This window comes from Hyphomonas sp. CY54-11-8, assembly GCF_000682735.1.
In the GTDB taxonomy this organism is placed as follows: Bacteria; Pseudomonadota; Alphaproteobacteria; order Caulobacterales; family Hyphomonadaceae; genus Hyphomonas.
This window is the reverse complement of the sequence record NZ_AWFD01000008.1, coordinates 1-56,576: the sequence shown is the minus strand read 5'-3', so window position 1 is coordinate 56,576 and position 56,576 is coordinate 1. Positions and strand designations below refer to the sequence as shown.

Annotated in this window: 54 protein-coding genes and 1 riboswitch (1 of these 55 running past the window's edge); of the genes, 33 read left to right on the top strand and 21 right to left on the bottom strand. The window is 59.5% G+C overall.

Features of this window, described 5'->3' with window-relative positions; all coding sequences use genetic code 11:
• Together HY17_RS07745 and HY17_RS07740 are read right to left on the bottom strand one after the other, a co-directional pair.
• Nucleotides 1-332 carry the 5' portion of a 1-acyl-sn-glycerol-3-phosphate acyltransferase gene (locus tag HY17_RS07745; RefSeq protein WP_051599823.1) on the bottom strand. It extends 298 nt beyond the left edge of the window, so 332 of the gene's 630 nt are visible here — the first part of the coding sequence; it begins with the start codon at nt 330-332; its stop codon lies beyond the left edge, outside the window.
• Nucleotides 333-478: 146 nt separating this feature from the next.
• Entirely contained in the window at nt 479-1,117 is a 639-nt protein-coding gene (locus HY17_RS07740; protein WP_034765357.1) for an OmpA family protein, read from the bottom strand.
• A 171-nt stretch (nt 1,118-1,288) separates the two neighbouring features.
• Here HY17_RS07740 and rlmN point away from each other — a divergent pair, with 171 nt between their 5' ends.
• Complete coding sequence (gene rlmN, locus HY17_RS07735; protein ID WP_034765355.1) at nt 1,289-2,461, top strand: 23S rRNA (adenine(2503)-C(2))-methyltransferase RlmN; 1,173 nt, start codon at nt 1,289-1,291, stop codon at nt 2,459-2,461.
• A 36-nt stretch (nt 2,462-2,497) separates the two neighbouring features.
• Here the strand turns inward: rlmN and HY17_RS07730 are convergent, their stop codons facing one another.
• Complete coding sequence (locus HY17_RS07730) at nt 2,498-3,034, bottom strand: PadR family transcriptional regulator (RefSeq protein WP_034765444.1); 537 nt, start codon at nt 3,032-3,034, stop codon at nt 2,498-2,500.
• Nucleotides 3,035-3,276: 242 nt separating this feature from the next.
• Between HY17_RS07730 and HY17_RS07725 the strand changes: the two genes are divergently transcribed.
• The 6 genes from HY17_RS07725 (at nt 3,277) to HY17_RS07700 (ending at nt 6,821) form a co-directional block, all read left to right on the top strand.
• Complete coding sequence (locus HY17_RS07725) at nt 3,277-4,035, top strand: phosphodiester glycosidase family protein (RefSeq protein WP_034765352.1); 759 nt, start codon at nt 3,277-3,279, stop codon at nt 4,033-4,035.
• A gap of 103 nt (nt 4,036-4,138) precedes the next feature.
• Nucleotides 4,139-4,492, top strand: coding sequence for an ArsC/Spx/MgsR family protein (locus tag HY17_RS07720; RefSeq protein ID WP_034765350.1), 354 nt, complete (start codon nt 4,139-4,141; stop codon nt 4,490-4,492).
• A 5-nt stretch (nt 4,493-4,497) separates the two neighbouring features.
• The gene (locus HY17_RS07715; protein WP_034765439.1) at nt 4,498-4,980 is read left to right on the top strand and encodes a GNAT family N-acetyltransferase; all 483 of its coding nucleotides are present in this window, start codon (nt 4,498-4,500) and stop codon (nt 4,978-4,980) included.
• A gap of 160 nt (nt 4,981-5,140) precedes the next feature.
• Nucleotides 5,141-5,899, top strand: a complete 759-nt coding sequence (locus HY17_RS07710) for an SDR family oxidoreductase (RefSeq protein ID WP_034765347.1) — start codon at nt 5,141-5,143, stop codon at nt 5,897-5,899.
• A gap of 147 nt (nt 5,900-6,046) precedes the next feature.
• On the top strand, nt 6,047-6,442 hold the full coding sequence (locus HY17_RS07705; RefSeq protein WP_065383164.1) for a hypothetical protein: 396 nt from the start codon (nt 6,047-6,049) through the stop codon (nt 6,440-6,442).
• A gap of 10 nt (nt 6,443-6,452) precedes the next feature.
• Nucleotides 6,453-6,821 (top strand): MmcQ/YjbR family DNA-binding protein, encoded by a 369-nt coding sequence (locus HY17_RS07700; protein WP_034765341.1) that lies wholly within the window; start codon nt 6,453-6,455, stop codon nt 6,819-6,821.
• Nucleotides 6,822-6,824: 3 nt separating this feature from the next.
• On the opposite strand, the gene HY17_RS07695 is transcribed toward HY17_RS07700, so the two are convergent.
• Nucleotides 6,825-7,631 carry a hypothetical protein gene (locus HY17_RS07695; protein ID WP_051599821.1) on the bottom strand — a complete coding sequence of 269 codons (807 nt, stop codon included), beginning with the start codon at nt 7,629-7,631 and terminating at the stop codon, nt 6,825-6,827.
• A 156-nt stretch (nt 7,632-7,787) separates the two neighbouring features.
• Here HY17_RS07695 and HY17_RS07690 point away from each other — a divergent pair, with 156 nt between their 5' ends.
• Nucleotides 7,788-8,786, top strand: coding sequence for a hypothetical protein (locus tag HY17_RS07690; protein WP_051599820.1), 999 nt, complete (start codon nt 7,788-7,790; stop codon nt 8,784-8,786).
• A gap of 44 nt (nt 8,787-8,830) precedes the next feature.
• Here the strand turns inward: HY17_RS07690 and HY17_RS07685 are convergent, their stop codons facing one another.
• Nucleotides 8,831-9,640: an arylamine N-acetyltransferase gene (locus tag HY17_RS07685; RefSeq protein WP_051599819.1), complete on the bottom strand. Its 810-nt coding sequence runs from the start codon at nt 9,638-9,640 to the stop codon at nt 8,831-8,833.
• 96 nt (nt 9,641-9,736) lie between these two features.
• A riboswitch (TPP riboswitch) is annotated at nt 9,737-9,862 on the top strand.
• Between HY17_RS07685 and HY17_RS07680 the strand changes: the two genes are divergently transcribed.
• The 4 genes from HY17_RS07680 to HY17_RS07665 all read left to right on the top strand — a co-directional run bounded on the left by HY17_RS07680 (nt 9,829) and on the right by HY17_RS07665 (nt 13,374).
• Nucleotides 9,829-10,587, top strand: coding sequence for a hypothetical protein (locus tag HY17_RS07680; protein ID WP_158531462.1), 759 nt, complete (start codon nt 9,829-9,831; stop codon nt 10,585-10,587). (Overlaps the previous riboswitch by 34 nt.)
• A complete protein-coding gene (locus HY17_RS07675) occupies nt 10,584-11,018 on the top strand; it encodes a DUF1801 domain-containing protein (protein ID WP_034765336.1) in 435 nt (144 codons plus the stop codon). Before HY17_RS07680 ends, HY17_RS07675 begins: the two co-directional genes overlap by 4 nt.
• On the top strand, nt 11,015-12,982 hold the full coding sequence (gene thiC / locus HY17_RS07670) for a phosphomethylpyrimidine synthase ThiC (RefSeq protein WP_034765334.1): 1,968 nt from the start codon (nt 11,015-11,017) through the stop codon (nt 12,980-12,982). The genes HY17_RS07675 and thiC overlap by 4 nt, the downstream gene beginning before the upstream one ends.
• Before the next feature lie 167 nt (nt 12,983-13,149).
• Nucleotides 13,150-13,374 carry a SlyX family protein gene (locus HY17_RS07665; RefSeq protein ID WP_034765332.1) on the top strand — a complete coding sequence of 75 codons (225 nt, stop codon included), beginning with the start codon at nt 13,150-13,152 and terminating at the stop codon, nt 13,372-13,374.
• Between the two features lie 25 nt (nt 13,375-13,399).
• Here the strand turns inward: HY17_RS07665 and HY17_RS07660 are convergent, their stop codons facing one another.
• Nucleotides 13,400-13,903 (bottom strand): nuclear transport factor 2 family protein, encoded by a 504-nt coding sequence (locus HY17_RS07660; RefSeq protein WP_139068773.1) that lies wholly within the window; start codon nt 13,901-13,903, stop codon nt 13,400-13,402.
• 164 nt (nt 13,904-14,067) lie between these two features.
• On the opposite strand from HY17_RS07660, the gene HY17_RS07655 reads away from it, so the two are divergent.
• The 3 genes from HY17_RS07655 to HY17_RS07645 are packed head-to-tail and all read left to right on the top strand — an operon-like array spanning nt 14,068 to nt 16,464.
• Nucleotides 14,068-14,502, top strand: a complete 435-nt coding sequence (locus HY17_RS07655; RefSeq protein WP_034765327.1) for a phage tail protein — start codon at nt 14,068-14,070, stop codon at nt 14,500-14,502.
• A 3-nt stretch (nt 14,503-14,505) separates the two neighbouring features.
• Nucleotides 14,506-14,991 carry a nuclear transport factor 2 family protein gene (locus tag HY17_RS07650; RefSeq protein ID WP_034765322.1) on the top strand — a complete coding sequence of 162 codons (486 nt, stop codon included), beginning with the start codon at nt 14,506-14,508 and terminating at the stop codon, nt 14,989-14,991.
• A gap of 54 nt (nt 14,992-15,045) precedes the next feature.
• Entirely contained in the window at nt 15,046-16,464 is a 1,419-nt protein-coding gene (locus HY17_RS07645; RefSeq protein WP_034765319.1) for a hypothetical protein, read from the top strand.
• On the opposite strand, the gene HY17_RS07640 is transcribed toward HY17_RS07645, so the two are convergent.
• On the bottom strand, nt 16,461-16,790 hold the full coding sequence (locus tag HY17_RS07640) for a YkgJ family cysteine cluster protein (protein ID WP_034765317.1): 330 nt from the start codon (nt 16,788-16,790) through the stop codon (nt 16,461-16,463). The genes HY17_RS07645 and HY17_RS07640 overlap by 4 nt on opposite strands.
• 211 nt (nt 16,791-17,001) lie before the next feature.
• Between HY17_RS07640 and HY17_RS07635 the strand changes: the two genes are divergently transcribed.
• Complete coding sequence (locus HY17_RS07635) at nt 17,002-17,481, top strand: DUF4262 domain-containing protein (protein ID WP_034765315.1); 480 nt, start codon at nt 17,002-17,004, stop codon at nt 17,479-17,481.
• On the opposite strand, the gene HY17_RS07630 is transcribed toward HY17_RS07635, so the two are convergent.
• The 3 genes from HY17_RS07630 to HY17_RS07620 form a co-directional block, all read right to left on the bottom strand.
• Nucleotides 17,482-17,718 carry a YdcH family protein gene (locus HY17_RS07630; RefSeq protein ID WP_034765314.1) on the bottom strand — a complete coding sequence of 79 codons (237 nt, stop codon included), beginning with the start codon at nt 17,716-17,718 and terminating at the stop codon, nt 17,482-17,484.
• A gap of 120 nt (nt 17,719-17,838) precedes the next feature.
• Entirely contained in the window at nt 17,839-18,075 is a 237-nt protein-coding gene (locus HY17_RS07625) for a YdcH family protein (protein ID WP_034765311.1), read from the bottom strand.
• A 90-nt stretch (nt 18,076-18,165) separates the two neighbouring features.
• Nucleotides 18,166-18,648: a DUF3617 family protein gene (locus HY17_RS07620; protein WP_034765308.1), complete on the bottom strand. Its 483-nt coding sequence runs from the start codon at nt 18,646-18,648 to the stop codon at nt 18,166-18,168.
• Between the two features lie 166 nt (nt 18,649-18,814).
• Here HY17_RS07620 and HY17_RS07615 point away from each other — a divergent pair, with 166 nt between their 5' ends.
• The 9 genes from HY17_RS07615 to HY17_RS07575 all read left to right on the top strand — a co-directional run bounded on the left by HY17_RS07615 (nt 18,815) and on the right by HY17_RS07575 (nt 32,496).
• Nucleotides 18,815-19,561, top strand: a complete 747-nt coding sequence (locus HY17_RS07615; RefSeq protein ID WP_034765306.1) for an electron transfer flavoprotein subunit beta/FixA family protein — start codon at nt 18,815-18,817, stop codon at nt 19,559-19,561.
• Between the two features lies 1 nt (nt 19,562).
• Complete coding sequence (locus HY17_RS07610; protein WP_034765302.1) at nt 19,563-20,492, top strand: electron transfer flavoprotein subunit alpha/FixB family protein; 930 nt, start codon at nt 19,563-19,565, stop codon at nt 20,490-20,492.
• A 186-nt stretch (nt 20,493-20,678) separates the two neighbouring features.
• Entirely contained in the window at nt 20,679-21,557 is an 879-nt protein-coding gene (locus HY17_RS07605) for a 3-hydroxybutyryl-CoA dehydrogenase (protein WP_034765299.1), read from the top strand.
• Between the two features lie 419 nt (nt 21,558-21,976).
• Nucleotides 21,977-25,438 carry an autotransporter outer membrane beta-barrel domain-containing protein gene (locus tag HY17_RS07600; RefSeq protein WP_081813037.1) on the top strand — a complete coding sequence of 1,154 codons (3,462 nt, stop codon included), beginning with the start codon at nt 21,977-21,979 and terminating at the stop codon, nt 25,436-25,438.
• Nucleotides 25,439-25,694: 256 nt separating this feature from the next.
• A complete protein-coding gene (locus HY17_RS07595; RefSeq protein ID WP_034765291.1) occupies nt 25,695-27,818 on the top strand; it encodes a TonB-dependent siderophore receptor in 2,124 nt (707 codons plus the stop codon).
• Nucleotides 27,819-27,821: 3 nt separating this feature from the next.
• A complete protein-coding gene (locus tag HY17_RS07590) occupies nt 27,822-28,397 on the top strand; it encodes a hypothetical protein (protein ID WP_139068761.1) in 576 nt (191 codons plus the stop codon).
• A gap of 10 nt (nt 28,398-28,407) precedes the next feature.
• Nucleotides 28,408-29,892 (top strand): PepSY domain-containing protein, encoded by a 1,485-nt coding sequence (locus tag HY17_RS07585; RefSeq protein ID WP_065382729.1) that lies wholly within the window; start codon nt 28,408-28,410, stop codon nt 29,890-29,892.
• 146 nt (nt 29,893-30,038) lie between these two features.
• A complete protein-coding gene (locus HY17_RS07580; RefSeq protein ID WP_034765283.1) occupies nt 30,039-30,461 on the top strand; it encodes a VOC family protein in 423 nt (140 codons plus the stop codon).
• A 220-nt stretch (nt 30,462-30,681) separates the two neighbouring features.
• Nucleotides 30,682-32,496, top strand: a complete 1,815-nt coding sequence (locus tag HY17_RS07575; RefSeq protein ID WP_034765279.1) for a gamma-glutamyltransferase family protein — start codon at nt 30,682-30,684, stop codon at nt 32,494-32,496.
• A gap of 378 nt (nt 32,497-32,874) precedes the next feature.
• On the opposite strand, the gene HY17_RS07570 is transcribed toward HY17_RS07575, so the two are convergent.
• From HY17_RS07570 to HY17_RS07565, 3 genes are read right to left on the bottom strand one after another with little or no spacing between them, the layout of a single operon-like run.
• Nucleotides 32,875-34,356: an MFS transporter gene (locus HY17_RS07570; protein WP_034765276.1), complete on the bottom strand. Its 1,482-nt coding sequence runs from the start codon at nt 34,354-34,356 to the stop codon at nt 32,875-32,877.
• A 2-nt stretch (nt 34,357-34,358) separates the two neighbouring features.
• Nucleotides 34,359-34,664 (bottom strand): DUF4387 domain-containing protein, encoded by a 306-nt coding sequence (locus tag HY17_RS19895; RefSeq protein WP_081813035.1) that lies wholly within the window; start codon nt 34,662-34,664, stop codon nt 34,359-34,361.
• Nucleotides 34,661-35,848, bottom strand: coding sequence for an acyclic terpene utilization AtuA family protein (locus HY17_RS07565; RefSeq protein ID WP_197020247.1), 1,188 nt, complete (start codon nt 35,846-35,848; stop codon nt 34,661-34,663). The genes HY17_RS19895 and HY17_RS07565 overlap by 4 nt, the downstream gene beginning before the upstream one ends.
• Nucleotides 35,849-36,351: 503 nt before the next feature.
• Between HY17_RS07565 and HY17_RS07560 the strand changes: the two genes are divergently transcribed.
• From HY17_RS07560 to mobF, 7 genes are all read left to right on the top strand, one after another.
• Entirely contained in the window at nt 36,352-37,035 is a 684-nt protein-coding gene (locus HY17_RS07560; RefSeq protein WP_034765273.1) for a Crp/Fnr family transcriptional regulator, read from the top strand.
• A gap of 225 nt (nt 37,036-37,260) precedes the next feature.
• Nucleotides 37,261-37,899 (top strand): HDIG domain-containing metalloprotein, encoded by a 639-nt coding sequence (locus HY17_RS07555; RefSeq protein WP_155843563.1) that lies wholly within the window; start codon nt 37,261-37,263, stop codon nt 37,897-37,899.
• A gap of 60 nt (nt 37,900-37,959) precedes the next feature.
• The gene (locus HY17_RS07550; protein WP_034765272.1) at nt 37,960-40,206 is read left to right on the top strand and encodes a TonB-dependent receptor; all 2,247 of its coding nucleotides are present in this window, start codon (nt 37,960-37,962) and stop codon (nt 40,204-40,206) included.
• 614 nt (nt 40,207-40,820) lie between these two features.
• Nucleotides 40,821-41,084: an AlpA family transcriptional regulator gene (locus tag HY17_RS07545; protein WP_197020246.1), complete on the top strand. Its 264-nt coding sequence runs from the start codon at nt 40,821-40,823 to the stop codon at nt 41,082-41,084.
• Nucleotides 41,081-41,392: a hypothetical protein gene (locus tag HY17_RS20205; protein WP_034765271.1), complete on the top strand. Its 312-nt coding sequence runs from the start codon at nt 41,081-41,083 to the stop codon at nt 41,390-41,392. Before HY17_RS07545 ends, HY17_RS20205 begins: the two co-directional genes overlap by 4 nt.
• Nucleotides 41,393-41,402: 10 nt before the next feature.
• Nucleotides 41,403-43,208: a helicase HerA-like domain-containing protein gene (locus tag HY17_RS07535; protein WP_051599817.1), complete on the top strand. Its 1,806-nt coding sequence runs from the start codon at nt 41,403-41,405 to the stop codon at nt 43,206-43,208.
• Nucleotides 43,208-44,299 (top strand): MobF family relaxase, encoded by a 1,092-nt coding sequence (gene mobF, locus HY17_RS07530; RefSeq protein ID WP_034765270.1) that lies wholly within the window; start codon nt 43,208-43,210, stop codon nt 44,297-44,299. The genes HY17_RS07535 and mobF overlap by 1 nt, the downstream gene beginning before the upstream one ends.
• A gap of 209 nt (nt 44,300-44,508) precedes the next feature.
• Here the strand turns inward: mobF and HY17_RS07525 are convergent, their stop codons facing one another.
• The 4 genes from HY17_RS07525 to HY17_RS07510 all read right to left on the bottom strand — a co-directional run bounded on the left by HY17_RS07525 (nt 44,509) and on the right by HY17_RS07510 (nt 48,245).
• Nucleotides 44,509-45,684 carry a Fic family protein gene (locus HY17_RS07525; protein WP_034765268.1) on the bottom strand — a complete coding sequence of 392 codons (1,176 nt, stop codon included), beginning with the start codon at nt 45,682-45,684 and terminating at the stop codon, nt 44,509-44,511.
• A 505-nt stretch (nt 45,685-46,189) separates the two neighbouring features.
• Complete coding sequence (locus HY17_RS07520; protein ID WP_034765265.1) at nt 46,190-46,513, bottom strand: DUF736 domain-containing protein; 324 nt, start codon at nt 46,511-46,513, stop codon at nt 46,190-46,192.
• Nucleotides 46,514-46,818: 305 nt separating this feature from the next.
• Nucleotides 46,819-47,370: an antirestriction protein ArdA gene (locus tag HY17_RS07515; protein WP_233348702.1), complete on the bottom strand. Its 552-nt coding sequence runs from the start codon at nt 47,368-47,370 to the stop codon at nt 46,819-46,821.
• Nucleotides 47,371-47,819: 449 nt separating this feature from the next.
• Nucleotides 47,820-48,245 carry a very short patch repair endonuclease gene (locus HY17_RS07510; protein WP_034765262.1) on the bottom strand — a complete coding sequence of 142 codons (426 nt, stop codon included), beginning with the start codon at nt 48,243-48,245 and terminating at the stop codon, nt 47,820-47,822.
• A 67-nt stretch (nt 48,246-48,312) separates the two neighbouring features.
• Here HY17_RS07510 and HY17_RS07505 point away from each other — a divergent pair, with 67 nt between their 5' ends.
• A complete protein-coding gene (locus HY17_RS07505) occupies nt 48,313-49,902 on the top strand; it encodes a DNA cytosine methyltransferase (RefSeq protein ID WP_034765260.1) in 1,590 nt (529 codons plus the stop codon).
• On the opposite strand, the gene HY17_RS07500 is transcribed toward HY17_RS07505, so the two are convergent.
• From HY17_RS07500 to HY17_RS20360, 4 genes are all read right to left on the bottom strand, one after another.
• Nucleotides 49,876-51,708 carry an AIPR family protein gene (locus HY17_RS07500; protein WP_051599816.1) on the bottom strand — a complete coding sequence of 611 codons (1,833 nt, stop codon included), beginning with the start codon at nt 51,706-51,708 and terminating at the stop codon, nt 49,876-49,878. The two genes, HY17_RS07505 and HY17_RS07500, sit on opposite strands and share 27 nt — an antisense overlap.
• Nucleotides 51,701-52,663, bottom strand: a complete 963-nt coding sequence (locus HY17_RS07495) for a PD-(D/E)XK motif protein (protein WP_034765257.1) — start codon at nt 52,661-52,663, stop codon at nt 51,701-51,703. The genes HY17_RS07500 and HY17_RS07495 overlap by 8 nt, the downstream gene beginning before the upstream one ends.
• Nucleotides 52,660-55,452, bottom strand: a complete 2,793-nt coding sequence (locus HY17_RS07490) for a Z1 domain-containing protein (protein WP_034765253.1) — start codon at nt 55,450-55,452, stop codon at nt 52,660-52,662. Before HY17_RS07490 ends, HY17_RS07495 begins: the two co-directional genes overlap by 4 nt.
• A gap of 14 nt (nt 55,453-55,466) precedes the next feature.
• Nucleotides 55,467-56,576, bottom strand: a 1,110-nt coding sequence (locus tag HY17_RS20360; protein WP_034765249.1) for a hypothetical protein, incomplete at its 5' end; no start/stop codon positions are given.

Here is a 56,576-nt window from a genome sequence, read left to right as displayed (position 1 = left end):
GATTTCGATCGGTCGACCGGTACGCACCCTGCCCGGCGCACGAGCCCGCCGAAAGGGCCTGACACTAGCGAGGCCTTGCCCATCCAGCTGAGCTTCTGCCGATACCAGCCTGCTATGGCGAGCATCAGAAGGCCGTCGAAATTCGATGTGTGGGGGGCTGCGATCACGACCGACTTTGTCACATCCGGCCAGTCCGTCGCGACATGCCAGCCCGCCGCTTTCAGAAACAGCCAGGACATTCCCCGGATCCCTTCGGAAACGGCGCCGCGATATGGTCCGGATTTGCCGAATTTTCCGCGCGGGTTATGCACAGGGGCGTCTTCGTTGATCATGAGCGTCCCCTTGCTGGATATGTGTATAGACGTTCCGGACACAGAAGTCGCGTAGAGTCCGGCCGGAAAACGGCCAAAGAAAAAGGCCAGCCGTGTGCTTTGGCTGGCCTTTCCTTTATCTCACACCCTCAATAGGGTGAGGCAGCTTAGTAGCTGTCCTGCGTCACGGGCGTCAGGATGATCTCGACGCGGCGGTTGGCAGCGCGGCCTTCAGCGGTCGAGTTGTCGGCGATCGGCTGGGTTTCGCCCATGCCGATGGCGCGCATGCGGACCGAGGCAACGCCCTGGCTGACGAGGTAGTTCTGCACGGAAGCCGCGCGGCGCTGAGACAGCTGCATGTTGTAGTCATCCGGGCCATCCGAAGACGCGTGGCCAATGACGTCCACAGCCGTCGACGGATAGTCGACCAGCGTCGTGGCGACATCGTTCAGCGTGGCATAGAAGCCCGGTTTGATGGTCGAGCTGTCGACATCGAATGTGATGTTGGATGGCATGGTCAGCGCGATCTGGTCGCCCTGGCGCTCAACACCGATACCGGTACCAGCAGTCTGTTCGCGCAGTGCGCGTTCCTGCTTGTCCATGTAGTCACCGACGGCAGCGCCGGCGATGGCGCCCACTGCTGCACCGATTGCAGCATTGCGGCCGTCGTCCCCGCCCGCGAGCGTACCGGCTCCGGCTCCGAGGATCGCGCCGGCAGCGGCGCCGGTCCAAACGTTACGGCTGGGCCCTTCCGCACAGGCGGCGAGCATTGAGACAGCACAGACGGCAATGGCGAGACGTTTCATATTATCAGCTCCATATCTGGATCAGCCCACTTTTCGGGACGCGTATCAACGCGCGGCGGAGACATATGTTCCGCTCGTGGCTTTTTGAGGGCGATCGGATGAACCCCTTGTGAACCAAAGCTGTACTGGTGGTTTCCGCCTGTCACCCAACCGTGATATAGGCCCCGCGAAATGAAGATCGAACTGGACCTCTCCCGCCGCCCTGACGCGGTCCCTGCTGCCCCGTCTTCTCTGGCCGGGCTGAGCCTGCCTGCGCTGAAGGCGGAGATGGAGGCCATGGGCGTCGATCCGAGGAAATCGGGCATGCGCGCCAAGCAGCTGCGCCGCTGGATTCATCATTTCGGCACGCAGGACTTCGCCGACATGACCGATGTGGCAAAGGAACTGCGCGCCCAGCTGGCGGAACGCTACATCCTCAACCGCCCGGAAATCGCCGATCATCAGGTCTCGCGCGACGGCACACAGAAATGGCTGACCCGGTTCGGCCCCGGCATCGAAGGCGAAAGCGTCTTTATCCCGGATGTCGGCAAGGCGGGGGCGCTCTGTGTCTCCAGCCAGGTCGGCTGCACGCTGAACTGCACCTTCTGTCATACCGGTACGCAGAAACTGGTCCGCAACCTGACGGCTCAGGAGATCGTTGCGCAGGTGCTGATCGCGCGCGACGAGCTCGGCGAATGGCCGACCTCGACCGAGAACCGCCGCCTGACCAATATCGTGTTCATGGGCATGGGCGAGCCGCTCTACAATCTCGACAATGTCGCCGAGGCGATCGACACGATTTCCGATGGTGACGGCATCGCCATTGGCCGCCGCCGCATCACGGTGTCGACCGCAGGCGTGGCGCCGAAGATCCCGGAACTGGGCCACCGCACCAATGCCGCGCTCGCCATTTCGCTGCACGCGACGAATGATGACCTGCGCAACGAGATCGTGCCGATTAACCGCAAATACGATTTGCAGACCCTGTTCGACGCGATCCGCGCCTATCCGGACCTCAGCAATTCGAAACGTGTGACGTTTGAATATGTCATGCTGAAAGGCGTCAACGACACGCTGGCTGAGGCGCGTGACCTTGTCCGCCTGCTGAAGGGTGTTCCGGCGAAGATCAATCTCATCCCGTTCAATCCGTGGCCGGGCAGCCCGTATGAATGCTCCGACTGGGAGACGATCGAGGAATTTGCCGAAGTGCTGAACCGGGCCGGTTATGCCAGCCCGATCCGTACGCCGCGCGGCCGTGACATCCTTGCGGCCTGCGGCCAGTTGCGCTCTGAAAGCGTCAAGAAATCCGCCGCGGAAAAACGCCGCGAAGCGCTCGCGGCCGAGGCTGGCGACGCCGAGGCGTAAGAGACCGGGAAGCTTTCACCTCCCGGCCCGTTCCGATCATTCTTCGTCCAGCTTGCTGATACGCTCCTGCGCTTCGGTCAGGATGTCTGCAACGGCCTTGCGGCGGTCCAGATCCTCCGGGTGCGCCCGAACGGCTTCGCGCACGGCATGGCGCAGACGCCACATGGCCCCGCGCACGTCCAGCGGGTCTTCCGGCCGGTCGCTGTCCAGCAGGTCCGCCAGCCTCAGTTCGATCCGTGCCAACGTCGCGGCTTCGGCTTCGAGTTCGGCTTCGCCTTGCTCAGTCAGCCTGAATGACCGGCGCGATCCGTCTGCCTCGGCATGCACCCAGCCCAGATCCAGCAATGCTTCCAGCGCCGGATAGATGACGCCGGGGCTCGGCACATAGGCGCCGCCCGTGCGGGCTTCGACCTCGCGGATGATTTCATAGCCGTGGCGCGGCTCTTCCGAGATCAGTTTCAGGATCAGGAGGCGGAGATCGCCATGGTCGAGCGGGCGGCGGCGACCACGGCCACCGCCGGGGCCTCTCCCCTGCCCGCGTCCGAATCCGCGTCCACCTCGTCCCTGGCGCATGCCCCATCCCTTTCGGTCATTACAGCCGCCAACACAGTCTTCGCCCTGGTCGACAAAAATGTGCACGCCGGCACCGCGATTTGAATGTCTGTTTCGATATCTCATTTTGTGTCCTTTCGATATATCTGATCGGAATATAATTTAGATATATCGAAAATACAAGATATAGATATATCGAAAAATTTGAGACGGGCTGATAACGGGCTCTGGAAGGCGTTCAGGAGGATGGATAGGTTGCGCTCATGCGCACCTGGTCGATCTTCCTCTTGCTGATCCTGCTTCCCGCCTGCCGGGAGGAGACGGTGCAAGCCTGCGAGGCGATCCGGTTCGAGGACCAGCCCTTCACAGTCTGCCAATTTGCGGCGGACGATCCGGGCCTTGCCCTGTTCCACACCCATTCCGATGGCGCGCCGTTTGCGGACTTCGACCGTCTGGCGGACGCCGTCACAGTCGATGGCGGAGACCTCGTCTTCGCGATGAACGCCGGCATGTACCATGAGGACCGCCGCCCGGTCGGGCTCTATGTCGAGGACGGCCAGCAGAGCGCCCGCCTCATCAGCAATGCCGGGCCCGGCAATTTCGGCCTGCTGCCGAACGGCGTGTTCTGGGTGGATACCGAAGGCCACGCGCATGTGACCGAGACTCTGGCTTATGAAGCCCTTTCCCCCGGCGCGCGCTTCGCCACACAATCCGGCCCGATGCTGGTGATCGATGGCGCGCTGCATCCGGCCTTCAATCCGGGCGGCACCAGCCGCAAGCGCCGCAACGGAGTCGGCCTCAGCGCCGATGGCGACACGCTCTGGTTCGCGATCAGCGACGCGCCGGTGAACTTCGACACATTCGCCCGTCTCTTCCGCGACCGGCTCGGCACGCCCGACGCGCTCTATCTCGATGGCGTGGTTTCCCGGCTCTATGCGCCATCTCTCGGACGGGATGATGGCGGCACCGATATGGGTCCGATCGTCGCGATTGTGCGCAGCCCTGCCCGGAACGCGCGCTGATCTGAAAAAACACTGTCGGGTGCTGCACCGCAGCGCGTTTGGCTGCTTGTGCCTACTCGCCTTTGGGGATAGGGACTCGCCTCTTTCTAACCGGAGAGAGAGCATGCCCGGATCGGCGGTCGTCCTCTATGGACTCAAGAATTGCGACACCTGCCGCAAAGCGAAACGCGAACTTGAAGCTGCCGGCAGCAAGGTAAAATTTGTCGACATCCGTGACGAGGCCGACCTGTCTGCAAAGCTGCCGGTCTGGCTGAAGGCCGCGCCGGACAAGCTGGTCAACAAGAGCTCCGCCACCTGGCGCAGCCTGTCCAATGCCGAAAAGGCAAAGGCCGGCACGAACGGCGAAAAGGCCCTGCTCTCCAAGCATCCGACCCTGATCAAGCGCCCGGTCATCGAAAATGGCAGCGCCGTGCATGTCGGCTGGGGCAAGGACGTGCAGGCCACCCTGCTCGGCTGATGATTATGAGTATCACGATCCGGCAGGCCGATTACAGCGATCCCGCGGACGCCGCCGCACTGGTCGACATGCTGGACGCCTATGCGCGGGACCCGATGGGCGGCGGCAAACCGCTAAGCGCGCATACGCGCGACCATCTCGCCGCCGAACTGGCGACGCGGCCACACGCGGTGAGCTTCCTCGCTTTTGACGATGGCGCGCCAGCCGGTGTGCTGAATGCGTTCGAGGGCTTCTCTACCTTTGCCTGCAAGCCGTTGCTGAACGTGCACGATATTGCCGTCCATGCCGACCACCGCGGCAAGGGAATCGGCAGGATGCTGCTGGATGCCGTCGAGGCCGAAGCGCGCCGGCGCGGCTGCTGCAAACTCACGCTCGAAGTCCTCTCCGGAAACACCCGCGCCCGCAGCGTGTACGAAGCCGCCGGCTATGCGGCTTACGAACTCGACCCGGAAAAGGGCCAGGCGATGTTCCTTGAGAAGCCGCTCTAGTTTTTCTGTACACTGAATTACAGAGCGCCGCCGGAAGCACGATCCGTCTTGTCCAATCACTTTTATTGTGAACGCATAACCGTCCCGGCGCCCCTTCCAGACGGCGGGTCTCGGCCTATCTACCTGCGACGGGACCAACCCGCGGATGAGGAGAGAGATCATGAAAACTTCAGGCAATACAATTCTGATGACGGGCGGCGGATCGGGCATCGGCCGGGAGCTCGCCCGGGAATTTCATGCCCTCGGCAATACAGTAATCGTCGCAGGCCGCACCGCCAAAACCCTCGACGAAACCATTGCCGGACGCAGCGGCATGCACGCGCGCACGCTGGATGTTCAGGACGCCGCCGATATCGCCCGCTTCGCAAAGGAGCTGACCCGCGATTTCCCGGCGCTCAACGTGCTGTTCAACAATGCCGGCATCATGGCGAAGGAAGACTGGCTGGCCGACCCGGTGGATCTCTCCGTCGCAGAGGCCACCATTGTGACCAACATTCTCGGCCCGATCCGGCTAACCGCTGCCCTACTCCCGCACCTCAGGGCTCAAGCGACCGCGCGGGTCGTCAATGTCACGTCGGGCCTGGCCTTCGTGCCGCTCGCCCATACACCTGCCTACAGTGCCTCGAAAGCCGCCATGCATGCCTGGACGCAGTCGCTGCGCTACCAGCTGCGCGAGACGGCCGTCGAAGTGATCGAGCTTGCGCCGCCGGGTGTCCAGACGGGCCTCACGCCCGGCCAGTCAACGCGTGAAGGCTATATGCCGCTGAAGGATTTCATCGCCGAAACGATGGAAAGTTTCGGCATCGAAGACACGCCCGCGGAAGTCTGCGTCCAGCGCGCCAAGCTCCTGCGCGGCGCCGAAGCCGGGGGCAATTTCGACCAGGTCTTCAAGATGCTGAACGATTCCTATCAGGGCTGACGCTCCTTATTCCCGCCGGAGTGCCGGGCACCCGGCGGGGCAACCCGTTTCCAACCGGGCGTCGCAACAAATCTTCCATCTGGCCAAGGCGGTCCCTCCGGACATATAGTTCGTGATCTTTCGACTGATCAGTTCCGGGGGGAAATGATGAAACGACGCACACTCGCAGCCTTTGGCCTGCTTGCCGGCGCGCTCGCTGCATGTGGTGACCATTCGGTCATCGATGATGCCAAGGATGCCTATTTGGCGGAATGTCCGGGCCAGTCGCTTGGCAGGATCGTCAATGGCTATTTCATCAATGACTTTGACGCCAAGACTTTGTGGACCGCCTATCGCACCGACGATCCGGACACGGTACGCGTCACGGCAGAAGGGGAGATCCTCTATGTCGGCGTCAACACGGCCGCCACGCTAGAAGTTCTCTACAACGAGGCGCGAGATGAACTGTCGCTCTCAGGAGTGAAGTTCGGCGGCAAGGACCAGCCCCGCCCCTTCGCCGAAGCGCTCGTCTCAAACATGTGCGACAAGGCCAAAGGCCTCTGACCCGCTCTCGATGAAACTCAAGGCCTACAACAAATTCTGCGGCAGCCTTCCCCACGCGACCAGTGTCATCCAGTGGGGCAAGGCGACGGTGTGGAAAGTAGGCGGAAAGGTTTTCGCCATCGGCCGGGAGGAAGACGGCGACATGGTCTGCTCGTTCAAGGTCTCGGAGATGAGCTTCGACATCCTGAAAGAACAGCCAGGCTGCCGGGGCGCGCCGCATCTGGCGTCACGCGGCATGAAGTGGATCCAGCGCTACAGCGCGGATACACTTTCCGACGATGATCTTAAGGCCTATCTTGAAGGCTCTTACCAGCTGGTCGCCGCCGGCCTCACAAAAAAGCTCCAGCGGGAACTCGGGTTCCTCAAGGACGGCAAATAGACCTCAGCGCCGGCGGCGCGGATTGAGGTAAAGGTCTGCCTCCTGATGATCCAGCTCGCGCACGGCCCGGCCGCGACCGATCATTTCCACCTCGTGCGAGACGTGCCGGCGTACGGCGCCGTTGAAACGCAACATGGTGCAGAACATCTGCAGCACAGATTCCAGCGCCGCATAGGAATGTGCCGCGTCGAGCTTCACCATCCAACTGCCGCCAAGATTGATGATCCGGTGGTCCAGCGAACCGATCTTGCGGTTCTTGTCGTCATAGAGCGTGTAGTCGGCCCCGATGCCGATGACGTTCCGGCGCAATCGATAGAAGCGAGGACCTCGGGACGTCTCGATAAAGAAGGAGAATTTCTCAGGGAACAGCGGCCATTTCTGTGCGGACCGTTCCAGCTGGATCAGTTGTTTCGACCGTGACAGGTTGAGCGAAAAGGCGCTGACCGGCACGCCGCGCGCGCCGATGGAGAGCTGCAGCGAGCGGCCCATCATCAGTTCCATCGTGCCGCGCCAGTGCATGTTCTCTGAGAACAGCTTGATCACCAAGCGGCGCTTCATGTCTTTGCCTTCCTTCCACAATTCCTTGCGGTAGGCGACGATGCCGGAGCGTTTTCCGTCTTCGCGGATCTGGCCGATGATTTCCATATCCTTGGTGAACTGGTCAGACTCCGCCTCATGCTGGGTATGCTTCATGATCCCGATTTCGGTCAGGTTCAGGTCTGTCAGCCACAGATCGACCTTGAAACGTTGCCATTTGGTTGGCTTCGTCTCGGTCTTTGGGGCAGCAGCAAGGGCAGCATCGAAGGCCATGGGCGGATCTCCCGTCCGGGTGTTCAGAGTCTGCCACCAGACATGGACCAATCGGGTCGACAGAAGGTTAATGGAACTGCGGCGGCTGTTAATCACGGCGCAGGTGTGCCTGCCGCCTCATCCATGCCACAAAACCCCGGACATTTCGGGGACACCATGAAGACCAGACTGATCCGCGCACTCACGCTTCTCGCCCTTGCCACTTTCGCAACCCTTGTTCCTGCAGCCGCCGAATCCGCTCGGGCCTGCCCCGCCGGGGCCGAGCAGACGCTCTACGATATGGAAATGGCCATTCGGCAGGGGACGCAGACCGACCCGGCCGCAATCCTGGAACTGGCGGAATGGGCCATCGAGACCTGCCCGGACCGACCGGATGCGCAGGCCATCGCCTCCACCCTGTCCAGCGCCGTCATGGGCACCGCCACGGACCTGGACACGCTGGAGCGCTACATCACGCTGACCCTGACCGCGATCACGCAGAACGATTATGCCTGGAAAACGAAACAGAAGCCGAGCGTGCTGAAACAGCCAGATGGCAGTGAACAGACCTATTTCGGCTACAATGCTGCGACCACATCGCTGCTGAAATACGCTGTGCCCTATATGATCCGGCTGGCGGAGGCGGGCCGTGTCCATCCGGTGATTTCGGGCACAGCCTATGCGACCTGCCCCTTTGCAGATCATGCGGACTTCCGCCTGCAGGAAGAGGCAAACCTGTGGGATCGCACGATAAAGACAAAATACGAGCATCCGGGCTTTGGCTGGGCCGGGAACCGCCTGCAGTCGCTCTATGCCGCCTGCCCCGCCCACAAGCTGGAGCTCGATTTCTACCTTGCCCGCCTCTACGGGCAGGAAGTCGAACGCCTGACCCGTTGGGAGCACGTCTATCTGGAGAACATCAATTTCGGCAATGGTGGTTGGATCTGGACCAATCCGGCCCTGCCGCAGAAGACCTTCGATGACGACAAGCAGATGCGCGCGCAGAAGGCCGAACTGGACGCCATCGCCCGCCCGCTGGCCGAAAAGGCCCGGCCTCATATCGACGTACTGTTGCGCACGCCGGAAGACCAGATCCGTATTTACAATGACCAGTTGGGCAAGGTCCGCGACTGGGACAAGGCGGTCAAAAAGCTCGCTTCCAAAGCAGCGGAATAGACGAATAGACACCAAGGTGGGGCGCACCCTGTCTGAGCTTGCCCTCAGGCTTGCGGAAACAATGCCTCGTGCCGCGCACAGATGGCGGGCCACAACGCTTCCGCTTCCGGCTCGTCGATGTCGAATTCGTCCTTCAGCACATCAACCAGCTCAGCGCCTGACTGCAGCAGGCGCCTCTCCTCTGCGCCGGATTCGAGCCGGGTGAATACTCGCCCGCGCAGACTGATATGCGCACCCCCTGTCCGCCTCTGTGCTACAAGGTTCTGCACGAACACCGACCCAGGATTGCTCTGCTGCCAGTCGCATTTGTCGGCCAGCAAGGCTTCGTCGCAACGGTCAGGGTGGAAATCGAATGAGAACGGCTTGCCCAGCGTGTACTGAACCATGCGCCAATAGCCGTTCTCCAGTGGTACGAGTTCCAGATCGAACGGCACCTGCACGTCACTGCCCGGCGTAATTACCATCGGCGCAGTCTGGCTGCCGCCGAAGCCGACATCGACCAGATAGTCCTGACCATCCAGTCGGACCACCAAGCAGAGATGATTGCCGAGTGCGCCATCGCCTGTCGCCTCCCGCATCACCCCGCCCTCGACACGCCGGACGTCAAAACCGATCTCACTGAGCACCCATCCCAGCAGGCCATTCATCTCATAGCACCAGCCACCCCGGCGCCGGGTGACCAGTTTGTCGAACACAACCTCCGGCGCCATGCTGACCGGGCGCTTCAACTGCACATCGAGATTCTCGAACGGAATGGCACGCGGGTGCAGGTGGCTTAGCGCCCGAAGGGTTTCCAGATCCGCGGCTGGCGTTCCGTCATATCCGATCCGCGCGAAATAGGCATTTAGGTGCATGGCACATGCTCATCAAAGAAGGGTTATGTCGGGACGCGCACACCTTCCGTCAATACGGCTTCGCCCTTTCCAAGTCCGGCCAGATTCACTAGGGTGGCGCCATCCGAGGGGTGTCCTGACCGGAATGAGCCGGCAGGGCTGAGACTTTACCCTTTGAACCTGATCCGGGGAATGCCGCGAAGAGCGGCGTGGCCGGCGCGAGGGACGGAGCGGAAACCATGCAGCCGGTCGGCAACATCACCATTGCTTCTGCCTTTAATGGGCCGCCCAATTCGGGCAATGGCGGCTATGCGGCCGGCGTATTGTCCCGCCTGTTCGACGCGCCGCACATCATCCGCATCTCTGCCCCCATCCCGCTCGACACGCCGCTGCCCGTGACCCGTCAGGATCAGACCCTGGTGGCTGAGCACGAGGGCCTGCCGATCCTGGCAGCGCGGCCCGGCGACGTAACGCTCACCCCGCCTGCTCCACCCTCCATTGAGGCGGCGCACAAAGCCGCCGAAACCCCGACCTATTTCGGCGCGGGCGGCGTCTCCACCTGCTTCGTCTGCGGACGGAACCGGAAGGAAGGCGAAGGCCTGCACATCCATTGCGGACGGCTTGGCGACAATCTGGAAGCCGCGGCCGTCTGGACGCCGCATGCCAATTTCGATGACGGGCATGGCCATGTCCGCCCGGAATATGTCTGGGCGGCGCTCGATTGCCCGGGCGGCTTTGCCCTGCCCGAGATCGAGACGACTTATCTATTGGGGGAGATGGTTGCGGCGCAGCACAAACCCGTCCCGACCGGCGAGCCGGTGATCATCCATGCCTGGCATGAATGGACCAAAGGACGGAAACATTTTGCCGGAACCGCCCTGCACGCCGCCGACGGCACATTGCTGGCGCAGGCCGATACGCTGTGGATCGAACTGACGCTGGAACAGGCGGGAAAGCTGGTGTCATGAAGACGGCCAGCCTCCCTGTCCCCGCCCTTCCCGCAACAGTCGGAAACGTGTTTGCCACCTATCCAGCCCCGGCGCGCAAGCTGCTGCTCGCCATCCGGGAGATGATCTACGAGACTGCCACCGCCCTGCCGGAAGCGGGCCGGATCACCGAAACCCTGAAATGGGGCGAGCCTGCTTACCTGACCAGCGCCCCGAAAAGCGGCACGACGATCCGCCTTGCCTGGTCACCGAAACGCCCCGAAACGGCGGGCATATTCGTTAATTGCCAGACCACGCTGCTAGACGAGTGGCGCAGCCTTTATAGCGGCGTGCTTGACCTTGTCGGCAATCGCGAGATCCGCCTACCGCTCGGCCAGCCGCTTCCCAAAGACCCAATCCGCCACTGCATTGCCATGGCGCTGACCTACCACCAGAGAAAGCCTGCACAATGAACAAGCCTTCCAACCAGTCCGAATTCGCCACGCCGCAGGTCACCACCGGGCCGCTGCCCGCGAGCCGCAAGGTCTACACCCACCCCCTGCCCGACCTCGCCGTGCCGCACCGCGAGATCGACCTTCACCCGAGCGCCAATGAGCCGCCGGTACCGGTCTATGACACGTCCGGTCCGTACACTGACCCGTCGGTCACCATCGACGTGGAAAAAGGTCTCGCACGCACGCGGCGTGACTGGGTACTGGAACGCGGCGGCGTCGAGGAATATGATGGCCGCGATGTAAAGCCGGAAGACAATGGTGGTGCCAGCGGCAAACACCTCGCCCGCGAATTCCCGGTGAAGCACCGCCCGCTGCGCGGCATGGCGCGAATCGAGAAGACGGAGGTCACCTCCTCCCCCTGCTCGATGGATATGGATCCGCCACTGAATGACCGCGGCCAGCCCCTCGTCACCCAGTATGAATACGCCAAGGCCGGCATCGTCACCAAGGAAATGATCTATGTAGCGACGCGCGAGAACCTTGGCCGCCGCGCCGCCGTCGAGGGCGCCGCAGAGCGGATCGAACAAGGCGAAAGCTTCGGCGCGCACATTCCGGAATACATCACGCCGGAATTCGTGCGGGACGAGATCGCCGCCGGGCGCGCCATCATCCCGGCCAACATAAACCACGCCGAACTGGAACCGCAGATCATCGGCCGTAACTTCCTTGTGAAGATCAATGCCAATATCGGCAACTCCGCCGTCGCCTCCTCTGTTGAGGAAGAAGTCGACAAGATGGTGTGGGCGATCCGCTGGGGCGCGGATAACGTCATGGATCTCTCCACAGGCCGCAACATCCACAACACGCGCGAATGGATCATCCGCAATTCGCCGGTGCCCATCGGCACGGTACCGATCTATCAGGCGCTGGAAAAAGTGAACGGCGTCGCCGAAGACCTTACCTGGGAAGTCTTCCGCGACACACTGATCGAACAGGCCGAACAGGGCGTCGACTATTTCACTATCCATGCCGGCGTGCGCCTCGCCTATATCCACCTGACCGCGGACCGCGTCTGCGGCATCGTCAGCCGTGGTGGCTCGATCATGGCGAAATGGATGCTGGCCCACCACACGGAAAGCTTCCTCTACACGCATTTCGAAGAAATCTGCGACATCATGCGCGCCTATGACGTCTCGTTCAGCCTCGGCGATGGCCTACGCCCCGGCGCGATTGCGGACGCCAATGACGCCGCCCAGTTCGCAGAGCTGGAAACGCTCGGGGAACTGACGAAGATCGCCTGGGCCAAAGGTTGCCAGGTGATGATCGAAGGGCCCGGCCATGTACCGATGCATAAAATCAAGGTGAACATGGAGAAGCAGCTGCACGAATGCGGCGAGGCCCCCTTCTACACGCTGGGGCCGCTCACCACGGATATTGCTCCGGGATACGACCACATTACGTCCGGCATCGGCGCGGCAATGATCGGCTGGTATGGTACGGCGATGCTCTGCTATGTGACGCCCAAGGAGCATCTGGGCCTGCCGGACCGGGACGATGTGAAAGTCGGCGTCGTCACCTACCGCCTCGCCGCCCACGCGGCAGACCTCGCCAAGGGCCACCCTGCCGCGCAGGTGCGCGACGACGCGCTCTCAAGGGCAAGGTTCGAATTCCGCTGGGAAGACCAGTTCAACCTGTCGCTCGACCCCGAAACCGCCCGTGACTTCCACGACCAGACTCTTCCCAAGGAAGCCCACAAAGTCGCCCACTTCTGCTCCATGTGCGGCCCCAAATTCTGCAGCATGAAGATCACCGCCGAAGTCCGCGAATACGCCGCTGGCATGTCCGACAACGAACGCGCCGACCTCGAGAATCAAGCCGCCGCCGCAAGAGCGGGCATGGCGGAAAAGAGCAAGGAGTTCATGGACAAAGGCGGAGAGATTTATCTCTCGGAGAACGGTGAGAAACGCAAGGCGATTGACTAGCAAGCTTAGCAACTGTTATCCCCCGCACATTGCTGATTTTGCGGGTCAAGGGCGTTTCGCGTGCGGAGGGTTTCATCCTTGACCCACAAAATAAGATCTGACACCCGCAACGTTTCAACGTTTCGAGGCCATTGCGTCGCTCCACCAGCAGCGCTAATCCCTCCATCATGACTGACAGCACTTCACCGGACTCTGCTCGCCTCGACGAGCTTGAAATGCGTGTGGTCCATCAGGACCAGACGATTGAGGATCTGAACGCGGCCATCACGGCGCAATGGAAGCTGATCGACCGGCTGGAGCGTCAGGTCGCGCGGCTGGGCGAACGGGTCGCCGAAACCGAACAGGCAGTGAGCGAAGCGGCCCCGGCGAACTCGCCCCCGCCGCATTACTAGACCTTTCTACCGCCGCCCGAAGGGACTAGTCCACCGGGCCGTCGTTCCAGCTGTCCCATTGCATCTTCCAGACGCCGTCTTCGAGCGTCCAGAGAATCACGGCCTTGCCGCCGCCGATGGTTGTGCCGTCCGGCGCGAACAGGGTGACGTGGGTGCGCTCGGCGATATGGCCCTCGCCCACCGGCACGGCCTCGACCGTCTGGAGGTCCACCGATCCGACCGCAGCACGGGCCGCCGTCCAATAGGCGCCAATCGCCTCGGCGCCCACCTGGTCCGGCGCGTCGGGCGGCACGATGCGGCCATCGATCGTGTAGAGATCCGAGGCGAGTTCCATCGTCTCGCCCGCCGCAAACAGCCGCTCGAAATCGTCATTGCGGACCTCGACAATGGCGCGGGCCTCTTCCGCCATCATTGCGGTCGGCGGCGACACGTCGGCCACTGGCACGGACGCCGCCCTTTCGTCGACCACAACGCAGCCCGCCAGCGTCATGGCGGCGGCGCCCAATAGTCCCAATTTAAAGATTGTCATTTTCTCGTCCTCCCTGATCCTTGGAATCGACTGTCCGCGCGAAGCCGCGCCAAGTCAAACATTTCGGTCTTTGAAGTTCGCGCCCGGCTCCGCTGCGCACCGTCTGCCCTTGCCTCCCCGGCCCCAGGGTCTAGGGTCGTCCGTACAAAAAGGGAGGACACGCGATGGTTCGGAAACTTGCGATCACGGCAGCGCTCACCGGCGCGCTCATGGCGGCGGCGCCTGCGGCGCATGCCGGGCCGGATGAGTATCTCGGCGAGATCATCACGGTCGGGTTCAACTTCTGTCCGAGGGGGACGCTGGAGGCGGATGGGCGGCTGCTGCAGATCAGCGAGAACACCGCCCTCTTCTCTCTCCTCGGCACCCAGTATGGCGGAGACGGCCGGACGACCTTCGCCTTGCCGGACCTGCGGGGGCGCACCATCATCGGCGCCGGCCAGGGCCCGGGCCTTCCGAACTATGCGATTGGCCAGAAAGGCACCAGCGGGGCCCTGCCTGACAATAACAGGAACAGCGCCCACGCCAGCGACGACCCGCAGCCTTATCTCGCCCTGAAGCAATGCATCGTGGCGCAAGGCATTTATCCGTCGAGGAACTAAATCATGAAACGCGCCTTCAGGTCCGCCAGCCTCGCCGCCCTCTTCACCCTTTGCGCCGCGTCCCTGCCCGCCCTCGCCAGCGAGCAGGACTGGTCCGCCGACCAGCAGGCCATTGCCGACCTTCTCTCCAACGGGCCGATGGGAATCGAAACGGATTTCGAGGCGTGGGCGTCAGAGTATCACGACGACTGGACGGTCTGGTTTGCCGGTCAGGCCGAACCCCGCGCCAAGATCCCGCACATGCAACTCGTGCGGGACTATATCGACGGCGGCGCCCGAGTCGTCAGCTATGAGGCCGAATTCGCTGATATTGCAGTGCTCGGCGACACGGCGCTTGCCCGCTTCAATGCCACCGAAGCCCTGATGGAAGCCGACGGCACGCCGCGGACGGTGCGCTATGCCGGGACGGACTATCTCGTGCGCGTGGATGGGGCATGGAAAGTGCGCGCCACAACGGTCGCATTCCTGCCGGAAGACGCAGAGGAATAGACACCCGCCCGCAAAACAATTTGCACGCTGGGCGATCCCCTGTATCTCAACCTTATGGGACATTTCAGAAAACTCGCCGCCTGCGCGGCCATTGCCGCTGGTGGGCTGTCTGTGCCTGCCATCGCTCAGACTTGCCCGACGGGCGACGCGCTCTACGCCGCGTTCGAGAAGGACTATTCCAGCTCCAACGACACGCGCGCCCGCGCGATCCTCTACTGGCAGGACACCGGCGCCAGCGCGGTCGATCATCTCGGCAAGATCTACACCTCGCTCAGCGAATGCCGCAAAGGCCTCTGCAATACGGGCGGGGAAGACTTCCCCGAAGTCGCCGCTTACAAGCAATATTACAGCGACACATTCAAACTCGAGAACGGCTATTCCGACAAGCAGCCGGTCTATGCCGGTTTCGACGCGCCGCCGCCCGCCATGCTGAAATGGGCGGAACAGCGCCTTGGCTGCACGACCGGGCCGACGCGGGCAGAGCGCAACGCGCCTCCGCCCGCTCCAGCCCCTGTCCCGGCTCCGCAAATCATGGCGGCCGCGCCGCCGTCGCCGCAACCTGTTTCGCAGCAATCCATGGCGCCCCCCGCTCCTGTCTCCGCCTGCAATCTCACGCCGGAACAGCTGGAAAACCCGCAGGCATTCTCCGACAGGGACAACACACTCGCCGTGATCGCGTGGTGGGCCCTGAAGGGCAAACAGGAACTTCCCATGATCACGCGCCGCGTGGGTACTGACTGGGGCGCCCAAGCCTTCGGCCCATGGACCCGCACGTCCAAGAAAGTCAGGCAAGGCGAAACGAACGAGTATGGCGTCGCCTATGACAAGAAGATGGAGCGAGCCATCAAGAAGTACAAACCGCTACCGCTGGACCGTGTGCCGGAATATCCGCCACACGACGCGATGGTGGCAGCCATTACGCTTTACGGAGACTGTTTCGGCGAACGCAGCGCGGGTATCGACTTCGAAGAGATCGGCCTGGTGCGCGGTGACTTCACGGCCGAATTCTGCAACTCGGCCGCCGCCAGCCCGGACGTTGAACACTATGGTACGGCGGATTGGGCGACCAATCGCTGGGGCAAGGCCCAGCTGGAGTTCCGGTACGACAAGGCTTGCGGGTACGTCCCCGCCGTGGCGTATGAATTCGCTTTGAATGACAATGAGGCCGGCGCCGAAGCCGCCGAGTTTGCGCGCGCTGTCGCGGAAGAAAAACGACGCCAGTACGAGGCCGCCGTTCGCGGCAACAAAATGTTCCAGAAAGCCTATGAGGACGGCGCGGAAGCACGCGCCGCCATTGCCGCAGAAAAGCGCGCCAAACAGGCTGCAGAGCAACGGGATCGCCAGCAGGCTGCCGATGCGGCCTATAACAACATGATCAACCAGTCGCAGAACCAGATACCAAATGCTCCGCCTTCAAACCGCCGCGACTGCTACGATCAGGGCGACGGCACGGAGAAATGTTTCTACGACTAGGCTGGCGCCCCTTCCCGGTCCCTCACATTGGCGCCCATAATGCCGTTGGCGCGGCGGGCCTTGATGCATTCGAAGCTGCCCGCCCGGAAAGCCCGGCACGCTTCTGGCCGGGCTTCATAGACCTGGCAGACCGCCTTCCCGTTCGACAGGTCGAGGTGGACGCAATGACCGCAATCGAACTTTACATAGGTGCGGCCGTCTTCGGTAAAGAGGCTCTCAGGGGGCAGGTTGCGGGAAGTGTCCCAGGGCAAAAGCTGCAGATAACGCGGATTCCTGCTGAAACAGCAGGCGCCGCAGGACACGCAGTCAAACGACGGATTGGACATGTGAGGTGCAGAATGGCTCCAGCCACCCGTTTGTGCCTGTCGCAGCGGTCGGCGGCGGCGCGCGATTTACGCCGGAACCGCGTTTCCGGCAAGCGGGATTTTTCGGAGCCGCCTCCTCCCCTGCCCACATGAACTTCCTGTCATGCTTAAATCTCCGTCATCTGAAGATTAACAGCTTGACCCGAGGCCCGGCACAGCGCGTCATTCAGACATGGCGGGCGGTATCGTGATCGAGGAAGAAAAGCGGATCCTGGGCAGCATTGAAGCCCATGGCTGGTATGCCGTTCATCGCTACGACCCGGAACTGGAGACCCCGAACTACACGTACACGGTCGGCTTTTCGCAGACGCTGAACGCGCCGGAGTTCATTGTTTTCGGTCTGCACCGCGACGTGATGTACGACATGCTGGCCAATGTGTACGACCAGATCAAGACAGGCCGGAAACTGGAAGACAATCAGGTCTGGAAAGGCCTGCACGAGGATTTCGATTGCGTGGCGCGCAAAGTCTCCCACGCCGATGCGTTTGAGAAATACGCTGTGCTGGCCGACTGGCTATGGGCACGCAACGGACAGGGCGGGCATCCGGCACTGGTGCAGATCGTCTGGCCCGGCCTGCTGGACGGGCTTTTTCCCTGGGACAAGGGATGCCGCGATACGGTGAAGGAAGCGCAGCCGAAGCTGTGGCGCTGATCAGGCGTTCAGACGGGCAAACAGGGTTTGACGTAATGCATCGCGCTGGCGGCGCAGCTGGGCCATGTAGGCCCGGCAAGCCGGCTCGATGCCGCATTCGATATCCTGCAATTCCGCGGTGACGGCCTCATAGGCCTCGGCCAGGCGGACAAAATCCTCCGCCTCGGATTCCAGTTCCAGAATACGGTCGATAGCGTCCGGAAAGTCTCCGACGAGACCATGGGGCAATTGGGTCATCGGGCACCTCCTCCCGGGTTAGCTACGTCCTTTACACTGCCGTTTCTGACAGATGGACACTCGCCGCCCCATTCGGGATTCTACCTAAACCCGTGCACCATGGCCTTCGCCGGAAAGGCCTCAGGCCTTGAGCATGGCGTAGAGTTCGTCCTTCAGAGCCATACGCTGCTTGCGCAGCTCGGTCTGGTGCTCGTCGCTGGCAGGCTCCACGTCCGTTTCGATGCGGTGAATCTGGCGGTTCAGCTCGTGATACTCATCGGCAAGCTTCGCAAAATGCGCATCGCTGGTTTTCAGCGCATGGATCTTGTCGGCAAGATCCGGGAATTCTGCAGAAAGTTCGTGGGGCGTGTTCGACATGGATGTCCTCCGTTAAAATGCCGCGTCTTATTGCCATGTCAGACCGGCTGGCGAAATTGCCAATTGCGGATTCTACGTAGACGCTGCGCTCTAGGGGCCCGCGGCCAGATCGTCCGGCAGGCAGGCGCCGACCAGGCGGCCCTTTATCGTCACGCGCTGGGAGGCCACCGGGCCTGGGCTGCGCAAGGTGAACCGCTGCAGGAATTCGGTGGGCCGCGTTGGATCGACCTGAAGGATCCCGGTCCCGGTCAGCAGGCCCTCGGGGAATGTGCAAGCCACATCGAATGCTTCTCCGTAAGGATCTGCATGGACATTCGAAACGTAGCAGCGCTCATCGATGAAAGTGTCAGGCCGAATGCGGCGGGCTTCCTCCCCTTCCAGGCAGGCCGCCCCGCCAAAAGGCTCAGTCCAGGTATCCAGAAGCGTGCCGGTCCCCGGATCCTGCAGGCTGGTCTCAATTTCGGTGTTCACCGCATAAAGGCCGGGATCCAGCGCAGAGATGCCTTCTGCAGCCACCACGAGGGGCGACGCAAAGGCAAAAAGTAGGCTCAGGAGCAGTCCGGATCGCGTCATTGGGGTATCATATTGCAGGAATCGCACCGCATAAGGCCAGAAATCACTTATTTTTGCGCGCCAAATTGACACTTACGTCAACGTCAAACTTGCGAAAGCTTTTCAGTGCCTGTAGGCAACGCCCATCTATTAAGTCCAATCCCTCGAAACGTGTGGAGCGCTGCTCATGAAGGTCCTCGTGCCCGTCAAACGCGTGATCGATTACAACGTGAAAGTCCGCGTCAAGCCGGACAAGACCGGGGTCGATCTCGCCAATGTGAAGATGTCGATGAACCCGTTCGACGAAATTTCCGTCGAAGAGGCTGTCCGCCTGAAAGAAGCCGGCACCGCCACGGAAGTCGTCATTGTTTCCATCGGTCCGCAACAGGCACAGGAAACCATCCGGACGGCTCTCGCCATGGGCGGTGACCGCGGCATCCTGATCAAGACCGACGAAACGGTTGAGCCGCTGGGCGTTGCCAAGCTGCTGGCCAAAGTGGTCGAGGAAGAAAAGCCCGATCTCGTGATCGTCGGCAAGCAGGCGATCGACGACGATTCCAACCAGACCGGCCAGATGCTGGCCGCCCTGCTCGACTGGCCGCAAGGCACCTTCGCCTACAAGCTGGAAAAGGACGGCGATGCGCTGACCGTGACCCGCGAAGTCGATGGCGGCCTTCAAACCGTGAAACTGGCCCTGCCGGCCGTTGTGACGGTTGACCTGCGCCTCAACGAGCCGCGTTACGCTTCCCTGCCGAACATCATGAAGGCAAAGAAGAAGCCGATCGACGAGAAGGCTCCGGCCGACTATGGCGTCGATATTGCGCCGCGCCTGACGGTCGTGCAGGTCACCGAACCGCCGGTACGCCAGGCGGGTGAAAAGGTCGAGGATGTCGCCACCCTCGTGTCGAAACTGAAAACCGCAGGAGTCGTCTGATATGGCTGTGCTCGTTATTGCAGAACATCATCATGGCGGCCTGTCGGACGCGACCCACAAGGTCGTGACCGCCGCTGCCAAGTTCGGGGGCGACGTCGACCTGCTGGTCGCCGGTGAGAACGCCGCTGCCGTCGCTCCGGAAGCCGCCAAGGTCTCCGGTGTCCGCAAGGTGCTCCAGGCTGAAGGCGAGACGCTGCGCAAGCAGACGGCCGAAGCCATGGAAGCCCTCGTTGTGCCGCTGATGGCGAATTATGACGCGGTCTTCATCGCTGCGACCACCACGGGCAAGAACATCGCCCCGCGCATCGCTGCCAAACTCGACGTGATGCAGATCTCCGAGATCACCGCCGTGATCGATGCAGAGACCTTCGAGCGCCCGATCTATGCCGGCAACGCGATCATGACCGTCAAATCTTCCGACGCGAAGAAGGTCATCACCGTGCGCGGCACGTCTTTCGACGCAGCCGGCAATGACGGCTCGGCTTCGGTTGAAACGATCGACGCCCCGGCGGGCCCGTTCAAGTCGGAATTCGTTTCGGAAGAAATGGTCAAGTCGGATCGCCCGGAACTGGCTGGCGCCAAGCGCGTCGTCTCCGGCGGCCGTGCCCTCGGCTCCGCAGAGAAGTTCCAGGAGCTGATGTTCCCGCTCGCCGACAAGCTCGGCGCCGCTGTCGGCGCATCGCGTGCGGCTGTGGATGCGGGCTACGCTCCGAACGACTATCAGGTCGGCCAGACCGGCAAGATCGTCGCGCCTGAACTCTACATCGCCATCGGCATTTCCGGTGCGATCCAGCACCTTGCTGGCATGAAAGACTCCAAAGTCATCGTCGCCATCAACAAGGATGAAGAAGCGCCGATCTTCCAGGTCTCCGACTATGGCCTGGTTGCAGACCTGTTCGTCGCCGTTCCGGAACTGACGAACGCGCTCTAGGCGAACCGCGATCACCCAATAAGCGAAAAGCCCGGCCTGTGCCGGGCTTTTTGTTGTCCGGAAACAACATCTCCATCGAGTTCGCCATCGCCGCCCCCGCTCATCTGATGTGCTGACTTGATCTTTGACGCACTGCACAAACAGGATATGTCAGACAATTGACGAAAAGACTCAGGGCGAGAGCGGATGATTGAGCTTCAGACCATTGGCGTGATTGGCGCAGGCCAGATGGGCAACGGCATTGCACATGTCAGCGCTCTTGCCGGCTATGATGTCGTGATGACGGACATCTCGGAAGACGCGCTGAAACACGGCATGGAGTCCATCGAGAAGAACATGGCTCGCCAGGTCGCCCGCGAGCAGTTCAGCATGGATGAAATGAAAGCGGCCCTGGCCCGCATCAAGACGTCCACCTCGATCAAGTCGCACGAAAACGACGATCTGGTCATCGAAGCAGCCACCGAGAAGCGTGAAGTCAAGGAACAGATTTTCCGTTCCATCTGCGAAATCGTTCCGCCCCGCACCTACCTGGCGACCAACACCTCCTCCATTTCCATCACGCGCTTGGCGTCGACCACCGACCGGCCGGAAATGTTCATCGGCATGCACTTCATGAACCCGGTGCCGCTGATGAAACTGATGGAAGTGATCCGGGGCCTGGCGACCAGCCAGGAGACTTATGAGACGGCGATCGGCTTCGCGAACCGGCTGGAAAAGACGACGACAAACGCCGAAGACTATCCGGCGTTTATCGTGAACCGCATTCTCGTCCCCATGATCAACGAAGCGGTCTATACGCTCTATGAAGGCGTCGGCACGGTGGAAAGCATCGACACGGCGATGCGGCTCGGTGCCAACCACCCGATGGGCCCGCTGACCCTGGCGGACTTCATCGGCCTCGATACCTGCCTGTCGATCATGCAGGTTCTGCATGATGGCCTTGCCGACACGAAATACCGTCCCTGCCCCCTGCTCGTGAAATATGTCGAGGCTGGCTGGGTCGGCCGCAAGGTCGGCAAAGGCTTCTATGACTATTCGGGTGATGCACCGGTCCCGACCCGGTAATTATCTGTAAACAGACCTTTTCTGAGCATTACCCAGACCCGCACGCACGCGCCTCCCTTTGGTTGCGGAGATGGCGATGCGGTATGTATAGTTCAGGACATCCCGTAAAGCAGTATGGCGCCCTTGGGGCAAGCCGACGCATCAACCTGCGATCCTGAGAGGCCACCGAGCTGCGCCCCCAACACCGTATATTTTATTGCAGATACAAGCAGCGCGCATATGACGCCTGGCACACCGATATTTTGTTTGGACTTCATTTACCCGTTAAATTTGAAGACTTTTCACGTAACCTTCTGAACGCCAAAGTGGATAATCCGTAACCTGTCATTCACCATGCGGGCGTACTCCTTCTACCTAAAGGTATGATGGAAAACACAACAAATATGCCCCTCAAGGTTGAGTTTTTCCGGAGTTAATCCATGCAAAAATACACCATAAGTGCACCCAGCTTCGGCAGGCGCAACCGGATGCTTGCACGCTCTTTCACAGCAGCATCCCTCACCGCTATCGCCGCCGCGTTGCTCTATTCAGGCACCGCTGCAGCGGACCCCGCTGTCTATTTCAATGACGATGTGGCTGCCGGTATTCAGACGTTCGAAGACACGATCACCGCGGCCGACAATGCCTACAATGCGGACAATCCAGGATCCACGCAGACGTCCCATATCTATGAGTTCGACATTCTGAACACGACAGGAGACACGTTCCTGGTGATCGGTTCAGGTGGCGCTCCATCCGTCACGGTAAAGACGACCCGGAATGGTAGCCCCGCCGTCAATAACCAGAACGGCGACAATGGCAGCGACGGTTTCACCAACTGGAGCAACAGCCATGATGGAACGTTTGCCGGTGCAGAGGCACTTGGCTACACGTACCAGTTCTTCGAGTCCGACGGCACGACTCCGTTCTCCATGAACGCGCTCGGTACGATGGTGAATGACTGGGGCACCTGCTGTACGTCCAGCAACCCGACGCCCGATGGCGGCACGGCGAACGCCTCAGAGGTCTACCTACGTTTCGGCACCTCAAGCCCACTCCTCCTCGGCGGCATCTCGAACAGCATCGGCGGTACGGAACATTTTATCGGTGCGATCAACGACACCAACTTCTTCAACAAGGTCACGGTAATTGCGACCGGCAATGGCGAGTATTTCGGCGTTGGCGGATACCTGACATTTTCTTCGGTGGCGCTTAACAGCGTGCCGGCCGGTTCTTCCGTCGTGGACGGCAGCGGACTGGAAAATCCTTCTGCCCAGCCCCCTGCCATCCCGGACATTGACACCGGCAGCACCTATTACACCGCTGCGCAGCTTGGCGCATCGCAGGTGAACCCGAATTTCGTCGGCGGAACGCTGCAGTTCAACATGGATACGTTCGTTGGTGCGGACTTCACCGTCCAGTCCCAGGGCGGCACCATGGACACCGAAGGCAACATGGTTTCGGTCACCGGCGGTTTCACAGGTGTCGGCAACATGAGGAAAACCGGCAACGGCACGCTGATCCTGTCCGGAACGAACACCAATCAGGGCGGCTTCACCATCGAGGAAGGCACCCTGCGGGCATCGCACGACCAAAACCTTGGTGGCGGTCCGCTGACAATCGGAAATGCCACCTTCCAGTCGGGTGCAAGCATGATGTCTGCGCGTCAGATGATCGTGGAGCATTCCAACTCCCGCTTAGACGTTCAGGACCATGACGTTGAATGGCAAGGCGGAATTTCGGGCGATGGCACACTCAACGTGCTGGGGTCTGGTCGGCTCCTCCTATCGGGCACCAACACATATACAGGCGGCACCCACATCAAGGGCGGCTCATTGCTCGTGACCGGTGACGGCGCTCTGGGAACAGGTGCCCTGACCATCGGAAATGCTGCCTTCGTCACCGGGAATGACATGAGCTCGACGCGTCAGATGATTCTGGCCGACACCAACTCCACGGTGGACGTATATCAGGGCGCGCTGACCTGGGGAGGTGAAATTTCCGGAACCGGCGCGCTGAACTTCGCAGGTGCCGGCCGTCTCATCCTGAACGGTGCCAATTCCTACACGGGCGGTACCAACATCATGGAAGGCACCCTCGTCGGCTCAACGAACTCGCTTCAGGGCCAGATCCTGAACAATGGCATGATCGAGTTCAATCAGTCTACTGATGGAACGTTCGATGGCGCCCTCGACGGATCTGGCGGCCTGCGCAAGTTCGGTGATGGCGTCCTTCGGATTGCCGGTATTTCCCGGCTTGGCGGCAACAGCTATATCGAAGGCGGTGCACTGGACGTCAACGGCATGTTCGGCACGAACCTGCTGACCGTTGTCGATGGCGCTTCCCTGCTCGGCACGGGCGGTGTGGACGGCAGTGTTGTGGTCCTGCCCGGCGGCATGCTGAAGCCCGGCAATTCACCTGGCACCCTCTTCGTGTCCGGCGATGTCACGCTCAATGACGGGTCGCTCTTCTACACAGAAATCGACGGCCGCACCTATTCCGCGGCTGGCGGGGCGGGATCGTACGACCGGCTCGTTCTGACAGGTGAGGGCGTGACCTTCACGGCCAACGGTACGATCAATCCGGTCCTTCGGGGCATTTCGGGTGACGCAAACAATGATTTCGATGCTGTAATCGGTGACGTGTTCACGGTTGTCGTGGCCGACAATATAGCTGGCGCGTTCGACATGATCGACCAGCCGACTGCGGGCATTCCGGAAAATACCCGGTTCAACCTGATCTACAATCAGAACTCCATCCAGCTTGCACTCGTGGCACAAAGTCTCGGTATTCTGGCCCAGGAAGGTGGCCTGCGGTCGAACGCTGTTGCTGCAGCGACGGAGCTCGATCTGGCTACGGCATATGGTCAATCGACCGACGGTGTCCTCACCAGCCTGTTCTCGGACTTCAACGGCATGACGGCCTCGCAGGTCAATTCGGCCCTGGCGTCCCTGTCGGGTGATATCCATGCCCATGTTCTGGAAAGCATGGAATCCGTCATCGGTGGATCCGACAGCATGATCCTGTCTGCCGCTAAAGGCGATACCGGTATCGGCGGCGTCGATACCGAACTGAAGAACGGCATTCATCTCTGGTCGCGTGCCGAAGCGCGTGGCGCCAGCTATGATCCGGATGCAGCTGGTATGGGTTTTGATGAAGACGTGTACGGCATCACCATCGGCGCGACCTTCATCAACCGTCATGACCTGCGCCTCGGCGTTGCCGGCAGCTACAAGACCGCCGAGATCTATAATGATACGGCGAACGGTGCGACCAGCCAGATGATGTCTGCCTACCTCTATGGCAGCCGTGCGGTGACAACGCGCTTGACCCTGTCCGGTCTTGTCGGCCACACGCAGGCCGCGGTGAAAACCAACCGTACAACGGTGTTCCCGAATGCCGTCACCTATTCGAAATCGGACAAGCCGGTCTCGATGACGCATGCCCAGCTTGAAGCCCGCTACAAAACAGTCACCTTCGGAGAGACCAGCGTCTATGCCATCGGCGGCCTGCGCGCGGCGACCCTCAACGTTCACAAGTACGCTGAGGAAGGCACAGCCCTCGAGACGCGTCTGACCCTGGAAGGTGAAGGCCGCGATACGCTTCAGTCAAAACTCGGCGCGGAAGTCACCCGCAAATTTGCCGGGACAGACCTGGCCGTGTTCGCCGACTGGACCCGTGACCTCGGCAACGATCCGACCGTAGAGCGGAAGGTCTGGCTGGGTGACGCCGTCTGGCAAACGCAATCCACCGACCGCGGTCTCGACACCTACAATTACGGGTTCAGCGCCCGTCGCAAGGTGAACGACCGGATTGGCCTCGAACTGGAATACAGGGGCCAGTACAACTCGCCGAACTATGACGCTCAGCAGCTGATGTTCGGTGTGAACATGGTCTGGTAAGTCCTGTTCCTTCCGGATGGGGGCCGGCTGCGGGTGACTGCAGCCGGCCTCTGCCCGTTTCCGACACCTGTGGCTCAAAGACACGTCTCTTCAGCCAGACCTCCGTCCGCGACGCAAAGCGCCGCCCTCCCCCCAAACGGCGACAGCCATTGACCGGATGACTGCAGCAAAGCCTCTATTTGCGAACGATTATCATTTACATCTCAGACCCAATCCCGTAAATGCGACTCACTCGCAATCTCAAAAGGGGTCTGAAATGCGGAAATTTGGAAGTGTGCTGGCGGCAGCGATGCTGACGGCGGGGGCAGCCTATGCCCAGGATATGAGTGACGAAAATCCCGACGAACAACGGCTCGAAACCATCCGGGTCACGGGCCAGCTATCGGACTTCGGCGCGACCAAGACGACAACACCGATTCTGGAGACGGCGCGGTCCATCTCCATCGAAACCGAAGAGCAGTTTCGCGACAAGGGCGCGCTGACCCTCGCTGCATCCTTCGATTATGCAGCTGGCGTGGATGCCGGCACTTATGGACCGGCCACACGCGGGGATTTTGCAAGCGTCCGGGGATTTGACGCCGCTGAATACCGGGATGGCCAGCAGGTCCTGTTCGGTTATTACAATAACACGCGTACGGATATTTATGTCCTCGAACAGGTCGAGATCCTCAAGGGCCCGGCCTCGGTCCTCTATGGCAAGGGCACACCGGGCGGTATCGTCAACGCCGTGTCGAAACTCGCAGGGCCCGACAAGTCCAACGAAGTCGTCTTCGACGTCGGCACCAATGACCGTTACCAGGCCGCGGGCGATTTCAATGCGCAGCTTGCCGAGAATGTCTTCTTCCGCCTTGTCGGCGTCTACCGGGAGAGCGGCACCCAGGTCGACCGGGTCAATGACGACGCCACGATCCTGATGCCTTCCATCAGCTATGACAATGGCACCACCCGCCTGACAGCCATGGTGGAATATTCCGACCGGGACAGCGACACCTCCTCCCAGTTCCTGCCGCTTACAGGCACCGGCTGTGTCAGCGGCGATGTGACCATCACGCCTGAGATTGTCTGCGCAAATGCAAACGGCCAGGAAATCGATACCTCGACCTATCATGGGGAACCCGGCTTCAACCGCTACAATACCGACTCAATTCTGGTCAGCCTGCTTGGCTCCCATGAATTCACACCGAATTTCTCGGTCGACGGGATCTTCCGTTATAAGGACGGTGAAGCCGACTACTGGCAGTCCTATTTGGATTTCCTTGGCGCAGGGACGCCGCGCATCGACGCGGACGGCAACGGCACGCGCACCTTCTACAGAAACGAGGCCTCCTCCGAACAATCGGCACTCGATATTCGCGCGCGTTACACCTTCTCCACCGGTCAGCTGGAACACGAAGTCTTTGCCGGGGTAGCCTATCAGGACGTGACCACCGGCAGCCGCTACATCTATGCGGGCGGTATCGGCTCATTTAACGCTTATGATCCGGTCTATCCCGGCTATCCGGCCGCCTTTGACGATCCGTCCAATTTCTACGATCCGGGTGATACGCAGACGGAAGATTATGGCGTCTATATCAACGACCAGATCTCCCTGAACGCGTGGAAGTTCAATATCGGCGTTCGCTACGATGACACCGAAACCGTGACAACCTCAACCACTCAGTCGGACGATGCCACCTCGTTCAGCGTCGGCGCGCTCTATGCCTTCGAGAACGGCTTCTCCCCCTATGTCAGCTTTGCGGAATCCTTCGAGCCCGTGATTGGTCTCGACGGCTTCACCAGCCAGCCGCTGAAGCCGCGTGAAGGCGAACAGTGGGAAGCCGGTATCAAGTACCAGCCACCTGGCACGCGGACCTATATCACCGCGGCCTATTTCGAGATCGAGGAAACGAACCTCCCGAACCCGGCATCCATCATCGGCCAACCGGACAGCCAGCAGGAAGGGACCGGCACTTCCAAAGGTTTCGAATTCGAAGCCCTGACAACACTCGGAGACTGGTATCTCGAAGGCAATCTCAGCCTGCTCGATACGGAAACGCCGGATGATGTGCCGTTCGCCTCCATCGCAGAAGACCAGGCCTCGGCTTGGGTCCAGTACCAGCCGGAAGAAGGCCCGCTCTCGAACTTCAAGGCCGGTTTCGGCATCCGCTATCTCGGTGAAAACGAGAGCAACGGCATCGGTCTGGTAGGCCCCATCCGCGTTGTGACGGATGGCGTGGTCCTCGGCGATCTGCTGATCGGCTACGAGACGGACAACTGGGACCTCACCCTCAACGCCCGCAACATCATGGATGAGGAATATTACGGCACCTGCCTCGCCCGGGGCGATTGCTTCCCCGGTGAGCAGCGGACTGTGGTAGCGCGTGTCGCGCGCCGTTTCTGATCGATGGAAACGGCACTCCTAATCCGGGGCCTTGCGTGCCTCATGGCGGTCTGCGGCCTCTGGTTGCTGCAGGCCGCCTGGCGCCTGAGGACAGCGAATGGGTGGCGGCTGGCCGGTGGCTGGTCCGCCATCACGTTGTCTGTCATCTGCTGGGCTGCGACAAGTCATCCGGACAAGGGATCGGCGCTCGGCATCGTCGTCATCATGATTGCCGCGATGGCGGCGCTCAGCTGGATTTACGTGAAGGCTGACCGGAAGACAGCGCGCGAGGCCGCCGCACGGGTCACTGAGCCGGCTCCCGCCAGTCCACTTGAAATCCTGCGGAGCGTCGCTGCCGGTATCTTGCTGGGGCCGCTGGCCGGGCTGGCAGCGCTCGCCTTGTCGACGGCGGGCTTTGTCATGCTCAAGAAGTCGGGCGTGGAGCACACAGCGAACCTCGTCATGGCGATGTTCGCGTTTCCCCTCTTCTGGGCCTTGATAGCGGTTGTCGCTGGCGCGCACAGCCGCCTCTGGCGCAAAGGCGCGATTGTTATCGGCTCAGCACTTGCGCCCCTCGCTTACCTCAGTCTCTCCGTCTAAAGAGGAAATCATGGTAAAGACTCTCTGGCCCAAATCCTCCACCGTCCGGGTGGCCCGGTCTCTTGCCGCGCACTCTATCCTGGGACTGGCGCTTGGCGGCCTTATCTACATCCTGGCAGTGACGGGCACGCTGTCTGTCTTCAATCGGGAATTCCAGCGCTGGGAACAGCCGGTCGCGCCTGAGATGACGACGATCTCTCCCGACGCAGCAGCAAAGGCTGCCCGGACAGTATTCGAAAACGAAGACCCGGCGACCACGCACCTTTACATCAACTTCCCCCGGCCAGACCTCCCCCGAACGGTCATCACCACAGATACGCAGGCCTTTTTCGTCACCGCTGATGGTGATGTTGCCGGGCGAGAACATTTTCCGTGGACGCAGTTTCTGTTGGACCTGCACTATTACCTGCACCTGCCTCACATACTGGGCCTGACGGTGGTTGGGGCTCTGGGTGCATTCCTGATCGCGCTGTCCCTGTCCGGCTTTCTGGCCCATCCACGCATCTTCCGGGATGCATTCGCCCTGCGCCGCAGCGCGGACCGCGTCGGTCTGGCTGACCTTCATAACCGGCTAAGTGTCTGGACAGCGCCTTTCCACATTTCCAACGCCCTGACCGGAGCCATCCTTGGCCTGTCGAGCGTCCTGGCCTTCGCCATTGCGGCTGTCAGTTTTGACAATGACACATCAAAAGTTTTCGGCCCCGTCTTTGGAGAAGACCCCGCCGTGAATGAAGCATCGACAGAGCTGGCCGAGATTGCTGCCCCCCTCGCCTATATGGCAGAGACCTATCCGGACATCTCGCCCACCTATTTCATCCTCCATGATCCGGGTACAGCCGGACAGCACGCCTCCGTCATTGCCAGTCATCCAGACCGCCTGATCTTCGGAGACTATTATAATTTCAACGCCGACGGGCAGTATCTCGGAAACACAGGTCTTTCGGACGGTACAGTTGGCCAGCAGATTTCCGGCTCCGTTTACAATGTCCATTTCGGAAACTGGGGCGGGCTGCCCGTCAAGATTGCCTACTTCCTGTTCGGGCTCGCGCTTTGCACGATCATCGCCAGCGGCTTGAACATTTACTTTGTCCGCCGGCAGTCGCAGGGCCGGGCAGCGCCGCGGCTTGAGGCCGGATGGGTCGGAATTGTCTGGGGTACGCCCGCTGCACTCGCCCTCACCCTGCTGGCCTCGGTCAGCGGTGTCACCGAAGGTGCCGGCCTGGTGGCCCTGTTCTGGTTCCCGCTGACGGCGATCGTGACGGCTTGCCTGTTCATCGGAGACGCGCCCCGCTGCCGGCGTGTGATGAAACTGGCGGGCGCAATCCTGCTGGTCATTGGCACCTTTGTCCACGCGATCCGACATTCCGACGCACTCGGTCAGGCGAGCCTTATACCTGTTACGGTCTGCGCTATGGTGATTGCTGTCCTGCTGGCCGCAAGCACAAGGAACTCCCGATCAGGACGCCCGCGCACGCGGCACGCACCTGCAGAGTAGCGCTCGTCGGCTCAATCGAGTCGCTGGCGCTGAGCTGCACAGATTGCAAGCAGGCACATCTCCGGGTGCACGCCAGCGCGAATGACCGCTAGGCATGCGCGCTTGTGTGCGACATAAGTCGGGCAACCAAGACGTTTGGAGGTGTCATGTCGCTTCGACCATTTCATTTGGCGTTTCCCGTGCACGATCTGGACACCGCGCGGGAGTTCTATGGCGAACTGCTGGGATGTCCGGAAGGTCGCAGCGCGCCGGAATGGATCGACTTCGATTTCTTCGGCCACCAGCTCGTCGCCCATCTGGTTCCGGACTCCGCCAAGACCGGCGATCCGGGTAACAGCGTCGATGGCCACGATGTACCGGTGCCGCATTTCGGCGTCGTGCTGGAAATGTCCGACTGGCAGGAACTGGCCGACAAGCTCACCGCAGCTGGCACCGACTTCGTCATCGAACCCTATGTCCGCTTCAAGGGACAGGCTGGCGAACAAGCCACCATGTTCTTCCGTGATCCTTCCGGAAACGCGATTGAGATGAAGGCGTTTCAGGATCTTTCACAACTGTTTGCGCGCTGACTAAGAAAGCCTGCAATCCCCACGCGCCGCCGGACAAGCCGCTTGCGATGTCTGGCCGGAACGGGTGCCACATATATTGGCGGAGCTGTCCGGCGGACAACAACAATCGGGCAATCTGAAACTCGGCTCACAAGGATTGCCGCTTCTGCTTGAGCTTCTTCGCGAGGCGCATTGAGGTCGGGGCCTTCCCCTCACCCTCCCCCCTGTTGAAGACCTCATTATGAAACGCAGACAATTCCTCCTCACCGGGCCGGCCTCGGCGGCTTTGGCGCTTTCGGCGTGTGCCTCCCAACCCAGTTCTGCAGCAGCGCTGCCAGCAGCTCCGCCCGCACCGCCGCCGGAACATACGCCCACACCGCTCAGCGATACGATCTATTCGGGCGACCGTCTGGCAGGCTCGCCCTTTGCCTCCCGCTCCGTCGTCTGGGGCATGAATGGCGTAGCGGCGACCTCGCATCCGCGCGCGACGTTGGTGGCCATCGACATTCTCCGCAAGGGCGGCTCGGCGGTCGACGCCGCCATCGCTGCCAACGCAACACTTGGCGTGGTCGAGCCGACGGCGAACGGCATTGGCGGTGATGCCTTCTGCCTCATGTGGGATCCGGCGCTCGGCAAGGTCGTGGGGCTCAACGGGTCCGGGCATTCGCCGGCTGGCCTGTCGCTCGATACGCTGCGGGCGAAGTCTCCGCGCGGACGCGTCCCCTTCCACGGCGCTGCAGCGGTGACCGTGCCGGGCGCCGTCGATGCCTGGTGGACCATGCACCAGCGCTACGGGAAACTGCCCTGGAAAGACCTGATGCAGCCTGCCGCAGACGTCGCCGAAGAAGGCATGCCGATCGGGCTGATGATCGCGGACCGGATGAAAAGCGACATGGCCGGTTTCATGCGTCCGAATTCCGGCATCGAGGAAATCGAAAATATCAAAGCCGTCTACTACACACGCGGGCGCACGCCGAAAGCAGGCGAAATCGTCCGCAACCCTGACCTTGCCCGCACCCTGCGCATGATCGGTGAAGGTGGCCGGGACGCCTACTATGACGGCCCGATCGCCGACACGATCGAAGCTTATTTCAGGCGCATCGGCGGCTGGATGACACGCGAGGACCTCGCCGCCCAGCACGCCAGATGGGTGGAGCCGAACGAGGTCGACTACCGCTCCGGTGTCACGGTCTACGGCATGCCGCCGAACAGCCAGGGACCAACCACGCTCCAGATGCTCTCTATCCTGAAAAATTTCGACATGCGCGATGCCGGCCTCATGTCGGCCCTGTCGATCCATCTCCAGGCTGAAGCCAAGCGGCTCGCCTTCGAAGACCGGGCTCGCTGGTTCGCCGATCCGGACTTCGCCGAAATCCCGATGGACATGCTGCTTTCGGATTCCTACGGCATGCAGCGTGCGTCCCTCATCCGGCCGGACCGGCCGATGGATCGCGCCTTCCCGGGCGATGCCCCGAACCAGGGCGGCACGACCTATCTGACGGTCAGCGACTCAAGCGGCATGATGGTCAGCCTGATCCAATCCAACTATGCAGGCATGGGCTCCGGCCTGATGCCCGACAGGCTGGGCTTCAGCTTCCAGAACCGTGGCGCGGGCTTCAGCCTGCAGGAAGGCTCGCCGAACCTGTATGCCCCGCGCAAACGCCCTTTCCACACGATCATTCCGGGCTTTGCCACGAAGAATGGCGTGCCATGGCTGGCGTTCGGCGTCATGGGCGGTGGGATGCAGCCGCAGGGGCAGACCCAGATCATCCTCAACATGGTCGACTATGACCTCGACCTTCAGGCGGCCGGCGATTGCCCGCGCTGGCGCCATGACGGCTCGTCCGAGCCAACCGGCGTCTACACACCCGGCCTCGGCACGCTGAAGCTCGAAACCGGCGTACCGGAAACGACGAAGGCGCTGCTCGCCAAGATGGGCTGGACCGTTGGCGGCACCGATGGCGGCTTCGGCGGCTATCAGGCCACCATGTTCACAGGCGAAAGCTACGGCGCGGCCAGCGAAATGCGCAAGGACGGCCTCGCCCTCGGCTACTAAGGCCACCTCCACCTCACTCGCGCTGGGTCTGGAAAGTGGCGATCCCGGCGAGATTCGAACTCACGACCTACAGATTAGGAATCGGAATCAGGGGGTGCTAGGCATTGTTGGATTTTGAAAAAAGCCAATAAAAACCGACCCTATTATGTCTCCAATTGATACACTTTGCTGGGTCAAGCTCAAAAAAGTTACCGTGGTTACCACGAAGCGAGCTTATGAACTGTACAAGGATCGCTCACTTTTCGCTCGATTTCGCAAGGCTCATGCCGCTTCAGGAACCCGCACCCCATTTCCCAAACGGCCGTCAGGAAGCTGTACCCACAGGAATGTTGGAGATCAGCCCCTCCCATCCAGCACCCTCACTTCGGCCGCCTCAATTCAGGCTTTCGCCCCTACGCCCTGTGTTCGAGCGGCGATCTGATCGCATATATCTTGGTGAGATTTTCGGTCTATTCGATATTTCGAGTAGAGCCATACTGTGAGCAACCACACAATTGAAATGATCGGACCGTAGAGGAGCCCAAGGTTCCATACTACGCCCTCCGATACCGCCCCAACTTTCGCAGCTTCGGGAAACGAAATCATCTCTAGTGCAATCCCGCTCAAAGTCACACCGATAGCGGCTGCCCCCTTATTCGCAAAGGAACGCGTCGCGTACAGCGTCGCTTCTCGCCTGTTACCGGTCAAAAGCTCATGCTCGTCGGCTAGGTCGGCATACATTGAATTGATGGTTGTCAAAATCGTAAGCCCGATGAAGCCAACCAGAAAATAATTCAGGCCTACCATCCAGACGATGATGCTATCTCCATTAGCGGGAAAGAGGTTTGGGAAGAACAAGCGACCGCAAATAAAGATGTTGAGATTGACAACGGACAGAAGCGTCGTGGCGATAAGCAAACGCTTTTTGTCCAAAAGCTTGGCAAGGGGCCGAACGACAACAAGCGCTGTTATGGCCCCGCCAAGACTTGCCAGTGGCATATAGGCCATCGACTCTGTCGTCAGGTTCCAGAAATGCAGACCGATATATGCTGAATAGCTCTGATCCATGTTGACGGCCATGACATAGATGAAGAGACCGAAAAACACCGCACGAAATGAGGGGCTTTTCGAGAGCCTGAACATCTCACCAAATATTGAAATGAGATTGACATTCAGCGCCCCCTCCGTTTTGCGAAGCAATGGCACGATATTGAGTGTTCCGAAGAAACATACCGCCATCGCCAGGAACATCATTATGCCACTGACCAGGCCAAGCCAAAAATATCCATCGGGATTTAGCAAACCAGGATCGTATAGATCCGTGGTCGGAAACAGAAACTTGTAGGCAAGGAACGTGGTCAACGCTCCCACAACAACGCGGAACCCGGAACTGACCGCAAAGAGCCCAGTTCTTTGTTCATAACTTGGCGCCATTTCAGCCCCAAGCGCCAGATGCGGGATATCGTACAATGTCAGCGCTATTCTTGCTGAAACCGCAAAGAACAATAGCCAAGTGAAATAGCCGAAATCGCTGAGACCCTTGGGTGGATTAAAAAGGAAGAAAAAGGTGACCGCCAGCGGAACTGCGGCCAGGGCGAGATAAGGGTGCCGTCTGCCGTACCGTGTAGATGTTCGGTCGGACAATTGCCCCACTAGAGGGTCGGTGATCGCATCGACGATAATTGAAAGACCTAGCGCCAACCCCACCAGCGTGCCCGGCACCCCCAATAGTTGCTGGTAAAAGAAAAGCAGGAACGTACCGTAGGCCGTGCTTTTTATTCCGTCTGCTGATGCACCCGCGCCATAACTAATTGCTGTCAGTCTCGACAATTTACGAGGGCGAGCACCTGCCTCTTTCACAGAATCCGTCACACGACTCATTTTCAGACTTTCTGACCAAGCAGCAAAACGAATTGTTGCCCGCTGTGTTGATCCCTATCGTGGATCCCCCCTTGAGGATATCGCCGAGGAAATGAAATCTTGAGCACATTTTGCTCAGGGATTGGGAAGACCTTCACAGATGACGCATTGACACCAAAGATTTGAGATATGGAATTGGGGTTCAGCCATGGCGCACCGCACACCCTTTCGAATTCTGCATCTCCATCTAAGAATATGTCTACTGTCACCCAGAATGGACCAGCATTCTTGGACCTAACATGTCGCGCGATGTCTCGAAGCGTCGTCATTGTCCGCCCTCTGTGTATTCCATGCGAAACAAATCCAGTGGGTCATCGACGGTCACGACATGGTTCATGGCAAATTCATAGACCGGCCCCCTTGGCGTCTCCGCTGGTGAATAGGGAAACGCAAAGCTCGGCATGGGTGCCGAGGGATCCCCGGACCAGTGAAGAAGCGCAGGATTGCAGGCCCTGGCGATCTGGAGTGAAAGTTCTGAAGTCTCCGCCGTCACGAGCACCATCAGTCCGACTTCGAAAGGAACACCCGAGCCTGGAGGCCAGTTGCCACCTAAGCCGTTCCAGCCATATGGCCGAAAGTCGATGTCATACTCTTGAGAGGACACATTCATATTGTCCCGGATCCAGCTAGCGCAGACCTCCTCGAGGCTGGACAGCCACTGATCGAATCTCTCAAGGACCTTGGGCTCGCGGATGCAAACAAAGCTCATGGTCTGATAGCCGGCGAGACGGGCGGCTTCGAGCTTAATTGTATAGCTTGTGGTTTCGGCGAAAGATCCGGTAACGCGAACTCGGCGGTGATCCAACTGCTCATATTTCGCTCCGGACGCGTCAAGAATGACGCCCGGCTCAATCAACCGGAAAGGATCGGAATTTTCATACAGCATGTGCGCGGAAACAGACGCCACCGTGCACCGATTGTCGATGTGCAGTGGTTCCACTTCGAATCCGGCAGAGGTAACAGTAATCATGACACCACCCAACCTTAAACGCTCCGTACAAACACTTCCGCACTCCGCAATTTTGGCAGCATGCCAACTCGCGCCAGTTGGCAAACCTTTCATCAAAGGCACGCAAGCAAGTACCGCGGTATCTGTTGCGCGACCGCAGAGAATTATCTGAGCACCGTCCCTGATGGCCTTCTGCATCGGCTCGGCCCCCTGCAAACCCACTATGCGGATACAGGACTCAATTTCCTCCTTGGTGAGCGGTAAACTTGGAGGAAGTGGTCTGACCTGGCCCCGCGCAAGCCGGTCAACCAGATCGGTAGCCCGGATTTCAGAATAGATCTTGGCAATCTTTGCTGTTCGCCCGATTTCAGTCAGTATTTCTCCGCAAATATCCGCCACATAGTCGACCCCCGCATCGGTACCCGCTGATCCGCAGCTTCCGATAATCAGCGGAATGCCCGCATCAAGCTGTCTCGGAATTATCTGCGCGAGGTCTCTCCTCACAGCTCCCCGTGTCATCTTTGAGTGGGTGGTAGCAAGGAAATACGGGCCAGAATCCGTCGACCCAGCGTCGACGGCGACTGCATCGGGCCGCATCGAAAAGCCACGCTCAATTGCTTCCTCAGGGCAGCCGGACCCCAGCATACCTGTGGGCACAAGAATTTTGCAGCTTTGCATTTGTTATCAAATCCAATTGAGAAGCCCGTCTGAAACAAGGACCTCGGGTTCTTCGAAATTGGGAAGCAACTGGTCAGTCCGACCGGAAGGCCGACCGGGCTGATGATCCTCCCTGACTTTTTTAGACTGATCGGTGATCAGCTTTTTCAGGATAGTATCCGATCCCGCCGCGGCGCCGTGTCAGAAACTTGACACTAAAGACATCTGCTTCGACCCGGAGAGCGCAGCGCGATCAGAAAGCCACCACTCATCTGTGGCAAACTTGCTGGCCTCTCTGATCGTTGATCGTATAGACTTTCACCAAGCCGCTTAGAGGAGTCCATTCGACAGTGCGCATCGTCTCCGATCAGAACTGGATCGCGGCCCTACCCGACCACGCCCGACATGAATTACTTCAGGCGATGAAGATCATGAATTTCGAGCGCGGTGACGTGATCACTCAACCCGGGGAAAGAGCACGTCGAATTCATCAGCTGCGAACCGGGTACGCAAAAGTGTATGTGGATACACCTGACGGCAGCCAGGCCATCCTCGTACTGTACCGGCCCGGCAATTGCTTCAGTGAAACTGCCGTTATCTCCGACCGCTGCAACAATCATGTAACGGTCGCCGCCACATCCTGCGCAGTCGCGGCGATCGACCGAGATACATTTATGCGGCTTTACGAGAAGCATCCTGAGATACCGGACCTCCTGTGCAGGAAGTTTTCCAATGTCATTACCAGTATGCTTTCGTTTCGCGTGACTGTCGCTGCCTCGCCCATCCGCAACCAGATTGGCGTCCTGTTCAATAACTTGCTGACCTATTGTTCGGAAGGCACTGAAGGATCAGCCCGCCGTATCACCGCACCAATCACTATCAAGGAAATCTCCGCCATCCTCGGCGTCTCTAGACAAACCATCCATAAGGAAATTCAGTATTTCAGGGACAGCGGGATCCTTGAGCGTGACAATGATGAGTGGCTCATCTTGTCCCCTCAATCGCTTCAAGCTGTGGCCGTCGCCATCGACTGAGCCAATCCCGAATGCTCGCATATTTTTTTAGTGTCATTTTCTTTACACGCTCGTCCAGCCATCAGCGTGTACCTTCCCTGAAACAATCAAGCCAACATCCCATCGAGGACTTGGCTCAAGGGATGGAAAATGAAACAGGTGTCACCCCCGCGGGAGGACCCGGCTCGCGAAACATGCTCAGGTGCAGCGGATGCCAATCGACGCGCGCTCGTTGGCGGCTCTGTGATGGGTATTCTTGCATCGGTCATCGGTTCTAACGGACTGGGATTAGCTCAAGCTCAGACCATCGCAGCATCGGGCGGGCCTGCTAGTGACATTAGCGACCTTTGGCCGGAAATCGATTGGATCGAAGACACAACGCTTCGCTCTCAAGTCATTGCCTGCTGGGAGAGCGCTTTCCGGCTGAGTACATTGCATCCAGCAGATCTATACAACATTCCGTTTTCGATAAAGATCCCGGGCTGTCCAGTGAGCTTCAACGCCCACAAGCGGTGCGTGGCAATTGTTGCATATAAGTCCGCCAAGGAAATGGCGGGCCTCTTCGGAGCTGCGCTACCGATCAACTTGGATGTTGTTCTTGCCGGCGCCATTCTCGCAGATGTCGGCAAGTTGCTGGAATACGAAATGCTGAATGGCAAGGCAGTCATGAGCTCACATGGCAGGCTGGTGAAACATTCCGTATCCGGCGCTCATCTTGCGCTGGATGCAGGACTGCCAGACTCCGTTGTACACATCGTTGCGACGCATTCAGGAGAAGGTGATCTGAATGAACGGTCTACGGAATCGTGGATTGTTCACCATGCGGACTTCATGTGCACCGATCCGTTTATCGCAATTGCAAAGAAGCAATTGGCGAATCGCTAGCCCGTCAAGCTGACACGCAGTGACACGACAATATCCAATAAAATTCCAGGGAGGAAATCTATGACAACTCATTATGGTAACGACCGGCACTCTGCCTATCGACGACTGTCCTACGGCGTAGCGTTGTCAGCGCTGGCGGTAGCCTGGGCCGCAGCTCCCGCCCTCGCTCAGGAAAAGGAAGATGAGGAAGCTTTCCTCGACACGGTTATCGTGAACGCGCAGAAGAAAAGTGCGGGCGAAGCTGCCCAGGATGTCCCGATCGCGCTCACTGCATTCAATGCCAATACAGTTCGTGCAGTACTTGCCGACGATCTGCGGGATGTCGGATTTTATTCCCCAAACACCCAGCTCTATGAGACGTCATTGGCTCCCGGGACAGCTTCCTTCGCCATTCGCGGCCTTGGTACGCCGGAATCCACCGCTTCTCTCGATCCAGCTGTCGGTTTGATCAAGGACGGAATATTTTACGGGCAACGTTTTGGATCCTTCCTCGAAACATTTGATGTGGAGTCGATCGAGGTTTTGAGGGGGCCTCAGGGCACGCTTTTCGGCCGAAACGTTACTGGTGGCGCGGTCGTAGTCCGCACACGTCGCCCTGGCTTGGAAGCGGGGGCCACGGGTCAGCTTCGCAGCGTGATCGGAAGTGATAACCGCCTCGATGTGATGGGGTATGTCGATGCGACGCTCATTGAAAACAAACTCGGGATCATTCTATCTGCGGCTGGATTGAAATCAGACGGCTACGTCGGCAATCTCAATGCGATCGGAGGGACGCTTGGGGACAAGGACATCAAGAACTACCGCGCTGCAATCAAGTATGATGAGGATGGTGTCGGTGACCTGACCTTCATCGTCGAACGCAATCAGAATGACAGCGATACAGCTCTCGCGATCGATCCGACCTATTCTGCCGGCTATTTCACAGCAAACCGCAATTCTGACAATCAGGTCGATATCACTTCGACAACCTATGTTCTCGAGGCGAACATCAACGCCCCTGGGGGTCTTGTTACCGCTGTTGCAGGGTATCGAAACACAGACTATGGCGACAATGGGAAAAACGACCTGGACGGTGGCCCGACGGCAAGTTTCGAAACCCGGGGACGGATCAAACATGACCAGACCAGCCTTGAATTGCGTTATGCAACCCAAGGCCTGTTTGAATCACTTGACTTCACCGTTGGCCTATTTGCGATGGACCAGAATCTCGACCTCGTAGAAGCACGGTTCCTCGGCCCGCCGCTTGCGCCAATTCAAGTGATCCAGGCTGGCGCGGCACAGCAATCTACTCGCTCCTATGCCCTGTTCGGTCAGGGCGACTACTATGTCAACGATCAGTTCACGGTAACTCTTGGCGCGCGCTACACTTACGAAGAAAAGGATTTCAATCTCGCTCCGCGCTCCACAGGTGGGTGCAACTCTGCGCCGCTGTTCGGCACAGACACGCTACCTGCTCTAGCTGATTGCTCGTTTACCGGTGAAACAAGCAAGGACTGGAGTGACTTTTCCCCAAAGCTTACCCTAACCTGGACGCCTACTGATCAATTCCTGGCATTTTTGACTGCATCGAAAGGGTTTCGCAGCGGTGGATTCAACAGCCGCGCGACCGCTTCAGGTTTGGGTCTCGATGGGTTGCCTATTCCATTCGATGAAGAGTCCCTCAAAAGCTACGAAGCGGGCTTCAAAAGCGACTTCTGGGATGGCAGGTGGCGTCTGAATGGATCTTTGTTCTTCAACCAGGTTGACGGACTTCAGCGGTCTGTGACTGGACCGCCTCCGACACTTGCGCAAACGGTTCTGAACGCAGGCAGCGCTGATATTAGTGGTATCGAAATTGACACGTCTGTCGCCATGTTTCGAGACGGATTTGTGGATGGCGACTCGCTCATCTTTACCGGAAACTATGGCTACACCAATGCGGACTACACTTTCTTTGACACCGATGGCGATGGCATCTCCGACGCCGATCAGCTGAAGTTCAGCAAGGTCTCACCAGTGACCTATGCTGCAGCACTCCTGTATCGGACACCGGTCGGAGGATACGGTGATATCCGAGCAAGGTTGGCATACCGCTACGAATCCTCTTCGGAATCCACCGCGGAAAACGACCGGGCAAAAATTCCATCCGTAAAGGAAATAGATGCCAGCGTCGGATTTACCTCAGCATCTGACAAAATCAGCGTGAACCTTTTTGTGAAGAATGTAGACAATTACAAGTCCTTCTATCACTTGCTGCCGATCATCAATGACACGATCTACCCGAGCCCGGGCACGTCGAGCGGTTTGGAGATGGTGTACAAGTTCTAGGGTATGGACACCCGAATATCACTCCCTGAGAGGAGTATACTGCGCGTTCCTCAAATGACCTGTGCCGGAGCCCTTGTGCTCCGGCATTTTTTTGCCGAAGGAGTATGCGCACATACACTCTCGGTACTTGGGACAACGAGCACAAGAACTCTGGTCAGTCCAAACAGGCGCCTGCCGAGGCCTGCACCTATCCCCGGGGAGGATCTCAAGCAGCTTGCGGAGCGCGTCACAATCTGAACATGTGACTCTCAGCAGAACATATTGTCAGTGAACTGAGCCGCAGCGAAGGCCCGGGCAGATCCTTGACTATCTCGTCCAGCAGGAGCGAGACGAAGTCGTGACAGGCGACGTGCGTGAGCCTACGGAACGTGCTGCCTAAATTCACAGCCTATTTTACCACACACAACTTTTTGTTGCTTGGTGAGTGCCTCAGCCACCTCAATACAAAGTCATGTCTGGACGCATGAGAGAGGAATTTTGTGGTTTTCAGTGGTGCATCGTGAAGCCGCGTGAATTCCCGGGCATCTCCAGGTAACTCAATGCTTTCGTTGCTCTTTTCTGATCGACTAAGCTGTGCTGGGTTGCCCCTACTCACAGTATGAGGAGTAGAGTGCATGCCCGTCCCCCGTGACCACTTTCCCGAAATCGAGGATATCCTTCAGGACAATCCCGGCTGGCTCGATGAGGCCATCGACACGCCTTCGGTATCTCGGCTGACCGGCGTTCCGGTCTGCACGCTTGCCACCTGGCGTTGCCGTGGCGGGGGGCCGCCCTTCCTGAAGCTGGGCTCGGCTGTCCGTTACCGCCGGCGCACCGTGTTCCGCTGGCTCGCCGAATGCGAGAAGGCCCAGAACCCGCCGAAGCGGCCGCCCCCATGACTGGTAAAACCAGGCCCCTTTCGATCCGCCTCGCCGAGTCGGATATCGAACAACTGACCGTACGGGCTCGCCGCATGTCCGGAACCCCGACGGGCGTCGCACGAGAGCTTATCCTGTCGGGCCTGACAGACGGTGATCCGTACACGCAGGCCGAACGCCTCTTGAAGATCGAGCGAAGGCTCGCAGCTCTGTCCCAGGACCTCAATGCAGCTTCGACCACAATCGACAAGCAGTCCAGCGCGCTTGGACGCATTGAATCCATGTTCGAGCAGTTGCTCCTTGCTCTCAGCGGCCGGACTGCCGGTTGAGGATCGTACCATGAGACACCTCAAGCCCGTCCTCTTCACCTTCGCAGTCCTGTTCGGCGCAACTGCTATCGGAGCCTACAAGCTCGGCTTCGAATTCTACCCACCTGGCACCTATACCGATGAGGGCGTCTACGCTCGCCACGACAGCGCGTTCATGGCGAGATGCGGCAAAGCCCGGATCACCTCACTCATTGGCGACCCTATCGGATCTGCCGACTGGCCGAGATGCCGACGCATCCTCGACCACTATGGAACGACCTGGCAATTCATGCTCCGGCACAATGCCGTCGCGGTTTTGACGGGACTATCACTCCTCGCCCTGATCGGCTTCATCCGTCAGACGATGACCGCCCGCCCACCCCCCAAAGTCATTCGTGGGCGGAAGCACCTTGCAGGCAGGACCGCGCGACGAGCGCTCCAATCGCTGTCAAAACGCGAGTGTCGCCGGTCTGGATCCGGGCTTGAGTTTCCGCCCGGCATTCCCATCAGCCGCGACCGTGAAAGCCGTCACTTCCTGATCTGGGGCAGTACCGGCGCAGGTAAGACCACCGCCATGCTGCACCTCATGCTTCAGGCCATTGAGCGAGGTGACAAGGTGCTGGTGCTCGATGTCAAAGGCGACATGACCTCGAAGTTGCCCAGGATCGGCAATATCATTGCGCCTCATGACGCTCGCTCCCTGCAATGGGACATTGCGACCGACTGCCAGACGCCTCAGGAAGCGCGTGAGCTCGCGGCGCGGCTCATCCCTGAAAGCCGGTCCGACCGTATCTGGTCAGACGCAGCGCGCGAGATCCTGACTGCCTGCGTTATCTCGCTCCAGGTCAGACATGGCCGTGGCTGGGGTTGGACAGACCTCCGGAAGCTGGTGGTCGCGGATGCGGATGCGCTTCTCGGTATTGCCGAAAGCTACCACCCCGAAGCGATCCAGTTCCTGAAAGAGCCAAGCAGCAAGACGACGCAAAGCATCATCTCGACCTTCAAGGCTCATATGAACGTGGTGAGCGTCCTCGCCGAAGCCTGGCCAAACAGTTCGCGCGGGCGATCCTTCTCTGTCCGCGACTGGCTGCGCCATCCGTCCTGTCATCCAATCGTGCTGCAGCATGACGGACGCTTTCCACAGCTGACCAAGGCCTGGCTATCCGGCATCATCGGCCTTCTCGCCTCCCACGCGGCTTCACCAGCCATGAAGGAAAACCCGGCACGGCGTACCTGGCTCTTCCTCGACGAGTTTCCTCAGCTCGAACGCCTGCCCCATTTCTCGACCCTGCTGGATGTTGGCCGGTCCAAGGGCATCAGCGTCGTGCTCGGTGCACAGGACCTTTCCCAGATCCGCAACACGTACGGGCATGACCAGGCCGATGCCTGGATCGGCATGATCGGCACGCACATCATCACCCGCATGAACTTAGGGCAGAGCGCCGAAACGACGAGCCGGTTGATCGGCCAGCAGACCGTCGAGTTCTACCGCAAGAGCGAAACACGGTCAGGCGGCCAAATTTCAACAAGCTGGACAAAGGAGCGGGAAGTTCGGCCTGTCATCACACCGTCCGAACTGTCGGACAGGCTTGGCGCATTCAAGCAAGGTGTTCGCGCGCTCCTCATCGGACCCGGCGAACACGCCTACGAGATCACCCTCCCCTATCCGCAGCTCAGCGAATTGCGCCCCGCCAGTGTGCTCGCCGACTGGACGACAAGACCTGCGCGGGAGCTTGCGCCGCTGCCTGACGCACCAAACAGCTTCCTGACTTCGATCCTGTCGCCGGAAGTCGCCCAGCGCATCCGGAATACATTCTCCCGGGAACACGACACCTGATGGTCGCATCGATCTCCGCCCGGAAGTCCGTTGCAGCCGCTGTCAGCTATTTCAAGCATATGGCTCAGGACGAATACTATACTGGCCAGGGCGAGGCCGAAGCAGATGGCGAATGGGACGGCAGAGGCGCTGAACGGCTCGCGCTTGAAGGCCCCGTCTCCAAGGCGGATTTCGAAGCTGCTCTGAATGGGCACGATCCGAAAACCGGCACACGCCTCACCCAGATTGGAAAGTCGCACGCTCCCGGCTGGGACATGACATTCTCGGCCCCAAAATCGGTGTCGGTCATGTGGGCGCTTTCATCCCCTACTGAACGCGCCAGGATCGAAGCTGCTCACCGTCAAGCTGTTCATGCCGCCACCACCCATCTCGAAGACCTTCACGCATTCACAAGGCGCGGCAAGGGCGGCGCGATCCGCGAGCCCGTCGCCGGCCTGACGATTGCTCGTTTCCACCACCACACGAGCCGTGATCTCGACCCTCAGCTTCACACCCACGCCTTCATCTTCAATCTGGCGCCCCGACGTGACGGAAGCTGGGGCAGTCTCGTCAGCCGCAATCTCTACAAAGCCCAGAAGGAAGCCGGCGCCATCTACCGCGCACACCTCGCCAATGGACTCGAGCGCGATGGCCATGCCGTGGAGCGCCATGGCACGAGCTTCCGCCTTGCCGCGATCCCCCGCGACATCGAACGCGCCTTTTCGAAGCGCAGGCAGGCGATCGAAAGCGCGGCCGACACCTATGGCTACCGTACGGCCAAGGGGATGGAACTGGCAGCCCTGCGCACACGGCAGGCCAAACGGCCAAGGGAACGGACGGCACTGTTCCAGGCTTGGCAGGCGGAAGCCAGAACGCTCGGCTTCGATCTCGCCAGAGCACACCAGCAGCAAGCGCAGGTTGGCGCTCCAGCCCGCCTCGGTCCGATACCTGGTGGAGAAGCACGCACACGATCGCCAGCCCGCCCCTTGCCCTCGGTGCAGCAAATGATCAGCGCCATCGCGCACGCGTCACGAACTTCATCCAACATGCAAGGCGTGCGGATCAGCCTGCGTCAGAGACCGGGCGAGCGTGAAAATGAACACGAACGCTGACGTATACGCATTTCTTGGGTGTATCCGCCCGTAATCGTTGAGCTGTGAGCTGATCTCCGAACATTTCGTAATCGCTAGCAGAGGCTTCCGTACACGGCTTTTCCGGACGAGATCTCCTTTAGCTGTGGGTGTTTGAGACTGGATCGCTCGGCGGTCTGTCAGCATCGAAGGTGCATGGGGTGTGAACACCCCTCCCCCCTTCTTTACTTCTACCGCTGCAGAGGTTCAGTTCCCTGACTCAGGATATCCAGAAACTTCCCGTAGACGAAAATCTTGTTACGATCCTTGCCGGTGATTTCCCGGACAATGCCCAGTTCCTCCAGCAACGCAAGATTCCTGAGCGCGGTCGGAAGGGACATGCCCGTCGCTTCTGTCACGCGCGTCGATGTCGCGATTGGTCGATTTTGTAGAAGCGCGTGGATAGACAAAGCCGAAGCCGTCGACCGGCCACTTTTTTCGATCGTGACGCGGTCATCCTTGAAGAGTTTGACGATCGCTTGCGCTGCATCGGTTGCTTGCCGGGACGTCTCAATGACGCCCTGCAGGAAGAACTCAATCCAGTCCTCCCAATTCCCGGTTTCGCGAACCGATTGCAGCAATTCATAGTACCGAGCGCGATGGGTCTTTAGATAGAGACTGAGATAGAGCAGCGGATCGCGCAGAATACCCTCGGCGCAAAGTATCAGTGTGATGAGCAAGCGACCGAGCCGCCCGTTGCCGTCAAGGAAAGGGTGGATTGTCTCGAACTGCAGATGAGCAAGCGCCGCCTTGACGAGGACGGGAAGCCGGACGGTTTCGTCGTGAAGGAAAGTCTCAAAGCGGCCGAGGCAGTCTGCGAGTTTGTCTGGCGGCGGCGGCACGAAAACGGCATTGCCGGGGCGGGTGCCGCCGAGCCAGTTCTGGGAGGTCCTGAACTCACCAGGATTCTTGTTACCGCCGCGCGCATTGTTCATGAGGTGCGCGTGGATTTCCCGTAGAAGCCGGAGCGAGAGCGGCAGATCGTTCAGGCGTGTGAGCCCATAGGTGAGCGCAGCAACATAGCAGGAAACTTCTGTTACATCGTCGAGCGGCGCGCCCGGGGCCTCATCCACTTCGAAGAGCAGGAGGTCCGAAAGTGAAGATTGGGTCCCCTCAATCTGAGATGACAGGACGGCTTCCTTGCGGACATACATATAAAGGAAGAGCGAAGGATCCGGCAGAATCATGCTCATGCCGTCAAGCCGGCCGAGCGCGGTACTCGCCTGATCAAGCAAGGGGTATAGGCGCGTCATGTCGAGAGGCGGATCAGGCGGCAAAGGCGCGGGAATATAGGCGCGATACCGTTCCTCGCCGACCGAACTGATGACATATTCGCCGAGACGATTGTTCTTAGCCTGATCTGTCATAATAACGAAAATCGACCATTTTGTTAGTTGCTGAGTGACAAGTCACACGAATGAAAGCAGACGTCAAGCAACTAATATTTTTGGTATTTTTTGTTATTTAAGGCTACTGAGCGACAGGGTTCCCTGTCGCTCAGCCTGGTACCTGAGACTCAGTCCTGTGCGTTCCAGACGATCATGTCGCCGCCATTCCTGCCTTTAACCGCGCCAGGCTCTTTGACATCGAAACCCCTGCGCTCAGTTGGTCCATGACGCGGTACCTGAACCGGTTCCCGATGGCCTAGGCAATCGACTGACGCAATCACAATTCGGCAACTTGAAATCACACAATGTGATCGCAAGCGGTCATGAGGCGGATGACGGTCGCTGCCACGAGCGTTTGCAGAACATGACCTCGTGATGGTGCCTCACCCTGCTCAATGCGGCTCTTTCGGCGAGGCGTGCGGGCGACCGCTTAAAGCACACAAACGAAAGGTGACGGCACCTGCAGGTGCCGTCACCGCTGCGATCAGTCCTTCGGGTTCCAGAGTATCACGTGGCGGCCTTTCTTGCCCTTCACGGGCGCGAGGTTCGCATAGACCTTGCGGGGCCCGATGTTCGGGTCGGCAAGTGTCAGGGAGACGTATTCCCTGCCGCTGGACTTTGCCTTGACGATCCAGCCGCCGCCAATCTCGGTCCGAATCTCGCCTGCGAAAATGCGATAGTCCGGTTGGGCGTCCACCATCTTCTCGGCATTCCTCTCGATCTGGATGGGCGCCGCAAGATTTATCATTGCGAGATTGCCTTCGAAGCCGGTTGCGGTTTCGCGGACGTAGCCGAGTGCGTTTGCCATGGGGTGTTCTCCTTTTCGTTTGCGTGGATGCCGAGCGGGAACTTGCACGTCCCTGTCGACGCCCGACCGAAGGGACGGTCTGGAAAGGCCCAGAACCCGCAGGGGCAAAGCGAAGCGGCGCACCGGCAGGTGCCCGCGAATTTGCCTCGCGATGAATGCGTGGAACGCGCAGAGGAAATTCGTGAGCACTAGCCGGTTTCAGGGCCGGGCCGGGCCGTCCAGGTCAGAAGGCAAGAGACAGGGACGAACGAGACGGAAAGGCTGCTCGGCCGAAAAGAAGCACCGGACAGCCCGTTGTCGCCCCGTCAGCGGCTCCAGAACACATGCACCTCGTCGAAGCCGAGCGTGATGGCGAACACGTCGCCGTTCAGCTCGAGATCCCGGCCCATCGCGGCCCAGTCGATATAGTATTCGAGCGCCTTCGGGATTTCCGTTCCGGTCTCGCGGGTGAGTTCCTCGGCAAAGTCAGCAAGGGAGCGATATTCACCGGCATAGTTCTCGAGCGCCGCGCAGGCCTCATCCAGACTTTCGCCGAAATGGCCGTAGAGCTTTGCACCAAGGCGCCCATGTTGCTCGATGAAATCGGCAAGCGCACACACCAGGTCGAAGCTCGCCCATTCAGAAATCCGGCACCCTTCGAACCCCTCGTGGTCATGAATCGCGTACTCTTCCGCATCCGGTTCCGGCGACGCGGCAAGCATCGCGCGCACCTCTTCCCTCACCTCTACCGGTTCGCTCGCCTCGATCCACCGCCCATGCAGGTGTCCGGCATTATAGGCGGCAAGGCATGCCACATAGATTCGGGGGCGTTCCGGCCGGCGGGGCGTTGCCATCTCTTGTGTCGTGCGGATCGTCATCTCATCCTCCTTCCCGCCCTGTCGCTTTTCCCGGCAAGACGGGAGGGGGCGGCGGAGGTCGCGGCAGCCGGCGCGCACAAGGACTGGCTGCAAGGGGATCAGGTAAGAGGCCCCAGCCACCCCGACGCCCCCTAAAGCCCGCCGCCTTGCAGCCAGGCCGCGCGCCGGCACACGCGCCGTCCGCCCCCGACCGGCTTTCCGGGAAAGCACTCCAATGCCCGTGACACGACGCAACCGACTATCCGACCGCGCCTACGACCCCCTCTGCCCCGCAGCGAGGAAGCGCAGGCGCGGCGACACGCCGGCGAGCCCCCGCAGCGCGCCGCAACGCGGCGTGACCGGAGACGAGCCGGGCAGGAGGCGGCCCACGATTATCGGAACATCGAGACGATTTGCTCATCGCCTCCGAACAGACCCCTCGTCAGAGGGGCGTTCGCACAAGGAGACGATCACCTGGAGGCCCCACGGCGGATCCATCGCTCAACACGCTTTAAAGTGCCGCCCGGATCAGCCTTGATGTCGCACTCCCAGACGACAAGGACCCTCCAGCCCAGCGTCTGCAGCGCAACGATGTTTCGCTGATCGCGCGCGACATTCTTCTCGAACTTGTCGAGCCAGAATTCGGTTCGTGTCGACGGCGTGGTGGCAAACCTGCAGCCTGGATGGCGATGCCAGAAGCAACCATGCACAAAGACAACCGCGTTCCACCTGGGAAGCACGATATCGGGTCGACCAGGCAATTTCCGGTCGTGAAGTCGATAGCGCAAGCCGAGGGCAAAGAGCCCCTTCCGAAGGGCCAGTTCCGGCTTTGTGTCCTTCCCCCCGATTCCGGCCATCATTCGGGACCGGACTTTCGAAGAAACTACATCAACCACCGAATTTCCATCCTGGCGAGAGACGCCAAATTGTATAGACTCGGCAAAACGCCGGAGGCCTCGAGACTTGTCCGAATCATATCACGTCATCGATCTGTTTGCAGGGCCAGGCGGCCTTGCTGAAGGGTTCTGCGCATCTCGCGCCGAGGATGGCTCTCGGAGATTCAGGATTTCGCTTTCGGTCGAGAAGGATGAGGCAGCCCACAAGACGCTATTGCTGAGAGCCTTTCTTCGGCAATTTTCCGACGCCTTTCCGGATGAATACTATGACTGGCTTAACGGCAATAGCGAGCAGCCCGACTGGGCGACCCTGTATCCAGCCGAGTGGAAAAAGGCGCGAGAGGAAGCGCAGTGCCTCGAACTCGGAAAGAAGGCCGCTGATCGCATCATCGACGAGCGGCTCGATACAATTGTTGCAGAAGCCAACGACCGCTGCATCGTGATTGGCGGACCACCCTGCCAGGCCTATTCGCTGGCCGGACGCTCCCGAAATGGGGGAAACAAGGAATACAAGCCCGAGAAGGACCAACGCCATTTCCTGTATCGAGAGTACATCCGGATCCTCGAACGCGTGAATCCGGCCTTGTTCGTCATGGAGAACGTCAAGGGCATTGTCTCGTCCAGTGTCAATGGACAGGTGATCGCCTCTCAGATTCTCGAGGACCTTCGGAATGCCGGATCGAGAGGAACAGGCTATCGCCTGGTAGCTCTGAATGCCGGGGACCGGCTGTTCGACCAGTCCGATGATCTTGCCATGAGGGATTTCCTCGTTAGAGCCGAGGACTGGGGCCTCCCGCAGGCGAGACACCGCGTCATCATTATCGGTATCAGGAAGGATCTGTGGAAAGCCGACTCCGGTATCGGTCTCAGGCATTACCCGCCAGCAAGCTCCCAGAATGTCCTGAAGGGGCTTCCGCATCTGAGATCGGGCCTCAGCAAGGAACCGGACAGTCTCGAGAACTGGCGCGGGGCGGTCGAGGCCGCCTACCAGGTGATAATTCGGGAGACGGACAAGACCGATCCGAAGTTGCACGACAAGGCTGTGGACCGTCTGGAGGCGTTCAGGGCCAGGAACGCGGAGCTTGATCGAACCGAACAAGGCGTCCCCGGCGTGTCGAAGCGGTGTCCGGAAGCACTCGCAAACTGGATACTGGACCCTCGTTTGAAGCGCACCCACAATCATGAGGCCAGAACACATATTCGCTCCGACCTCAGCAGATATCTCTTCGCCTCGGTCTTTGCGCTCGTTCACATGCGCTCGCCCAAGGCACACGAATTCCCGAAGTCTCTTTCGCCCAATCACGGAAACTGGACGTCCGGAAACTTTTCCGACCGGTTTCGCGTCCAGCTCTGGTCGCGTCCCTCGACCACAGTCACGAGCCACATCTCCAAGGATGGGCACTATTTCATACACCCGGACCCCCTTCAGTGCAGAAGTCTGACTGTGAGGGAAGCCGCGCGACTTCAGACCTTTCCGGACAATTACGTGTTCCTCGGGAATCGAACGCAGCAATACGTACAGGTCGGCAATGCAGTCCCCCCTTTCCTGGCCCGGAACATTGCCGACGTGGTCTGGAACCTTCTGCAAGGAGCCGACTCGAGAGAAGAAAACCTGACCGAGCGGGTGTCTTCAGGTTCCCGAAGCAAGGCGGCGTGACGCTGGCGGCACGGCCCAATCGCTGCAGGATTTCCGGACAATCGATCGCGCATGCGGAAGATGCTTCAGGATAGCTGTCCAGCAATCTGTCTTCTTTGCCCACTCGCTTACATTGGACAAACCGCGACTTGAACTTGTGAGCTCTTCGTTCACGACTTCCGCAAGGCTCGCTATGACGAACGAGAGCGAATCCGGAATGCGCTGTGCCTGCCAGAGGGCTTCCACATCGAGCTGCAGATCTTCTGCGCCGAGGGCGTGGGAGAGCAGCGCATTGGCATAGTTGACGATGTTGGCGCGATAACCGCCTTCGTACCAGGTTTGCGCCGACACGATACGCTCGCTGGACTTGAAGATGATTGCCCTTGCAACGGCCTGCTTGAAGTACTGCTCGTCGAACCGATCGGCGTCCTTCTTCCATTCCTCGCCGATACGAACAGCGTAGCGGGCGAAGTTCTTCTGGGCCCCGAGGTTTACGCGCACAGGGTCATCGTCCCAGATATTGTCGTACTTCGCCAGATCCGTCTTTCGAAGAAGCTGGCTCTTGGGATTCTGCTGAAGGAACACCCGCTTGCCGCGCGCGTCGAGCCGTGTCTGTTCTTCTGCATACTGCCCTCGAACTCGCTCGTAGTACCATCTGGTCTCGGTCTGCTGCCCGGGTGGTGCGGGAGCCCAGAGTCTTCTCGAAAAGGACTCCATCCGAATGTGGAACGGGTGGTTTGCAAAGAAGTCCGCGGCATTGACCGTGTTCTGCGTGTTCGCATATTGCGAAATCCTGGGCACGACCTCCTCGAATCTGCTTTCGTCGATCACCGTCAGCTTCATCTGGACAAAGACCTTGGACAGATCGGCCTTGTCCTTCCTGCGCGCATGAAACAGGGATGCGGTTGTCTGACCACCGTTCACTATCTGCAGGTCACGTATGGCGCGCACTCTTGTCGTGTCGCCGTCGGCTTCGACATCTACCGCAGAGGCCGTTGCGGTAATGCCGTTATTGTAGGCGAAGAACATGCCCGGATCTTCCAGGATCGTATCCCGAATTCCGCGATTGGCCTTGTTGGTCGCCTGAAGAAAGGCACGAACATTCTGTTCGAGCAGTCTCGCGCCGTAGCGCGCATAGAGGTCTGCCAGGACGGAGCCCGGAAGCGCCAGAAGATAGGATTTGTAGACATCGCTCTCAAGGTGCGCCGACAGGCATGGGATTGGCCCCGTTGCAAAAGTCCCGAAGTCGATCTCGATGGCTTCCTTCTGATTCCGGGAAGTCCGGAGCCGATGCAGGCGACTCATGTCCCAGATATGAAGCGCGACGGGCGTTGCATCCTCGTTCAGCGACAAATCGATCGATTCAAAACGATCGCTCAATTGCCTTTCCGAAAGGACGTACAAGCGAACCCGCCCGAACTTGCCGCCTCGCTCGTGGATGGCTCTTGATACCGCATAGACTTCCGAAGTCTCTTCCAGGGAGCGATGCAGCTCACCCGAAAGGGATCGCGAAAAGAAGGATGTCAGGCGTTTCACGAACGTCGTCACTTCGGTCCGTGTAAGTGTCTCGAGAGCAGAGCGTTGATTGAAGTCCGCGATGAAGAGATCGAGGCCTTCATCGGAATTGAAGCCGAACCCGTCGACCTGAACACCGCGTATATTCGGGGAGATGCAGGTCTGGAGCTCCTCGATCTCGTCGCATTCCTCGAGTTCACGGCCGAACGCGTTCAGGAACTCGATCTTCTCGAAGTCCTTGTTCGCCGCGGCAGAGGCCAGGACTTCCTGACGAAATTCCTCGAACGTGTCTTCTACCTTTACTTCACTCATCGGCTGGTTCCGGTATTTCCGAGATTCTGAATGCTGAAAGCTGTGCGAGATCCAGTGTGTACTGGACGTCCGTTGTCGCTGGAGGCAGCCGATCCGGCACGAGCGCTGGAAAGTCTTCTGCGACCTCGAAGAAATCGGTCGCATCTATCCGGAATCTCGGCGCGTCGTAGTACGGCAGTTCGATATAGCGGGCTGCGTCCAGCCGGTTCTCGAAGAGATTGATGACCTCCGATGGGAGGATCGATCTGGTAGCCTTCACAATGTCGTTCAGTGACTGGCCTCTTGGTGATTCATTGTCCTCGACCAGATGAACCGCAGCGAGATAGATGGGCCGATCGACCACCTGCAGCTGGACTTCGGACGAGATCCTGACTTTCGCGCCTTCTGCACCACCCCATGATTTCACCTCGATCATCTGGTTCGGGAGACGAAAATCCTGGGGAGCCCTCAATGGTCCTTCCCAACCCTTCACCACCTCCGTCGCCGAACGCTTTCGATCGGCAACGAGGTATCGAACGATCTCGAGCTCTGCGACCAGTCCTCGAATACTGTCCGTCGACAGAAGTCGGCGCCCGTCTCGTGCAAGGAAGCGCTGCCAGCGCTCCAGTCTTCCAAGAAAGGACAGCACGGCCTGCCGTTCATCTGTCAGGTCTTCGATACAGTCTGCGAGATCGTCGCAAAGACTTGCAAACAGTTCCTCGTCATTTGCCTCGCGAAGCGCCACGAGCAATCCGTACGAACGGCTTTCAGAAAACATCTGATGATCGAGGGTCAATCCCTGGATTTCAGGCAGTCGTCTCAGCAGGTCGGGATAGTCGCGCTCCATTTCCAGCATAAACGCCACGTGCCCATCCGCGTGTCGACCGAACAATGTGCGGATCGGCGAATCGGAACGCCTCAGCTTCCATGTATAACCGGCAGCTGGCGGATGAAGCTGGTCCCAGTGACCCTTCATGCCGCCTCCCCCGAGTCGATCGCTGCATCATCCCGATCGTAATCGTCCTCCTCGTCGGCAGCATCGAATTGTTCGCTTTCCAGCTGCTTGATCATCACCTGGTTCAGGACGTACTCGACCGTGGAGAAGTCTCCGGTCGCGGGAAAGCTCAGACCAATGGCAGGAGCGCCCTTGAGCAACTTGTTTTCATCAGACTCCACCAGCGGGTTCTCGAGGTCGATCAGATGAAGCATAAGCAGCGGCGCACCCCTGACACTGACATGACGGGTATCCCTGTCGGTCCATTTTTCTCGATCACGGGAGGCGGCGACCTTCATTGCGGCATCCATCTCCTCCGAGTTAAGGCCGGCGCTTTCGTCTCCTGTGCCGGCGACGCGCTGATTGTTGGTGACGAAGAGGCCGCCTTCGATTTCCTTGAGCTTGTCCTCGCTCGTTCCCGCACTGCGTGACTGGTGGACCATGTGGAATTCGCCAAAGCGGGTGGAATCGCTCTTGCCTCCCGCGTTGGCCAAGGAAACAAAGGCGATGTCCCATACTGGAAATCGTTCCTTGATGAGAGAAAGATACTTCCGGGCGCTCATCAGCCTCTCGGCACTGTGGGCATGCACGCGGAAATCGGCGAGGAAATCATTGACCACGTCTGCCGGAACTCCGCGCCAGACCCGAGATGCCGGTCGCTCACCTCCCCTGACCAGCTGGTCGGCATGCTCGTCGACAAGGAGGGAGTGAAGCCTTTCGAACAGCGCCCTGTTTTCCTCGTGTGGCTTCTCTGCCCTAGACAGAACATATGTCTCGACGAGCTTTCCATCATAACTGACGCTGACGGTTCGTGTTTCGGCGGCGCGCATCTTGTTCATGGCGGTAACTGTCAGACTGTCCGGATGGGATTCCACCATCAGCCCGAATGTGCGGGGAGTTGCATTCACCCTGTTCATTTCCTTGATGCGATCACGCAATTCCTCGGAAGCTTCCGAAATGTGCGTGTACCAACCGATAGAATCTGGTGCCAGCCAGACGCGGCAAAGATCCTCGTAGCCTGGGCGATAGCCGAACCACCTCCCCATCTGCAGCAGCGTGTCGTACATCTTCGTGTTTCGGTACATGTAGCTGATCGTCAGCCCCTCGATTGTAAGACCTCGAGAAAGGCTGAGGCCGCCGATGGCAATCACGTTGAGCGCCTCGCCACGATCGGAGAATTCCGCGTAGTTCAAGCCATCAGGTGACTTGCTGTTGACGACCGCCGTCACGACCGAGCGGCTGGCATCGGGCAGGAAGGTCAGAACCTCCTTCCAGTCGATTCGGGCCTCGTTGAACTTCAGCGTTTCGAAAGTCGATCTGATCGCTGCCAGATGAGGGTTCCTGTCAGCGATCTCCTCGGGCATGCCCGCGCAGGCCAGAATCGCGTTGCGCAGCTCCTCCAGATATTCCGTGACTTGCCGATCGACTTCTCGCTGGACATCCACGAAGCGCGAGACATTTATCAGCATCGAGCAGTGTTTCTTCTGCTGGCCACGTGCCGTTCGTATGGCACGGACCAGCAGGAAAGATCGAATTGCCTCCTTCAGAGACTTGGGCAGTTCGGAAAATTCGTGCGTCTTTGCGTGCTTGAGAGGAATGATGTCTTCACAATCCGAAATGGCCTTGATGTGGCGGGCCTTCGAATTGTCATCGAGGAACAGGCGCTCTGCTCCGAAATAGTTGTCCGGCGCATCGAGACAGTGAATGAAGTGCTCCGGAAACAGATCCTTGCGGGACTCCTCATCATAGGCTTCGGGGTTGATGAAGATGTTCGCAAAAGGCGTTGCCGTATAACCGACATAGCAGCTCTTCCGGAACAGACCGAGCAGATTGCGAATGAGCCTGTTGGTTGTTGTCGGCTTCAGCTCGGGCTTGTTTGTATTGATCGACGCATTGTCAGCCTCGTCATCGATGAACAGCATTGGAATATTGGCAATCTGCTTCTGTCCCGGGTCCCGATTGAAGTCCACGAGCCAGTCGTTCAGGGCCTTGAGCGTCGAACGGTTCTTCTTGATCACGACGATGACAGGCTTGCTCCAGTCCTCGAGCCCGCTGCGCAGCGAAGTGGCAACAGCCTTCTTGAAGTCATCGGCGGTAGACGTCAGCGAAACCGGGCGCCGGTGGTCGGGATCGACCAGGCCCACGCCGATCTTCGAGGTGCCAGTCTGTGCCTTGAGCTTTTCCTTTCGTGCGGGGTCACTGACCTCTCCGACAAACCCCTCGTCCACGCGCTCCTGCGTCTGACGCCGTAGATTGTTGTGAATCCCGGCAACCACCACGATGAACTTGTAACCCGCGTCGGCGGCACGAGCGACCAGTCCCAAATAGTTTGCCGTCTTGCCGGACTGCACATGACCGATGACAAGTCCTCTTCGGTCCCAGCTGCCTTCGACATCCGGATCCTGAAGGTAACCGACAAGGCGTCGGGTCACGCCCCCAAGAGTATCTGCAATTCTCGGAGACCATCCGTCCTGCCGGAGAAATTCCAGATAGGAATCGGAATATTTCCATTCGATCGACCGATGCGACAACCACTTGGGGTCATGCGCGGCATCGGGTCCGAGGAGAGATACCCCTTCGCCCATGCGGTGCGATATCTGCTCCCGGGCCTGGAGGACGATGGACTCGATATCGACGTCGAATTCAAAGGCCTCAGCAAGTCTTCGCGCTGTTGCCTCGAGTTCCGCTACCGCAGGCTGTTCTGTCCCGCTTTTTCCGAACTTCCCGACAAGTGCTCGAAGCACCTGTTGCGCTTCCCCGTCATCGAACATGATCCAACTCCTGCTCAGGCCGCATACAACTCAAGGGCGACGGCCTCGATCACTTCGATATTTCGGCCTGCGAGTCCAGTCGACAGGACAAGTCGGGCGAATTCCCGCGGCTCCATTTCGCGGTCCGGATCGAGCACCGATTTCAGCTCGGCAATGACTTCACGCTGCTTGTCGGTACTGTCCGGCGCCAGGGACACCCGCTTCGGATCGTCGGCGAAGTCCGCATAGAGCGCGTCGACCGGCAGAGCGGCCCCAAGAGCGGACAATGCAGCGCGGACCGCGCCCTCGTTCTCCGAATCCGCACCTGCGATCGCTGCTTGCAGCAGGGGATGATCGAAATCGGGCGCATAGGAAATGATGCCATCACGTCCTACGGTGCGTATCCAGACAGGGGAAGCATCCGCCTGGAGCATCCGCTCTCCCCTTCCCCGATGGACCCGCACACTTCTGCCGGCAATTCTCTCGATGATCCTCTTGAATCTGGCGCGAACGGCTGGGGGTGGGTGAGCGCGCGACTTCTTGATGTCGATCGTCCAAAGGGCGTCAAGCGTAGAGGGAAAGTCGATGCGGACGCGCGCCAGTTTCGTGGCTTCACCTTTCGGGATCATCCGGAACCAGTCACCCCATGCCATCAGCCGCCCGTTCCGGTAGACATACGCTCCCTGGTTCGAGAGAAAATCGCTCCTGTCCTTGTAGTACCGCCATGTCTGCGGCGAGAGCTTGGAATGGTGCGGCAAGATGTAGGGGCGGATCTCGATCGTCTCCCCGCCTATGGACATGCGTTCGACCGGCAATTCCTGCGTTGCGGCCTGCCCTCTGCAAAACGGATCGAATGCCTCTACGGCAATCCCGTTTACGTGCAGCTTGAGCTTTCTGCGATCTGCCGTGTCGCCATCGATGAACCTATGAAAGACGAGGGAAAGGTGTCGCTGAAGCCCGACCAGCTTTGCGCTCAGCAGGTCTGACCGGGCCTCGCCATCGGTATCCTCTGCAAGACGGTCCAGCTTTTCGAGAAGTACCAGGGTCCCGGTTTCACCAAGCGTTTCCAGCCAGGGAAGGTTCTGGATATCGTCGGGCTCGGGCAGCGAGAGGACCCAGTCGTCTTGCTCGGCCAGTTCGTCGAG

Excerpts from the sequence above, each read along its gene's own strand:
- HY17_RS07740 (WP_034765357.1), bottom strand. The coding sequence starts at position 1,117 with ATGAAACGTCTCGCCATTGCCGTCTGTGCTGTCTCAATGCTCGCCGCC.
- rlmN (WP_034765355.1), top strand. The coding sequence starts at position 1,289 with ATGAAGATCGAACTGGACCTCTCCCGCCGCCCTGACGCGGTCCCTGCT.
- HY17_RS07730 (WP_034765444.1), bottom strand. The coding sequence starts at position 3,034 with ATGCGCCAGGGACGAGGTGGACGCGGATTCGGACGCGGGCAGGGGAGA.
- HY17_RS07725 (WP_034765352.1), top strand. The coding sequence starts at position 3,277 with ATGCGCACCTGGTCGATCTTCCTCTTGCTGATCCTGCTTCCCGCCTGC.
- HY17_RS07720 (WP_034765350.1), top strand. The coding sequence starts at position 4,139 with ATGCCCGGATCGGCGGTCGTCCTCTATGGACTCAAGAATTGCGACACC.
- HY17_RS07715 (WP_034765439.1), top strand. The coding sequence starts at position 4,498 with ATGAGTATCACGATCCGGCAGGCCGATTACAGCGATCCCGCGGACGCC.
- HY17_RS07710 (WP_034765347.1), top strand. The coding sequence starts at position 5,141 with ATGAAAACTTCAGGCAATACAATTCTGATGACGGGCGGCGGATCGGGC.
- HY17_RS07705 (WP_065383164.1), top strand. The coding sequence starts at position 6,047 with ATGAAACGACGCACACTCGCAGCCTTTGGCCTGCTTGCCGGCGCGCTC.
- HY17_RS07700 (WP_034765341.1), top strand. The coding sequence starts at position 6,453 with ATGAAACTCAAGGCCTACAACAAATTCTGCGGCAGCCTTCCCCACGCG.
- HY17_RS07695 (WP_051599821.1), bottom strand. The coding sequence starts at position 7,631 with ATGGCCTTCGATGCTGCCCTTGCTGCTGCCCCAAAGACCGAGACGAAG.
- HY17_RS07690 (WP_051599820.1), top strand. The coding sequence starts at position 7,788 with ATGAAGACCAGACTGATCCGCGCACTCACGCTTCTCGCCCTTGCCACT.
- HY17_RS07685 (WP_051599819.1), bottom strand. The coding sequence starts at position 9,640 with ATGCACCTAAATGCCTATTTCGCGCGGATCGGATATGACGGAACGCCA.
- HY17_RS07675 (WP_034765336.1), top strand. The coding sequence starts at position 10,584 with ATGAAGACGGCCAGCCTCCCTGTCCCCGCCCTTCCCGCAACAGTCGGA.
- thiC (WP_034765334.1), top strand. The coding sequence starts at position 11,015 with ATGAACAAGCCTTCCAACCAGTCCGAATTCGCCACGCCGCAGGTCACC.
- HY17_RS07665 (WP_034765332.1), top strand. The coding sequence starts at position 13,150 with ATGACTGACAGCACTTCACCGGACTCTGCTCGCCTCGACGAGCTTGAA.
- HY17_RS07660 (WP_139068773.1), bottom strand. The coding sequence starts at position 13,903 with ATGACAATCTTTAAATTGGGACTATTGGGCGCCGCCGCCATGACGCTG.
- HY17_RS07655 (WP_034765327.1), top strand. The coding sequence starts at position 14,068 with ATGGTTCGGAAACTTGCGATCACGGCAGCGCTCACCGGCGCGCTCATG.
- HY17_RS07650 (WP_034765322.1), top strand. The coding sequence starts at position 14,506 with ATGAAACGCGCCTTCAGGTCCGCCAGCCTCGCCGCCCTCTTCACCCTT.
- HY17_RS07645 (WP_034765319.1), top strand. The coding sequence starts at position 15,046 with ATGGGACATTTCAGAAAACTCGCCGCCTGCGCGGCCATTGCCGCTGGT.
- HY17_RS07640 (WP_034765317.1), bottom strand. The coding sequence starts at position 16,790 with ATGTCCAATCCGTCGTTTGACTGCGTGTCCTGCGGCGCCTGCTGTTTC.
- HY17_RS07635 (WP_034765315.1), top strand. The coding sequence starts at position 17,002 with ATGGCGGGCGGTATCGTGATCGAGGAAGAAAAGCGGATCCTGGGCAGC.
- HY17_RS07630 (WP_034765314.1), bottom strand. The coding sequence starts at position 17,718 with ATGACCCAATTGCCCCATGGTCTCGTCGGAGACTTTCCGGACGCTATC.
- HY17_RS07625 (WP_034765311.1), bottom strand. The coding sequence starts at position 18,075 with ATGTCGAACACGCCCCACGAACTTTCTGCAGAATTCCCGGATCTTGCC.
- HY17_RS07620 (WP_034765308.1), bottom strand. The coding sequence starts at position 18,648 with ATGACGCGATCCGGACTGCTCCTGAGCCTACTTTTTGCCTTTGCGTCG.
- HY17_RS07615 (WP_034765306.1), top strand. The coding sequence starts at position 18,815 with ATGAAGGTCCTCGTGCCCGTCAAACGCGTGATCGATTACAACGTGAAA.
- HY17_RS07610 (WP_034765302.1), top strand. The coding sequence starts at position 19,563 with ATGGCTGTGCTCGTTATTGCAGAACATCATCATGGCGGCCTGTCGGAC.
- HY17_RS07605 (WP_034765299.1), top strand. The coding sequence starts at position 20,679 with ATGATTGAGCTTCAGACCATTGGCGTGATTGGCGCAGGCCAGATGGGC.
- HY17_RS07600 (WP_081813037.1), top strand. The coding sequence starts at position 21,977 with ATGCAAAAATACACCATAAGTGCACCCAGCTTCGGCAGGCGCAACCGG.
- HY17_RS07595 (WP_034765291.1), top strand. The coding sequence starts at position 25,695 with ATGCGGAAATTTGGAAGTGTGCTGGCGGCAGCGATGCTGACGGCGGGG.
- HY17_RS07590 (WP_139068761.1), top strand. The coding sequence starts at position 27,822 with ATGGAAACGGCACTCCTAATCCGGGGCCTTGCGTGCCTCATGGCGGTC.
- HY17_RS07585 (WP_065382729.1), top strand. The coding sequence starts at position 28,408 with ATGGTAAAGACTCTCTGGCCCAAATCCTCCACCGTCCGGGTGGCCCGG.
- HY17_RS07580 (WP_034765283.1), top strand. The coding sequence starts at position 30,039 with ATGTCGCTTCGACCATTTCATTTGGCGTTTCCCGTGCACGATCTGGAC.
- HY17_RS07575 (WP_034765279.1), top strand. The coding sequence starts at position 30,682 with ATGAAACGCAGACAATTCCTCCTCACCGGGCCGGCCTCGGCGGCTTTG.
- HY17_RS07570 (WP_034765276.1), bottom strand. The coding sequence starts at position 34,356 with ATGAGTCGTGTGACGGATTCTGTGAAAGAGGCAGGTGCTCGCCCTCGT.
- HY17_RS19895 (WP_081813035.1), bottom strand. The coding sequence starts at position 34,664 with ATGACGACGCTTCGAGACATCGCGCGACATGTTAGGTCCAAGAATGCT.
- HY17_RS07555 (WP_155843563.1), top strand. The coding sequence starts at position 37,261 with ATGGGTATTCTTGCATCGGTCATCGGTTCTAACGGACTGGGATTAGCT.
- HY17_RS07550 (WP_034765272.1), top strand. The coding sequence starts at position 37,960 with ATGACAACTCATTATGGTAACGACCGGCACTCTGCCTATCGACGACTG.
- HY17_RS07545 (WP_197020246.1), top strand. The coding sequence starts at position 40,821 with ATGCCCGTCCCCCGTGACCACTTTCCCGAAATCGAGGATATCCTTCAG.
- HY17_RS20205 (WP_034765271.1), top strand. The coding sequence starts at position 41,081 with ATGACTGGTAAAACCAGGCCCCTTTCGATCCGCCTCGCCGAGTCGGAT.
- HY17_RS07535 (WP_051599817.1), top strand. The coding sequence starts at position 41,403 with ATGAGACACCTCAAGCCCGTCCTCTTCACCTTCGCAGTCCTGTTCGGC.
- mobF (WP_034765270.1), top strand. The coding sequence starts at position 43,208 with ATGGTCGCATCGATCTCCGCCCGGAAGTCCGTTGCAGCCGCTGTCAGC.
- HY17_RS07525 (WP_034765268.1), bottom strand. The coding sequence starts at position 45,684 with ATGACAGATCAGGCTAAGAACAATCGTCTCGGCGAATATGTCATCAGT.
- HY17_RS07520 (WP_034765265.1), bottom strand. The coding sequence starts at position 46,513 with ATGGCAAACGCACTCGGCTACGTCCGCGAAACCGCAACCGGCTTCGAA.
- HY17_RS07515 (WP_233348702.1), bottom strand. The coding sequence starts at position 47,370 with ATGACGATCCGCACGACACAAGAGATGGCAACGCCCCGCCGGCCGGAA.
- HY17_RS07500 (WP_051599816.1), bottom strand. The coding sequence starts at position 51,708 with ATGAGTGAAGTAAAGGTAGAAGACACGTTCGAGGAATTTCGTCAGGAA.
- HY17_RS07495 (WP_034765257.1), bottom strand. The coding sequence starts at position 52,663 with ATGAAGGGTCACTGGGACCAGCTTCATCCGCCAGCTGCCGGTTATACA.
- HY17_RS07490 (WP_034765253.1), bottom strand. The coding sequence starts at position 55,452 with ATGTTCGATGACGGGGAAGCGCAACAGGTGCTTCGAGCACTTGTCGGG.